The following is a 57,671-nucleotide window of genomic DNA, read 5'->3' on the forward strand; positions in this document are numbered from 1 at the left end:
CAGATTCAGGACTGTAATCAGGCACTGGAGTTTTTATATCAACATGCCGCCAAGTATGGTTTCGACCGAAACCGAATTGCCTTAATTGGTTTTTCGGCAGGTGGTCATCTGGCATCGTTGTTGGCGTTGTCCAATAACAGCACGCACCCCGACTTTTACGTCAACAGGAAAAAGCCATCATTTCGCATTAAAACCGTTGTCGATTTTTACGGCCCAGCCGATCTGCTGGCTATGATTCGTCGGGATGCACCACTGGCCGATACGGCGGTTGCTACATCCGAAAGTCGGTTGTTGGGGGCATCGCCTTTACGTCGTCCTGATTTGGCGAAGATTGCCAGCCCTGTCACTTATGTAGATAAAAATGATCCACCTTTTCTGATTATTCAAGGCGAAAAAGACGAGTCGGTTCCAGCGGCTCAATCGGTGTTGTTCAGTTCCTGGCTAACGCTCGCCCAGGTTAAAAATCGGCTGATAATTGTGCCAGGGGCACCTCATTACGGCACCATGTTCGATAGTGATTTCAATCAGAAAGCCATTTTTGAGTGGTTGGATACCTATTTGAAGTGAGGAGTAATGATTTAAGAATGAACCTCTTAAATCATTACTCCTTTTTATACTTGGTGAACAATCGCCGGACCACGTCTCCGGCCAGTTCATCGCGCATGCTATCGTAGAGTTGCCAGCGTGAGGGCGAAAAGGCGCTGGCCGTTTTTAGAGATTGACCATTCAGGGCACGCTCGTCACCACTGAACGTCTGCCATTCGGTTTGCCAGCTGCGACTTTCCCAGACAGGCTCTTCCCACAACACATTGCCCGATTTTGTGTCAATGGCCCGCATACGAAGATCCATGTTCGCCGTTATTTCGCGACGGTAGGTAGTTAACGTACCCGATACTTTTTCTTTAATGTCGACTTTGGTTGAGTCGTTTATTTTCTTTTCGCCGACTTTATACTCCTGTGTGCTGTAGACGGTTGTCGACGACGATGAATTGCTTTCGCGAAAGGGAGAATAGCCCGTTACTACCATCTGGATGGCCTGATGAATAGGAAAGCCATCGCCAGCCGATTCGACGGGTGGGTAAAGTTTTACGAACGGCGATGGCGTTGTGTTACGATCCAGCTCCCGCAGAATCAGCTTTTGTAGCTCCTCATTTTCGCGTGGATGAATTTCGCGGGTTTCGCTTAGGGGCTCAACTACCACGCGGAGAATAGCGAAAGGGAGCGCAGCAGCAGCTTTGGCACGAGCCTGCCGGTAATCCGATACCCATTCATCTGCTTTTTGATAGTGCAGATACGCATCTTTAGCAGCCAACCGATTCTCTTTTCCATATACAATTGCCTGTTCTGCCGCTTCATAACGGTCGGCAGCTGCCAGTTCGCGGGTATCTTTCTGGCGGTCCTGATAGGATGCCGGATAAGCCGCCAACCATTCTGCACAGTTTTCACAACTGCCCGGTTTAGCGAATCCACGGCGAGCGTTGTCGGTGAGTGTCTGTAGTTGCTCATATTCCCGATACACAGCCTCCCATCGAAATGGCTCACTAGAATTAGGGGCCGACAACGTGCGAATGGCAGTCTGGTGCTGTTCATACGCTTGTACAAACGCCTGTTCTAGAACCTGTGCCGCCGTCGTGTACCCCCGTTTACCCAAACCGGGTCGCTGCTGTAGGCGCTTTGAGGCTTTCTGAACGGCCAGATCGAATTTATTCCGGTTTAGTGCCGTTTTTCCGCTGCTACAGGCGGTAAGCAAAACGACTGTTGTCAACAAGGGAAAGAGGAATCGGAACATGGCGTTAAAATACGTTTTTTTGAACTTTTGACAACGCGCCGGGTAGTTGGTTTATCTTTGATTCCAAAATGGATTCGTCCGTTGGATTGCCTAGCTGCTAAATTATGTCGAAGCACAAACGGTACCGTTCTGCCGAGAAAACCCTGGGAGCCTCGCCCGGTACGCTGACCTACGTTGGTGAGGAAATTGAACACGCCACCAAGATTAAACGCATTGAATACAATGCCACCGATTATCGCATCGACGAGAGCAGCAAGCTAAGTGCCTGTCGACTGCCCGGTCTCACCACGCCGTACATCAACTGGATTGATGTGGATGGCATTCACGAGCTCAAAGTGGTGGCGGCCCTGGGCAATCAGTACCATCTGCACCCTTTATTGCTGGAGGATGTGCTCAATACGGAACAGAAACCCAAGATCGATATCTACGACGGTACCGCTTCCGTGAATGGAAACGGGGTCGATCAATCGGCGAGACCGGTGGTGTACGTAACCCTGAAAATGCTGCATCACAACCGGCAGCGTCAGGAAATTGATGTTGAGCACGTTAGTCTGGTATTGGGGCCAAACTACCTGATTTCATTTCAGGAGGAGCGGACGAAGGATATTTTTGAACCCGTTATCGAGCGAATAAAAGCTTCTTCGGGCAAAACTCGCCGAAATGGGGCCGATTACCTGCTGTATGCGTTAATGGACGTAATTGTAGATCACTATTTCCTGATTACGGAGCGGATTGGGGATAAGATGGATGAACTCGAAGAGCAGATTGTAGAAGAACGGGCGACTCAACAGACCCTGGCCACCCTCTATAAACTCAAGCGCGAACTATCCTTCATTCGGCGTACGGTTTACCCGGTACGCGACATCATTAATACGTTACTTCGCGAAGAATCGGACGTGATCCAGCACAATACCCAGCCGTATCTGCGCGATCTGGCCGACCATACCAATCAGGTGATTGAAACGTTGGAGTCTTACCGAGAGCTTATCTCGGGTCTAATGGATGTTTATTATTCCATTGTGAGTAACCGAATGAACTCGGTCATGAAAACGCTCACGATTTTTTCGGCGATTTTTATGCCGCTTACGTTCATCGTGGGTGTATATGGCATGAATTTTAAATACATGCCAGAACTAGACACGAAGTACGGCTATTTTGTTGTACTGGGCATAATGGCGTTCGTCACAGTAGGAATGATTGTCTACTTCCGCCGACGGGGGTGGATGTAGAAAATGGAGTACCATGAAAACGAAGAATTTAGAATTAATTAACCGCCAGTGGTTTACGGATTCCCGGCAGGTAACGGGTAACACCACCGACTCGCAGCTAATCGATGCTGTTTTTTTTGCCATTCAGGGCGAGCACCATGATGGCCACGAGTTCATTGGCGATTTATATCGAAAAGGTATCCGTCAGTTTGTTGTAGAACGGTCGGCCTTAACGCCCGACCGGCGAACTGAATTGATGAATTATGCCGATGCCACGATCATTGAAGTAGACAGTAGCTTACAAACGCTTCAGGAACTGGCCGCTAAACAACGGCAAAAGGTGCATATCCCGATTATTGGGATCACCGGCAGTAATGGCAAAACCATCGTAAAAGAGTGGCTGGCTCAATTGCTCGAAGGAGGACAGGCTTCGACGGATTTCATTATTGCCAAAAGCCCCAAGAGCTACAACTCGCAATTGGGCGTGCCTTTATCGGTTCACCAACTCAATGAAAATCATACGCTGGGCATCTTCGAAGCAGGTATTTCGAAAGCCCACGAGATGCAGGCGCTGGAAACCATTATAAGGCCCACGATTGGTATTTTTACGAATATTGGTACGGCACACGATGAAGGATTTCGAACGCGAAAACAAAAAATTGCCGAGAAACTCCGACTGTTTATTCACGCGGATACGCTTATTTACTGCGCCGATTACGCCGATATCGATGAAGAAGCTCACTTATTGTTAAAGGCCGTCAATCCGGGCGTGCAGTTTTTAACCTGGTCATTAACAGGTCGTGACGCTACCTATCAGGCCATCGTGCAGGGCGATCAACTAACCTTGGCCAGCCCCGAGGCAACGCCCATTCAACTGACATTGCCATTTTCCGATCCGGCATCGATTGAGAATTTGCTACACTGTCTCGTAACCATGCTGGCCCTGCATACCTGGACAACTGAAACGTTGCAGGCACGTCTTAATCGCCTGCGACCGGTTTCGATGCGTCTGGAACAAAAGGAAGGTATCAATAACTGTGTTCTGATTGACGATTCATACAACAATGACGTTGCCGGGCTGAAACTGGCCCTTAGTTTTCTGAATCAGCAAAATACACGTGCTCGCCGGGTTGTTATTTTGTCCGATGTATTACAGTCTGGTCAGGCGGAGAACGATTTGTATGAACAGGTTGGTGCATTGATTCGGACTAACGACGTAGGGCAGTTTGTGGGTATTGGGCCCGTAGTGAGTCGGAATGCTCATTTCTTCGCCGATAGTAGTCTGTTTTATCCGACAACGGATGCGTTTCTAGCGCAGTTTCCATTTGCCGAATTACGGGATAGTACGGTGTTGGTGAAAGGAGCCAGGCCATTTTCATTCGAGCGGATCGTGGCACGACTGGAGCGAAAAGTACATGGCACAATCCTCGAAATAAATCTGGATGCACTGACGCACAACCTAAACTTTTACCGCGAGAAAGTCGGCTCAGACACCAAGATCATGGTCATGGTGAAGGCATTTGCCTATGGCAGTGGTAGTGCTGAAGTGGCTCAACTGCTGCAATTTCACCGAGTCGACTATCTGGGCGTCGCCTATGCCGATGAAGGTATCGCTCTCCGGCAAAATGGAATTGAGCTACCCATCATGGTTATGAATCCAGCTCCCGAAACCTTTGATGCCTTATTGGCTTATAACCTGGAGCCGGAAATATACAGCATGCGGCTTTTACGGGAGTGGGGGCGTTTTGTGCGAAGGGCATGGAGCGGGGAGCAAGGAGCAGGGGGCATGGAGGGAGATTTGACTTTCGCACTAAACTCTTCACTATCAACCCCGCGCTCCCCGCTCCCTGCTCCCCGCACAATTCACCTGAAAATCGATACGGGTATGCATCGGTTGGGCTTTTTGGAAGCAGAGCTGGATGAGGTGGCGAGTTATTTGAAAAGCCATTCGAATCTGCGTGTGGCTACCGTATTCAGCCATCTTGTGGGTTCGGATGATGCCCAATTTAACTCGTTTTCGAAGCAGCAATACGAAACCTTTCTGCGTGCTACAACCGCTCTCGAAGCGGCTTTGGGTTACCGACCCACCCGTCATTTGCTGAATTCAGCGGGGATTGTGCGATTTCCGGAATACAAATTCGATATGGTTCGCCTGGGAATCGGTCTTTATGGCGTGGAGGCCAGTGGCATTAATCAGGCTGCTTTACAAACCGTTGGTGCCCTTCGGACGGTGATTAGCCAGATTAAAACCGTTCGGGCGGGCGAGTCGATTGGCTATAGTCGCCGGGGCGTTCTAGATCATGAGGCCCGCATTGCTACCCTGGCTATCGGCTATGCCGATGGTTATGACCGTCGGTTAGGAAATGGCATTGGTCACGTTTGGGTAAACGGAACCCTGTGCCCAACCGTAGGAAATATTTGTATGGATATGACGATGGTCGATGTCACATCGGCCCTGGCTTCCGAAGGGGATGACGTACTGATTTTTGGTCCAGAGTTGCCTATCACCGAATTGGCCAAACAAATGAACACGATCCCTTACGAAATATTGACCGGCGTGAGCGAACGAGTGAAGCGGGTCTTTTTCAAGGAAGGGAACTAACTAGTGCTCTTCCAGAATAGATTTTTTTGATTCTAATAGATTCTTTTGATACTAGATTCCTGATTATCAGAATCGGTAGAATCTACAGAAACTATAGAATCTAACTAGTGTTTCAGTAAACTAGATTCTAGGGGATTCTATAGATTCTCGGGGCCGCCCGCGCGGTTGGTCCTATTGTCCTGATTAGCAAAGACGATAGAATCCAAAGAATCGATAGAAACTAAATTGGATAAGCTGGCCTGGTAGGGGACATCTACTACTTTCTTTGCTTGTAATAAATAGTGGCAAACTGGATAAAATTGCGCCAATCGTAGGCCGTTAAGTTATGCTCCCCTTCCCGGTTATGGTAGCCGATAGGAGGGAGCGTAATCGGTTGATTTATAGCAGGAGGGGTAGCCGGTAGGTTTGATGTGAGCCCATACAGGGCATATACTTTCTCTGCATATTTTGCCGATAAAAATGTGCCCGTCGGGTCTGCCCAGAGATCTTTTGACGCATTGGTTATATATAATGGTCTTGGGGCAATAGCGGCCAGTAGCATATGCTGATCCAGGGGCAAGGCGTCTTCGTTGGTATTGTATTTTTTGTAGTTGTTGGCAAACCAGTGCGGAAAAACGGTGTTGATTCGGTTAATCGTTTCGCCAAATCGTCGGTGAGATAAGGCAGCTCCGGTATTCCCCGAGCAATTCGTGACACATAGCGCAAATCGGGGGTCTTCGGCAGCGGCCCACAAGGAGGCTTTCCCGCCCCTGGAGTGCCCGACAACCGCTACCTTTTTCGCATCAATATCGGCGTCTTTTTCCAGATAATCCAGCACACGGCTGGCCCCCCAGGCCCAGGCGCCAATGGCCTTCATGCCATCATTGGCCGTCAATTGCTCCGGGTATAATTGCAGTACACCGTTGACGTAGTTCGCCGTATCGTCCGGAGCCAGATCACTTACGTGAAAAGCCGCTACCGCATAGCCACTGTCAATAACCATTTCGGCTGGCCAGAAATCACTTTTATGCACGCGGGTTGGGTCCATATTGTCTTTGCCCCGGTTGTTAATCAGCAAAAACAGCGGAGCTGGTCTTTTCCGTTGATTGGGTACAAACAAAACCAGGTGGATTTGAATCGGCTTCGTGTGATTAACAACCTCGATGGTTACCTCTTTCAAGGTTGCTTTACCAGCCATAGCACTGGTATTTTTATGGGCTATCGAGTAAGTAAGGCGGTCGTAGGATTTGGGCATTTGGCCGTATACATTCTCTTCAAAGAGTTTGATGATTTCGGGCCGCCTTACTTTTTCCCAGGCTGCCTTCGTTCGGATAGGTACGTTGGTCGTTGTTGTTAATACGTCCGGTAAGGTGTAGGCCGGAACTTTCGATTCGTCGTAATTGGCTTGAAACCCAGGTTGGGCGTGTACTTTGACGAGGATCGCGAAGAAAAAGAAGGCAAAACCTCTTAAATGCTGCATGACGTTTGAGTAAGGCTTACAGTCTTAAAAAGCTTGTAAAGCCGCTCAACCTACTTAACTATCTACTCGGTAAAGGTTGATTAAATTCTGCTTAATCGTGGGTTACTTTTTTTTCACTCGCGCATTAATGGCAAAGTATCAAAGCATTACCTATCATTCAAACTTATTTCTGATGAAAACCATCAAATCAACTCTATTCGTGGCTGCCATGTTCTCGTTGGCGGTTGCCTGTCAGTCGAAGAAAACGGAATCTGAAACAACGACTCAAGATACAGCTACTGTAGTTGAGAGCGAAACGATCGTCAGTGGCGATAGCACGGAAGTGATCACCGATTCAGCCAAGATTGTTATCCCTGACTCAGTAAAAAAATAAGCCGGATAGCCTTGTTTCTACGCTTATAAATACCCCCGTCAGCAATGACTGGGGTATTTTTTTGTTGCGAGGATTGGGCGTTGCGAGTGGAACTTTCACCGGGCATACTGGAATGATATAGCGACCGTATTCGTTGGGAGATTATTCATTAACGCCCGGACTACCCTTCTGGAATACGATCATGACTACCCGCGTACTGTTGCTGACGCCCCCGTTTACCCAACTAAATACACCTTATCCGGCCACGGCTTATCTAAAAGGTTACTTAAATACCCTTTCCTTGGCTGATGGTGGCTCGGTAGTGGCGCATCAGGCCGATTTGGGGATTGAGACAATCTTACGCCTTTTCTCGAAACAAGGGTTGAACGAACTGTTTTCGGTGGATTCTAGAGTACCGGAGTTAAGTGAAAATAGCCAGCGAATGGTACGGCTTCAGGCCGATTACGTGGCAACGATTGACCCGACAATCCGGTTTTTGCAACACCGAAATCCTACCTTGGCTCATGCCATTGCCGATCGGAGTTACCTGCCTGAAGCCTCTCGTTTTGCCGAAGTAGATGAACTGGATTGGGCGTTCGGAACGATGGGGTTGCACGACAAAGCTCGCCATTTGGCTACGCTCTATCTGGAAGACATTGGTGATTTAGTGGCCGAAGCCATTGATCCACATTTTGGCTTTAGTCGGTATGCCGAACGACTGGGCCGAACCGCCACGCATTTTGATGATTTACAAGCTGCGTTAACGGCACCCGATACGCTGGTGGGTAAGGCGTTGCTGGGACTTTTAGAAGAGAAAATGGCTCAGTATCAGCCAACAGTGGTTTGTCTGACGGTGCCCTTCCCGGGGAATTTATTCGGAGCGTTGCTGTGTGGGCGGCACATCAAACAACACTATCCGACTGTTCGGGTGGTGTTGGGTGGAGGCTATGCTAATACCGAACTCCGTAGTCTGCGCGAGCCGCGTCTGTTCGATTACGTAGATTTTGTGAGTCTGGACGATGGCGAAGCGCCCCTGCGTTCCTTGCTCGAACATGTTCAGGGAAAGCGGGACGCGGCCAAGCTGAAGCGGACATTTATGCGGGTAAATGGGGAGGTTGTTTATCAGAATGGGTCTTCCGAACGAGATGTTGCCCAACGCGATACGGGTACACCCGATTATGCCGATTTGCCCTTGAACGATTACCTGTCGGTTATTGAAGTAACGAATCCCATGCACCGGCTTTGGAGCGATGGGCGCTGGAATAAACTGACACTGGCCCACGGCTGCTACTGGGGAAAATGTTCCTTCTGCGATATATCTCTCGATTATATTGCCCGCTATGAACCGCTCACGGCTGGGCTACTCTGCGATCGGATCGAAACCATTATGACACAAACCGGACAGAATGGTTTCCATTTTGTCGATGAGGCTGCTCCGCCTGCACTCATGCGCGATCTGGCCCTGGAAATTCTTCGCCGGGGTCTAACAGTTGTCTGGTGGACGAACATCCGATTCGAGAAGGCGTTCACAACGGATTTATGCCAACTGCTCAAACTGTCGGGGTGTATTGCCGTATCGGGTGGGCTGGAAGTGGCGTCGGATCGATTGCTGGACCGCATGAAGAAAGGAGTGACGGTGGCGCAGGTTGCCCGTGTGGCTAATCATTTCACTACGGCTGGCATTATGGTTCATGCCTATCTGATGTACGGCTTTCCGACCCAGACCGCGCAGGAAACCATCGACTCGCTGGAAATGGTAAGGCAGTTGTTTGCCACCGGCGTTGTTCAATCGGGCTTCTGGCACCGGTTTGCCATGACAGCCCACAGTCCGGTGGGACTGCACCCGGCCGGTTTCGATGTGCAGCGCATCGGCCCCGCCGATGGGCCTTTTGCCGATAACGACCTTGATCATGCCGACCCGTTGGGGGCCGATCATGCCCGCTTTTCGGAGGGATTGCGTAAGTCGTTGTTCAACTACATGCACGGTGTGGGCCTGGAGCTGCCATTGGCCAACTGGTTTACCTTCCGGGTTCCAACGACTACTATACCACGCAAATACATTGAACGGGCGATTGCCGATACTTCCGAAGATAGCGTACGTTCTCATGCACTACTCGTCTGGCCAGGTCATGCGCCCACGCTGACGGTAGTGCAACCGCGTCGGGAGCGACAGGCGTCTAAGCGAGTAAGCGTTGTTCCGCAGGCAGAACTGACCTTTGCCCGGCGGCAGGATGATCTGGTACTTGACCTACCCTTGCCAATTGGTGAATGGTTGATGCAACACTGGTCGAAATTCAGCCTGAAAGCACCAGAACCGCTAACCATTCAGCAGGTTGGAACCACGTTTGAGGAGGCCGGACTCGGCAACTTCGTAGCCTTTCAGCAAACCGATGGCTGGGCCGACTGGCGTGAAGCCGGGTTATTGGTTCTGTAAATTAGTTGACTTGGAGTATTTTGTCCCAACTTACCCTCACCCAACTTTTTCAAAAAAACTTGTCCAGATGCGTACACCTTTTGTCCAGAAACGGACAATGTTCTCCCGCGGTTTGACAGCCAAAAGGCCATTTTAAGACTAATGAGGCTGATTTTTAGTTTTGGCCGATCATTTGATATACAGAAATGGAGGAAATAAGGTTCTGGCTTCAATAATCCCACTTTCGGTTCATGCGACGTAGCGATTTAGGCGAGTTTGAAGAGGTTGTGTTACTAGCTGTAGCGGCCCTTTCTCCCAAAGCATATTCGGTGGTAATTGCCGAAGAGCTTGAGCAGGAAACGGGTAATTCGGTCAGCACGGGAGCCGTGCATGCTGCGCTGCAACGATTGGAGCAAAAAGGCTATGTCTCGTCCTTTCTGGGCGAAGCGACGGCCGAGCGGGGAGGACGCCGGAAGCGACTGTTCACGGTTACCGCTTTGGGTGGTCGAATTCTACAGGAAGTACGGGCTGTCCGTAATCGGCTTTGGGAGCGCATCGACTCGCATCTGTTATTGGATTGGCAGTAATAACTCCAGATCAGTTATGCAGCCTGAGAAGCCAACTTTTAGAGAGCCGCCCAAATGGATTATCTGGTTCATTGAGCGGTTATGCGCTCCGCACTTACGCGAGGAAGTGCTGGGTGATTTGTATGAGCGCTATGCCTTACAAGTAGCACAATGGGGCGAAGCCAAAGCCCGACGTCGGTATTGGCGCGAGGTATTGGCCTATATGCGGCCTTCTATTCTAGCGCGTGAATCAAGCGAATATTCTACTCCAACAAATACAGATATGTTACGGAATTATCTGAAAATCGCCTTTAGGACCCTTGTCAAAAATAAGGGATATTCGTTCATCAACATTGGTGGGCTGGCGGTGGGTATGGCAGTAGCCATGCTGATTGGCCTATGGATTTACGATGAATTGTCGTACGAAAAATCGTTTCCGAACTATGACCGAATTGCGCAGGTTATGCAGCATCAAACGGCTAATGGTGAGGTATTTACAGGCTCTGGGCTCCCCATTCCGTTGGCTAATGAACTTCGTGGGGCTTATGGCGATGAGCAAGCTGGTGGGCCGTTTAAGTATATTCTGCTTTCCTCCTGGACAGAAGGCCACACGTTGTCGTTTGGCGAAAAGAAACTATGGAAAACGGGCAATTATATAGAGCCTGAAGCGCCCGAAATGCTTTCGTTGACCATGCGACGAGGGACAAGGGCTGCCTTACGCGAACCGTATTCCATCATGATTAATGAATCGGTGGCTACTGCCTTGTTTGGAAGCAGCAATCCGATGGGAAAAATCATTAAGATTGACAACCAGATTGCGGTAAAGGTGGCGGGGGTTTATGCTAATTTACCCTACAATACACGTTTCAGTAATCTCGATTATCTGGTTCCCTGGCAGGTAAATGTAGCGGTGCGCGACTGGGTAAAAAGATCACAAGAAAAATGGGATAATAACTCCTTCCAGATCTTTGTCCAACTCGCCGATCATGCTGACATGGCGGCTGTTTCGGAAAAAATCAAGGAGGCAAAGCAAAGACACATCAACGTGGCACTTGATAAAAGCAAACCCGAGATTTTCCTCCAGCCAATGAGTCAATGGCATTTGTATTCGGAGTTTAAAGACGGGGTAAATACCGGCGGTCGCATTCAGTTTGTCTGGTTATTTGGGATTATCGGGGCGTTTGTTCTGCTCCTGGCCTGCATCAATTTTATGAATCTCTCGACGGCGCGCTCCGAAAAACGGGCGAAGGAAGTTGGGATTCGAAAAGCGATTGGGTCTGTTCGTAGTCAACTGATTAGCCAGTTTTTTAGTGAATCGTTTCTGGTCGTTTACCTCGCGTTTTGCATTGCATTGCTAATGAGTCAATTCGCGTTACCTTTTTTCAATGAGGTGGCTGAGAAGCAAATGACCTTTCCCTGGACGGTTTCGGAGTTCTGGCTGTGCAGCATCGGGTTTCCCCTATTCACCGGACTAGTTGCGGGGAGCTATCCAGCCTTGTATTTATCGTCGTTTCAATCGGTAAAAATTTTAAAGGGCACTTTCAAGGTGGGTCGGTTTGCGGCTGTTCCCCGTCAGGTATTGGTGGTTGTTCAATTCACGGTGTCTGTCGCCCTGATTATTGGCACCATCATCGTGTTTCGGCAGATTCAGTTCGCTAAAGATCGACCAATTGGCTATAGTCGAAACGGCCTTTTATATGTCCAAACGACCACCCCCGACATTCACAATCACCTTGATGCTTTCCGAAACGATTTGCTGGCATCGGGAGCGGTAACGGAAATTGCGGAGTCCGAAAGTCCGCTAACGGGCGTCTGGAATGTGAATAGTGGGTTTGACTGGGATGGAAAAGCTCCTGATCAATCGCCTGATTTTGCGGTTGTTGGTGTGTCGCACGGGTTTGGGAAAACGGTTGGCTGGCAGTTTAAAGAGGGCCGCGACTTCTCGAAAAACTTTGGTACCGATTCAATGGGTATGGTTCTGAACGAAGCCGCCGTGAAATTTATGGGCTTGAAAGATCCGATTGGGAAAACGATCAGAGAGGGTGATTTGCGGTATAAAATAATCGGCGTTATCGACGATATGGTGATGGAGTCGCCCTATGAACCAGCCCGACAAACGCTGTTTTATCTCGGAAATTTCCCCAGCAGCTTTATAAATATCCGCATTAACCCAGGTATAAGTGCCAGCGACGCCGTGAGTAAGATCGGGGCTGTTTTTCAGAAATACGACCCAGCTTCGCCGTTCAACTACAAATTTGCCGATCAGGAATATGCGAGGAAGTTTGCGGCCGAAGAGAACATAGGTACGTTAGCGTCGTTTTTCGCCACGCTGGCCATTTTTATCTCGTGCCTGGGTTTGTTTGGACTCGCTTCGTTCGTTGCCGAACAGCGGACCAAAGAGATTGGTGTTCGGAAAGTACTGGGCGCATCGGTGTTCAGTCTGTGGGGATTGCTCTCGAAAGACTTTGTGTTGCTGGTCATTATTGCCTTTGGAATTGCCACGCCCATTGCCTGGTATTACCTGGATAGCTGGCTTCAGAAGTACGAATACCGAACCGAACTCTCCTGGTGGGTTTTTGCCGCATCGGGTGCGGGTGCCCTCTTGGTTACGCTGCTAACGGTGAGTTTCCAAAGTGTAAAAGCGGCTTTAATGGACCCCGTTAAATCGCTACGATCTGAATAGCATGGAGCAGGGTGCATGGTGCGGGAAACACTTGCTCTACGCTTCTTGCCTTTCCCTGCTCCGCGCTCCCTGCACCACGCACCACGCTATGAACCCACCCCGCCTAGCTAACCGCCTGCTCAACTGGTTCTGCGCTCCTCATCTTCGGGAAGAGGTGCTGGGGGATATGCATGAGCGCTATGAATTGTGGGTAGCGCGGGAGGGGGAGACCCAAGCCCGATGGCGTTATTGGCGGGAAGTGCTGGCTTATGTACGGCCTACAATTATTAAGAGACAATCAAATCAGTATCCAAATCCATCAATGACTGATATGTTCCGAAACTACGTTACAATCGCCTGGCGAAGCCTGCTTACGAATAAGGCATTTTCGCTTATTAATATTTTTGGATTAGCCATTGGCTTAAGCTGTTTTATGCTGATTGCTGTATTTGTTTATACCGAATTGACGTATGATACGTATTCGAAAAATGCCAGCAATATATATCGACTGAACATTTCTGTTATGGGGAATGGAAATGCAGAAGTTTACCCAAATGTAGACTCAGGCGTTGGTGAAGGAATTAAGCATGAGTTTCCCGAAGTAAAGTCATCGACAAGGCTGCTTCCCGCCAGCGATTATATACAATACAAAGACAATCAATTTAAAGAACAACATCTTGCTTTCGCTGACCCGAATTTTCTACAATTATTTTCTATTCCAATGATTGAAGGAAATAGTGCTGATGCGCTTGTTGCCCCAGCTAGTATTGTTTTGTCGAAAGAATTTGCTACTAAATATTTTGGTCACGAAGATCCCATTGGAAAATCTATTGCAGTTGGTGCGCAGCGAACGGCTTATAAAGTGACGGGAATATTCGATAAAATTCCTGATAACTCACACTTTCATTATGATGCATTTTTAAGTTTGTCTACGCGCCATATTTTAAATCCAACCTGGAGCAATGTGGGTTTTTATACCTACCTGGAATTAAACAATAAAGTAGATCCAAAAAAACTGGAAGCTAAATTTCCACAACTGGTGGCAAAATATGTGGTTCCGGAAGTACAGCGCGACATGGGCGTTAGTCTGGCAGAAGCCCAAAAGTCTGTCGATACATTTCGTTTCTTACTCCAACCCCTCACCGATATTCACCTGTACTCGAACACGAAGTATGAATTAGAGCCTAATGGCGATATAAAATATGTCTATATTTTTTCTGCACTGGGCCTCTTTATCCTATTACTAGCCTGTGTAAATTTCACCAACCTTTCTACCGCACAGGCCGCAAAACGAGCGCGGGAAGTTGGCGTTCGTAAAGTGATGGGGTCCGTAAAAACGCAGATAATAAGCCAGTTTCTGACAGAATCAGTATTGCTCACTTTTTTTGCAATGGTGGTAGCTTATCTACTCATTATCCTATTCTTGCCTTATTTCAATCAGATTGCCAACAGGACGATTGGATTCTCCTTTTTTCTGAAATATCAAGCAGTCCTTATCTTATTTATCGTTAGTTTTTTGTCAGGTATACTTGCCGGTATATATCCCGCTTTTTTCCTGTCTTCATTTTCAATTATTAAAACGCTAAAAGGAACATTACTGGCAAAAAGCCCACAGAAAAAGTCATTGCATAGTGGCCTGATTGTCTTTCAATTTTCTATATCGACTATTCTACTAATTGCCACCATTGTTGTCTATAAACAGCTGCAATATATGCAGACAAAAAAGCTTGGGTATGATAAAGATCAGCTTGTTGCTTTGCCCGATACTCGTTTATTAGCGAATAATCAGGTTGCTTTTAAAGATCAACTTTTACAGAATAGCCGGGTGCTGGCGGCTACTAACTCCAGATTTTTTCCGGGTGGTGAAATGATGGACGGAACCCAGGTCTACCCTAAGAATGAAACCGCTAATGGTGCCGAAATTCACATGAATATTTTTCATGTCGACTACGATTATATCCGAACATTAGGTATTCAATTGCTACGGGGACGAAATTTCTCGAAAGACTTTCCGACAGACTCTATTTCTGGCGTCATTATTAACGAATCGGCTGTTCGCGAATTGGGTTGGAATCACGTCAATCCAATTGGCCGATCGATGGTCAGATCTGGCCAGCAAGAATACAAAGTCATTGGTGTTGTTAAGGATTTCAACTACGTATCTGTAAAACAGAAGGTGGCACCGCTTATGATGATGATGGGGCGAAATTTTGGGGGGATCGTCATAAAAATAAAAACCACGGATGTAAACGGATTCCTCAGTGATTTGAAAAATCAATGGGATGCGTTTAACCCAAATGGACCTCTTGAATACCGATTCCTGGATGACCAGTTCGCGTCTTTTTACGCCAGTGAGAAACGCACTCAACAGTTATTTTCTGTTTTTGCGCTATTAGCTGTTGTGATCGCCAGTCTGGGATTGTTTGCTCTTTCGGCCTTTGTCATTGAGCGACGGACCAAAGAAATCGGTGTGCGTAAAGTTATGGGAGCCTCTGTTCCGAGTATTACCCAATTGCTCATCAAAGACTTTGTGAAACTGGTGCTCATTGCCATCCTGATTGCGTGCCCGCTGGCCTGGTATGCGATGAATCAATGGTTACAGGATTTCGCCTATAAGATCGAGGTCGAATGGTGGATGCTTGCCTTGGCTGGCCTGTTTGCCATTGGCGTAGCCTTACTAACGGTAAGTTATCAAAGTGTGAAAGCGGCTTTAATGGACCCCGTTAAATCGTTACGATCTGAATAGCATGGAGCAGGGTGCATGGTGCGGGGAAACACTTGCTTTACGCTTCTTGCCTTTCCCTGCTCCGCGCTCCCTGCACCAAGCACCCTGCACCACGCTATGAACCCACCCCGCTTAGCCGACCGCCTGCTGAACTGGCTCATTGCTCCGCACCTGCGCGAGGAGGTGTTGGGTGATGTACATGAACGTTTTGCCCGGCGGGTGAAACAACGGGGAGAGGCCCGCGCCAAACGACGCCACTGGCTGGATGTGCTGGCCTATGTACGACCCGAATTTATTCGAAGACAACCCGACCAATACCCTCAACCAACCAATACAACCATGCTACGGAATTACCTGAAAATTGCCCGACGTACGCTAACGCGTCAAAAATCGTATTCGCTCATCAATGTACTAGGCCTTGCGCTTGGTATGGGCTGCGGGATACTAATCTTTATGTTTGTCAATTACCATCTGAGCTTTGATACGTTTCAGCCGGATGCTGATCGGGTATACCGGGTAATATCTGAAATGCCTAAAGACCAGGATAATCAAATTGGTGCGGTTCCGGCTCCTTTGGGGCAGGCTTTACGACAAGACTACCCTTTCTTTGATAAAGTGGGCCGAGTCGTTGGGTTCGGTGGTTTGATTTCCCTGCCTTCGTCGAAAGACAATAAGAAGTTTAAGGAGCCCAACGGAGTAGCCTATGCCGAACCCGAATTCTTAGAGATACTAGGCTTACCGCTGGTCAGTGGAGATAAAAAGAAAGTACTGACGGAGCCAAATACAGCAATCATTACGCAGAGCCTGGCCAGTAAGTATTTCGGTAATCAGAATCCTATTGGTCAGCTTATTCGGCTGGATAACAAAACGAACTTTAGCATTACGGGCGTACTAAAAGACCTGCCCGTTAATACGGATCGTCGTCAGGAAATTTATTTATCATACGTGACCCTTAAAGAAACTAATCCCTGGCTAGATACCTGGGGGGGGATTTTTGGAGGTACAAATTGTTTTCTGCTGCTGAAAGCAGGTGAGTCACCGGCTGCTGCAGAGAAAGCGATGGAGAGTCTGAATAAAAAATATTACAGTGAGCAGGATGCGGGTAATTTCTGGTTTAAACTACAACCCCTGTCCGACATCCACGTTAATTCTAAATTGGGCGGTTATGTTACGAAAAGTCAGCTTCTGACGGTATCGTTGATTGGTATTTTTCTGCTGATTATAGCTTGTATTAACTTCATCAATTTAGCAACAGCGCAAGCTTTAAGTCGCTCGAAAGAAATTGGAGTCAGAAAGGTGCTGGGGAGTTTGAGAACACAACTCTTTAAGCAGTTTATTACCGAAACGGCTCTGATTGCCGGTTTAGCTTTCGTGATTGCCATCGTCCTGGCGTATGCAGCTTTACCTTATCTGAACCAACTTGTGCATACTCGACTTACGTTCAATCTGTTGAGTGACTATCGGCTACTTACTTTTTTAGTGGTGCTGTTTATTAGTGTTACCTTCATTTCTGGATCATACCCAGGCCTGATTATCAGTGGATTCCAGCCTATTCAGGCGCTTAGAGGAAAACTGTCGAACAAACATGTTGGTAATTTTTCGGTACGACGAGCCCTGGTGGTCACGCAATTTGCTATATCGCAAACGCTCATTATCGGTACAATTGTGATCATGAGTCAAATGCGCTATACCAGTCAGTCAGATATGGGATTCAACAAGGATGCCATCGTTATGCTGCCGGTGCCCGGCCATTTGCCAGCGGAAGTCAGCACCTTTGGGACTCGTCTTTCACAGATTACAGGTGTGAAATCGTTCGCTTTTTGTAATGTCGCACCGGCATCGCCCGACAGTAATTTTGACACAGGTATCCAATATGATTCGCGAACAGAACCCGAAAAGTTTACTATTTATTACAAGGCGGGAGATCCCAATTATGTTGCCACGTTTGGCTTGAAGCTGGTAGCCGGACGTAATTTATACCCATCCGATACGACTCGGGAGTATTTGCTGAACGAAACAGCCGTTAAAAAACTAGGGCTTCGAAATCCTCAACAGGTCCTGGGCAAGACGGCCACTATCAATGGTGTAAAAGGTACCATTGTAGGTGTGTTAAAAGACTTTCACAATAAATCCTTCCGTCGATCTATTGATCCCGTCTGTCTGACAACCAGAGTTGCCAATTATGAAAACTGCGCTGTCAAAATCGGCACCGGTAATTTACCGGCAACCCTTTCCGCCATCGAAAAAATCTGGAATGAAATGTACTCGGCAGACGTGTACTCGTATGAATTTCTGGATAAACAGATTGCTCGATTCTATGAGACAGACAGCCTGATTTTACAATTAATCGAAATTTTTTCAGGCATCGCCATCTTTATCAGCTGCCTTGGTTTATACGGTTTGATATCGTTTATGGCAACTCAGAAGACCAAAGAAATTGGTGTAAGAAAAACATTAGGTGCCAGCTCGGGCCATATTATGTGGCTATTTGGAAAAGAGTTTACCCAATTACTCATCCTTGCTTTTATCATAGCCGCGCCTGTTGGATGGTGGGTTATGAGTCGCTATCTATCAGATTTTCAATATCGAATAGAGTTAGGAGCCGATATCTTTCTGTTAGCGCTTGTTCTCACGTTAATGATCGCCATTCTAACTGTGGGTTACCGTTCCGCAAAAGCCGCGCTGATGAATCCCGTAAAATCGTTACGGTCTGAATAAATGCGCAAGGGGCTCGGGGCAGGGTTTATTCGCTGCATCCCTGTTCCGGACTCCCTGCACCAAGCACCCTGCACCACGCTATGAACCCACCCCGCCTAGCTGACCGCCTGTTGAACTGGTTATGTGCTCCTCATCTTCGGGAAGAGGTGCTTGGAGACCTGCATGAACGCTATGCTCTGCGTGTGGCTCGGGAAGGGGAGACTAAAGCCCGACTGCGCTATTGGCGGGAAGTGCTGGCCTATGTGCGGCCTTCGGTGATTAAACGACAACCAGCGAACAGATGGCCTAGTGAATATCCAGATCCAACAATTACTGATATGTTACGCAATTATTTCAAAATCTCCTTCCGAACCCTGGGCCGGCATAAACTATATACAGCGCTCAATGTAGCTGGGTTGACCCTCGGTATCACTTGTTTTTTGCTGATCGGCTTATACCTCTTCGATGAGCTGACATTCGATCAACAACACAGCCAGGCTAACCGGATTTACCGGGCTATACAGCACAAAAAAACACCTACAGAAGACTTGACGATTGCAGCAGCGAGCTATAAAGTGGCCGAGGCTGCAACGAAAAGTATTGGCGAAATTGAGAAGTCAGCCCGAATTGTCCGAACCGGAAGAGCCAACTTATCGAATCCAGAAAATAAGAACATGTTTCAGGAAACGATTGCGTTTGGGACGCCGGGTTTGTTGGAACTATTTGATTTCGAGACTGTTGATGGGAATGGTAGATCGGCGTTGAACGAGCCAAATTCGATCATCATCGTTGAAGAACTGGCGCAGCGACTTTTCAATACGACTCAGGTTGTTGGCAAAACCGTTGATTTTGAAATCAATAAGCCGCTAAAAATAACGGCTGTTCTGAAAAACCATCCTCGAAATTCGAGTTTCGATTTCAAGGCAATCATTTCTGAAGCGACCATCAGCAGTGATGAGGAATTCACCGAGTGGACAGTTAACTGGGATTCCCAAGCCTTCATGACCTTCTTTCTGCTCAAGGAAAAAGCTAACCCGGAAATTGCGGCCAAAAAAATTACGGATTTGCTCAAGGCCAACGCCAAACTAGAGCCCGGAAACTCCATCAGCTATACGTTGCAACCGCTGGCCGATATCCACCTGTTCTCAGATGCAATTACCGATGGTGCCCGAAACTCGAATGTAGAAGCAATAAGTCAGGGAAGCCTGCTTTATATCAAAATCTTTGCGCTGGTTGCCCTGTTTGTTCTGCTCATTGCCTGCATTAACTACATGAATCTGGCTACAGCCAGAGCGTCTAATCGGTCGAAAGAAATTGGGGTTCGTAAAGCGAGTGGCGCATTCCGGCATCACCTCATCTATCAGTTTCTGACCGAATCGCTGGTTGTAACAGTTATTTCGTTCGTGCTGGCCGTAGGGCTCGTTAATTTGGTGCTGCCTGCCTTCAATGAGTTTACCCATAAGGAACTTTCGCTGGGTATCCATAGTGATTACCGAATTTGGCTCTACAGCCTTATTGCGCTTTTAGTTACGGGTTTATTGTCAGGAAGTTACCCGGCGTTTCTGTTGTCTGGATTCAGTCCGCTTTTATTGCTCAAGAACCTTAAACTTCAGAATAGAGGGGATTTGTCGTTGCGAAAAGGGCTGGTCGTTTTTCAATTTACGATATCGGTAGTCATGATGATTGCCACCATCGTGCTGTTCCAGCAGGTTCAGTTTGCGAACAATAAAAATCTGGGTTTCAATAAAAAATTACTGCTGGTGGTGGATATCAACAGTGGTAAAGTGCGCCGTAGCGCCGAAACCATTAAAACAGAATTTAGTCGTATTCCGGGCGTCAATCAGGTGTCCGTTACGTCCAGAGTACCGGGTGAGTGGAAGGTTATTCCAACGGTTCAGGTTAAAACGCCGGAAAGCACCAATGAGCCTAAAGTTGCTTACTGGATTGGGGCCGACGAAAATTTTGCTAAAACCTTTGAGATTCAACTGCTGGCGGGTCGAAATTTTAAGGGAATGGATGATTCTACCTCCGTCATTCTCAATGAATCGGCGGCTAAGCTGCTCAATATTAAAGAAGTATCGGGTCAACAAATAGACATTCCTTCCCGAGCGATGGGCGGGAGTTATAGACCGCTGAATAAGGAAAATCAGCCCTTTCATGCACGCGTAATTGGCATTGTAAAGGATTTCCATTTTCAATCGCTTCGCGAAAAAATTGCCCCGATGGTTTTGGCCTATCAGCGAAATCCGGTACATAACATCGATTATTTTACCGCTCGAATTGAAGGCAAGGATATTCCGGCAACGTTAGCCCAAATGGCTGATGTTCTGGCTAAAATTGACCCCACACATTTGCTGGAATATCATTTTCTGGATGAACAGTTAGCACGCTTTTATGCGGAAGATCAACGGCGGGAAACGCTGCTGATCTGGGTGGCCCTGATTACAATTTTCATTGCCTGTCTGGGTCTGTTTGGTCTGGCAACCTATGCCGCTGAACAGCGCATCAAAGAAATTGGGGTGCGTAAAGTACTGGGAGCGGGAGTGATGAATCTGACGGTTCTACTCTCAAAAGATTTCCTGAAACTGGTTTTAATCGCCAATGGCATTGCCTTTCCGGTAGCCTGGTGGGCTACCAATAAATGGTTGAATGAATTTGCGTATCACATTCAGGTTGAGTGGTGGGTATTTGTGCTTGCGGGTATTCTGGCGCTAGCCATTGCTCTGACAACCGTTAGCTATCAGGCAATTAAAGCCGCTTTGGTGAATCCGGTGAAATCGTTACGATCAGAATAGGGCATGGAGCAGGGTGCACGGAGCGGGGTAGCACCTGCTCCGCGCTCCTTACCCTGCCCCGTGCCCCGCGCTCCCTGCACCCTGCTATGAAACCACCTCGCTTCGCTACCCGCCTGCTCAATTGGTTCTGCGCCCCTCACCTTCGGGAAGAGGTGCTTGGCGACCTGCACGAACGCTATGAGTTGTGGGTAGTGCAAGGAGGAGAACACAGCGCCCGACGGCGCTACTGGCGGGAGGTGTTGGCCTACGTACGACCCTCAATTATAAAACGACAAGCTAATAAGTACCCAACCCTAACCACTACAGCCATGCTACGGAATTATTTAAAAATTGCGTTTCGAACCCTGGTCAAGCACAAAGGCTACTCGTTTATCAATATTGGCGGCCTCGCCGTGGGTATGGCGGTGGCCATGCTCATTGGACTCTGGGTACATGATGAATTATCGTTCAATACGTACCATAAAAACTACAGTCGTATTGCGCAGATCATGCAAAATCAGGTGGTACATGGGGAGATTCAGACCTCTCAGTCGTTACCCTATCCATTCATTCATGAATTAACAACTAATTACAAACGTCACTTTAAACATATTGTAACAGCTACGCACCCAGGTGATTATATCCTGTCTGCTGGAAATAAGAAGCTCTCGAAAAAAGGACAATATATTGGTGCCGAGGCTCCCGAAATGTTTACGTTACACATGCTCAAGGGAACCTGGGCAGGATTACAAGACCAACATTCCATTTTACTGTCGGCATCCACGGCCAAAGCGCTGTTTGGGGAAGTCGACCCTATTGGTAAACTGGTGAAGATCAACACAGACAAAAATGTGAGCGTAACGGGTATTTACGAGGATTTACCCCAAAATACGCAACTTCATGACGCTCAGTTTCTAGCTTCCTGGGATTACTTTGTGGCGACAAATGCCTACATGAGAGAGAAGAAATGGGATAACCACGCGCTATATATTTATGTAGAGATTCAACCAAATACCGACTTCGATAAGGTTACGGCCAGTATAAAAGACTCGGAACTGAATGTGATCAAGCACCTGGAGAGCATGAAGGAAGAGGCTGCTACAAAGCCGCAAATGTGGTTGAATCCCATGTACAACTGGCATTTATACTCCGATTTTAAAAACGGAATTGTCAGTGATGGCCCTATTCAATACGTATGGCTGGTGGGCATGATTGGCTTTTTTGTTTTATTGCTGGCCTGCATCAATTTCATGAATCTCTCGACTGCCCGCTCTGAGCAACGAGCCAGAGAAGTTGGGGTTCGGAAAGCGATTGGCTCGCTTCGAATTCAATTGATTGGTCAGTTTTTTAGCGAGTCCTTTCTGGTTGTTTTTCTGGCTTTTCTGCTAGCCATTATGTTCGTTACAACCTTCTTGCCGTGGTTCAATGATCTGGCTGCCAAACAGATGAATATCCCTTGGGAGAATGGGTTCTTCTGGCTGTTTTGTCTTGGCTTTATGCTGCTGACTGGGTTGCTGGCAGGTAGTTATCCAGCTTTCTATCTAACATCCTTCCAGCCGGTTAAGGTGCTGAAAGGAGCTGGATTGGCAAAGGTGCAGCGGGGCCGTTTGGCAGGCTTACCTCGTAAAGTACTGGTTAGTACACAATTCGCGGTTTCCATTTCGCTGATCATCTGTACGTTAGTCATTTACCGCCAGATTCAGTTTGCGAAAAATCGTCCGGTTGGTTATTCGCGGGACGGCCTGTTGATGGTGCCAATGCAATCAGACGATTTTTATGGCAAAACCGACTTGTTACGTACTGAATTGAGAAATACAGGAGCCGTAACCGAAGTCGCCGAATCGCAAAGCCCGATTACGGGCGTATGGTCGTCCAATGATGGCTTTTGGTGGAAAGGTCAATCCGCTCCATCGACCGACCAATTTGCCACCTTATCCATTACGCCCGAATACGCCCAAACTGTTGGCTGGCAATTTGTAGCGGGGCGCAATTTTTCGAAGGAGTTTGCTTCTGATTCCAGTGGGTTTGTTATCAATGAAACAGCCGCTAAACGAATGGGTTTGCTGAAGCCTGTAGGCGAAACGATTCACTGGAAAAGCCAATGGATGACGAACAATATAGAAAAGCAATATCGAATAATTGGAGTGGTGAAAGACATGGTCATGGAGTCGCCATTTCAGCCGATCAAGCCCACTGTTTTTTGTATGTTTGGAAATCCCAACTGGATCAATATCAGGCTGAACCCATCCATAAGTACCAGCGATGCGTTGCCAAAAATCGAAGCGGTCTTTAAAAAGCTCATCCCATCCGCCCCCTTCGACTACAAGTTTGCGGATGATGAATATGCAGCTAAGTTTCGCACAGAAGAGCGGATAGGAAAGCTGACTTCGTTCTTCGCCATACTAGCCATTTTTATCAGTTGCCTGGGTCTGTTCGGACTGGCCTCGTACATGGCCGAGCAGCGAACCAAAGAGATTGGTGTTCGGAAAGTATTAGGGGCGTCTGTCCTGAATTTGTGGGGCATGTTATCGAAAGATTTCGTTGTGTTGGTCTGTATTGGATTCGGAATCGCAACGCCCATCGCGTACTATTTTCTCCATAACTGGCTCCAGAAATACCAATATCGAACAGAGATTTCGTGGTGGATTTTTGCCGCATCAGGTGCGGGTGCTCTGCTCATTACCTTGCTAACGGTGAGTTTCCAAAGCGTCAAAGCTGCCTTAATGAATCCGGTTAAATCGTTACGAAGTGAGTAGACTGGCGTTAATATGCCATTTGTCCACCTATTCCAGCCATTTATAGGATAAATGCCCTGTTGCCCTCCACTACTTTTGCCCAACAAAAGAGCAAGATTGGAAATGGCAAATATCCTGAAAAAAGCAGTGTCGGGCCTGCTGGAGAAAATGTTCACGCCGGCCAAAGTAATAGCCGTTCGTGCCTGGCAACCGGCTACGATGTATGAAATTGATATACATCTGCCAACCATCGATATGGCAAAATGGAATACGATAAAGCGATTAAAATGCCGGGTGGGCGAATTAGCGTACCGGGATTATACGCCTGCTTTGTGGAATGCCGAAAAAAAGGTGTGCACTATGTATATCGAGGCCGGTCATAATGGAGCCGGGGGCCGCTGGGTTCAGCAACTAAAAGAGGGCGATGAAATTCTGGTAGGTGAGGCACATGCGGCCCAATTGCCAGCTAAAGAAGGGAACGTGTTATGTCTTGCCGACGGCAGTGCACTAGGTCATTTTTTAGGGCTTAAGCAGTTGACAACTAGAGAAAACTATCCGATAGAGGCTGCTGTTTTTTTACACGATAATTATCAATTTTTGTTGAAAAAGGCCACCTGAATTTTAGCGTCGATTTTCAGAATTTGGATATCTATCCTTCTTCCCTGTTAGTATCCTGCCCTGGACAAGTTCATCAAACCAAGTTTGCCAACGATGTAGAAGGCTGGGGCATTGCATTTGATGCCAAATTGATTGATGAAAACGCGAGAATCATTTTTGAGCAGTCGTTCGCACAAGCCGCTTTACTTCAGTTGACTGATGCTGATACAAACTGGTTCTCCACGATGTTTAATCTAATTAACTCGGCTGTTCACGAGAAACAATCAATAGGTTTTCATAATCAGCTCATCCAGGCGCTGACAAACTCGTTTTTCTATAAAGCCGCCATTATTTTTCAGGCGCAGGAAAAGGAGCGGATTCAGGCCTACTCGTCACGGAATGTCGAGATTTTGAAAACGTTTCATCTGCTTGTGAAAGAGCATGTTATTGTACTTAAAAAGCCCGCTGACTATGCGTCGAAAATGAATATTACGGTGAGCTATCTGAATGATACGGTAAAGTCGTTAACGGGCTTTTCCTCAACCTACTTTATACAGCAAGAGGTTGTTCGTAAAGCGCAGCGATTATTAGTGTACACGACGAAAAGTGTTAAAGAAATAGCTTTTCAATTGGGCTACGAAGATTATAAGTATTTTATCAGACTGTTTGGGAAAACAATAGGGACATCGCCCGCTGATTTTAGACGGAAAAATACCGCATAATGGCGATTCAACCCATTTTTTAACCAGTTCACCCCATTTCCTCCTCTCGCTTGTTTGCGTCCCCTAGTTTTGGTCAAAAAATCAACCAAACCTATGCGGGACGTTCAACTTATTCGGCGCTATGAGCTTTATTTCGTACTAAGCGCAGCGGTTGTTTATGTCATTCGTCGATTGATCAGAGAAGTGGATCGAATTGATTATATGGTAGAAATGGCCCTGCGTCATCGGGTTCCTTCGTCGGTTGTCTGGCGAAATCTTAACCTGTACGACCACACGCTGAACAACAATGTTCCGTTGATTGCAGGCGTCTGTTTATTAGTAGGTGCCTGGTATGTGTTTCATAATCTGGCGTACCCGCTCATTAACGATCGCACCAATGACCAACAAGCGATTATCTATCTGGTAATTGCTGGTTTGTTGCTACTGGCGAGTACGTTTATTTACTATTATTTCAAGTTACAGGTTCGTTTTCAGCAAGATGGCGTTGGCGATATCATCGGCCTGAAGGTGTATTCGCTGTTTCGCAAGAGGACAGTTTTGGCTGAGGCAATTGGATTCGGTATTGTGTTTGGCATGTACGAAATCGGATTTCAGTATTATCAGTATCTGGTTCGCAAAATTGGGCAGGAGTCAGAATCGCATTTCCGCACTGTCAGCTACCTGTTAGCTTCTGGGCTGAGTGTACTGGTGCTTAACATGGCGTTTCGGGGAGATGATCCCGGAGTTTTATGGCAGCGAGGTACCCGGAGTGCGTTACTGTTTTCAGGAATAACCATTCAAATTCTCTTCCTTCAGGCGTTTTTTTATTCGCACATCCTGCCGCTTCTAAGGGCTTCCTCAACTTCCGAAATATTTAGGGCCGGTCGTATTGCTACCTATATGCTAGTAGTCATGCCGTTTCTAAAGTCTTCAACAACGGAAGTAGCGCTGGCCAGTCGAATTGCTACTTTTCTGCTGTTGATTATTGTTGCCAACATGATTTTGTGGGGAGCCAGTACAGGCTTTCACTACGACAATCGCGACCCAATTCTGCTCATGTTCATTGTGCTGACGGGGGCTGTTTCGATTGCGTTTCTGCGGCAGGCGTTGCAAAAAGAAAAAATTGTACTCCAGACGCAGGTATCGGCCAAATCGGCTGAGTTATCGAGCCTTCAGGCACAGATTAATCCGCACTTTCTGTTTAATGCCCTGAACAGTTTATACGCTACAGCACTAAAAGAAAACAGCGAAAAAACAGCGGATGGTATCCAGAAACTGGGCGACATGATGCGGTTCATGTTGCAGGAAAACAACCGCGACCGGATTCCGCTCGACAAAGAGATCGAATACCTACGAAACTACATCGAAATTCAACGAATGCGCATTGACGAAACGCATCCGATCGAAGTTCGGGTAAATATTCAGGAGCCGAGCCACCCCATTTACCTGGCCCCCATGATGCTGACGCCCTTTGTAGAAAATGCATTCAAACATGGCATCAGCCTCCGGCACCCGTCCTGGATTTACATCACGCTGACTCTGGACGACACCCGGCTGTATTTCAAAGTACACAACTCCCGACACAGCAATCAGAACGAATCCGCCGATCGGCACGATCCCGAAGAAAATCAAGGGGGAGTTGGTCTGGAAAACGTTCGAAAACGATTGGCCTTGATTTATCCCGGTCGCCACCAGCTAGATATTCAGCAATCGGAGCAGGATTATTTTGTATCGCTGACACTGGTTTATTGGTAACAGTAATACGCTGTGGCTACCGTGGTGTCAGGTTCTTCAACCTGACACCACCACTACTATCAGAAATTCAACAACATTCACTCCTTCATCCATGAAATACATCATCACAATCCTTCTTTTACTTTGGCTTATTCCAGTTGTATTCGGGCAAGCACAAACACCGGATCTCGTTCAGAAAATTCAGCAAATCGAAGCGGGGCTAATGCCACCTGTACAATTAATCGGAGAAAATCCTGTTCGTTATACAATTGCCGACCGGATGCGGGTACACCATGTGCCTGCGGTGAGTATTGCCGTCGTGAATAACGGTAAACTGGAATGGGCGAAAGCGTACGGCTATCTGAGCAGCGATAGCTTGCAAAAAGCTACTATCCAAACGCTGTTTCAGGCGGCTTCGATTAGCAAACCGATATCGGCGCTGGGAGCGCTTAAGCTGGTTGAACAGGGTAAGCTACGTCTGGATACCGATATTAACCAATACCTCAAAAACTGGAAACTACCTGTGTCGCGATTTACGGAGCAGAAACCCGTTACATTACGTGGGCTGTTGTCGCACACCGCCGGACTGACGGTTCACGGATTTGGGGGCTATGCGCCGGGAAAAGAGATTCCCTCCGTGGTTCAGATTCTGACGGGCGAAAAACCAGCTAATTCGCCCGCCGTTGTTTCAGATACTATTCCCGGCGTTCGCTGGCGATACTCGGGCGGGGGTTATGTCGTTATGCAACAGGTAGTTGCGGACGTGACGGGCGAAACATTTCCGACCTTCATGCAGAAAAACGTACTGGCACCCATCGGGATGACTCAAAGCACGTACGAGCAGCCACTGCCCGAAGACCGAAAAGCCAAGGCCAGTGTCGCTCATTTCGGGAACGGCAAGCAAATTCCCGGCAACTGGCACATCTATCCCGAAATGGCTCCAGCCGGACTTTGGACAACGCCTTCAGATTTAGCCCGCTATATTATCGAAATCCAACAGTCGTTGCAGGGAAAAGCGAACCATGTCCTATCGGCACAAATGACGCAATTGATGCTGACCAAAGAACTGGGGGCTCATGGTTTAGGGCCTGAAGTAAAGGGCGAAGGCGAGGGACTGGTTTTTAGTCATGGCGGTAGTAATGCAGGCTACAAATGCTTTCTGTATGGGTTTGCCAAAACGGGCCAGGGCGTTGTTATTATGACCAATTCGGATAGTGGTATGGACTTGATTTTTGAGCTGATGCGCAGCGTAGCCAACGCGTATGGCTGGTCTGACTTTAAGCCTGTTATGCGAAAGCTGACTCGGCTATCCCAACAGAAGCTGGAAGCTATGGCTGGAAAATATGGTATAAAAGGGTATCCAAAGCTATTCCTTCAGTTGTCGGTAGCGGACAATGCCTTACGGGTAAAACAGCTGTGGAACAATGTTGAATTTACGCTACAACCCGAATCAGACCTTAATTTTTTTGCCAAAGACGATGGCGGTTCGGTTAACTTTGAAATCGCTGCGGATGGTGCCATTACGGGCCTGGTTGCCTGGGGCCGCGAACACTGGACGAAAGTAAATGAATCTGCCAAGCAATGACCCTGACCGCAATTGCCATCGACGATGAACCTCAGGCACTGGAAGTCATCAAACTCCATGCCGCCAAAGTCCCGTTTCTGGAATTGAAAGCCAGTTTTACCGATGCGTTCGAAGCCATTTCGTGGTTGCAGACGAACCGGGTCGACCTGCTGTTTCTGGATATCAAAATGCCGGATATTTCGGGAGTAGACGTGGTGAAATCCCTGCACAAAGTGCCGATGGTTGTTTTCACCACGGCTTATTCGGATTTTGCTGTGCAGGGGTTTGAACTGGATGCGATCGATTATCTGCTGAAACCATTTTCGTTAGTCCGCTTTCTGAAAGCCTGTACAAAAGCATTGGATATACAGAACTTACGCACTGATAAAGCCTCCGAGTTTTTATTTGTGAAGACGGGTTACGAAGAAGAAAAAGTACTTCTCGACGATATTTTGTACATCGAAGCCGAGGGTAATTATCTGACTTTTATGCTGAAAAATCGGAAACTCCTCAGTCGGCAAACGATGACCGACTTACTCCAAACCTTACCCACCAACCGTTTCGTTCGGGTGCATCGTTCTTACTGCGTCGCTGTTGCTAAAATAGAAAAAATGGCCCGTCAGGAAATTACAGTAGGCGGACAGGCCATTCCCATTGGGGCATCGTACGAAGAGGCACTGGTAACGATACGATCTCGATTGATTGAAAAATAGACTGTGGAATCGTGTCAGAGTGAATTTTGCAAAGCCCGTTTGGCATCGGCGTTTTGAGGATCGAGCTGAAGCGCCCTCTGGTAGCATGCCTTCGCCCTGACCGTGTCATTATTGGCTTTATAGGCGTTTCCTTGCAGGTAGGCAATGGTTGAGGCTTGTGGATAACGTTCTGCCAATTGATTTGCCAGGGTAAGTGCGTCGGAGGATTTTCCAAGATTGAGCGTTTGCTGGATCGCATTCCCCCAATCGTTGACGGTAAATTTAGATTCGTCAATCAACTGCCTGTAAGTTGGGTAGCTACGCAAGTAGTAAAACGCGGATAGATTCTCGCACCAGGCGGGTTCGTGTTGCAAAGCCTCCTGAATAACCGAAAGGGCTTTTTCATCCTGATTCGACAGAATATAAGCCGCAGCAAGCTTGTTATAAATACCATACCACCCCTTTACCAATGTATCGGCCCGTTGCAATAATGACAAGCCACGCTCCCGATTTCCCATACGAAGCTGGGTGATGGCCTGGTTTAAAAAAGGTCGTCCGTTATGATAATTGAGCAGTCGTTGGAGATCATCAAAGGGAGTGTAGGAGTGATCAACCCGAAGATCGATTTGATTGAACCACTCTTCCCGGCTTCCTTTTACGACGAGCGCAGCCGATTGCTTACCATTTATCTGACCACCAGCTTTTTGACCGGCCATAAGGCTGGCAAGCAACCGTTGGGCAAGCGTTCCGGTTGCTTGCTCATAAGTACTGGCCATTTGATTTAAGACGCTGTCGGCCAGTTGGTTCCCCATAACCACATAGCCCTTGCCAAGCCGGTGGGCCGCTTTTCCTTTCATGTAGGTTAGCGAGTGGCCCGTAAATGCATACACATTTCCCTGTTTATCCACGACCGATACTTGCCGATAATCGGATTGGGTGTCTGTTTGACGGGTGAAATCGATGGCTTCCTGAGGTGATTTTCCCTGACTTAATAGCTTTAACCCATTGATGCCATAGTCGGGAAGGGTTTCGGCGATGACAGAAATGGCCCCTACACCGGGCTGGATATAAATTGTTGAATTACCTACGTAAATGTTATTTGTTGCTACGGCAATACCCCACTGCTGAGCTTGAGCGTCATAGGCAGTAATCGAAAACGTACTGTTAAACAGCCGTTCGGTTAATAGACTTGGCAGGTTTTGTGCAGAACCATCCGGCGGAAAGAGCGCGTAAAAACAAGCGACGAAGAGCAGGTGAATTCGTAAACGGGACGGGCAAAATCGTTTCAAAAAAGCCATTTTGAGTGGTTAAGCAGATCATTGTCCGCTGATTTTCATGGTCGATATGATTGAATTATGCTTTCTTGGCTTACTATCAAAACTCATATCTAATCCCGATAATCATATGGGACGGTTCTATTAAGTAGAGATGAAACATTCCTGAAAACGTTGCATAAAAAGCAGAGAGTTATAAATCGCCACGTTACGGCTTGATTGTAAGCCCCGATTGATCGGCAATCAGGCCCTGAACGCCCCAGCCACCAAAATTTTCGGAGACCGCAATCCAGAGTTCGTTTGGCCCTTTCTTCAGGTCCAGAAAAATCGCATCATAATACCCAACAGTGCCCAGAAATCGGTAGTCGCGAGACAGAAATTCATCGTGACCGGCATACACCAACCGCTCGTTAACGTATACATTGACACGGTCACTGAAACCAAGGTCCAGCTTCTTGATCTGCGATTTATCCGATATGATTGTCAGTTTGACAAAGACTGTATTGGCTTCCTCGCTGCGTTTGCGAATTCTGGATACATTCAGTTTGCCCGAGTTTTCGGCGGTTAAGTCGCTCCACGTCAGGCGGCTGGCTAGTGCTTTAGGAAGGATATAATTGGCTTGTAGCAGCTTTTCGTCGAACGTGCTGGAGACCTGCCAGTTCAGGAGTGTACCTGGTTGCGGAGCGGCTTCAGGTTTGAATTTACCTACCATCGGTGGATTATCGGTTTTGGTATACTGAAAATTGGCAAACCGAGTCGTAACTGGCGCTCCGTTTTCGAGGCTGATCCGTCCGGCTTTTGGCTCACGTTTTAGTTGATGAATCACCAGCGAGGGTTCCGTCGATTGGCCAATGTAGACTTCTGCCTGACTCCCCCGAACAACCAGTTTAATGTGGACCCATTCATTCATAGGGTAGTTTACGGTTGTCGAATAGCCGTCGCCATAATAAAATTGCCAGGAATCCTGCCCATGAAAAACCGGGATGTATTGGATCGCATCGGGATTGCCTACCCGGTGAGGCCGAAGATATATGTGTTCGAACTCATCTTTGTCCTGTATGCGAAATCCGAATCCGGGGAAGTCACGATCAGGTGATAGCGTGATATCGAACTCAATAATCCCATTTTTAAATGTGTTGTCTTTCAGCGTAATCCGCCCATCCGTTAGCCGAATGCCGTCTTTACCCTGAAACGTCTCTTTCGTGACTTTGCCTTCATACGTCCAGTAAGCCGGATCAAATGGAACAGTGGTTTGGGCAATTGACTGACTGATAGTGAGTATCAATAAAGAAATTAGCAAGGCTTTCATTGTTAATTAATAGTCGATTAGCTGTTTTTTATGAATGAGTGTGGTGTCGGTTTTCGAAACCGACACAGTGAGGTTTCTCAAAACCTACTCTTTTCGTGGTGTCAGATGTTCACATCTGACACCACGAAAAGAGTAGGTTTATTTACTTAGCGCGGGTTACCTTAAAGTTGGCGAAATACCCTTCTGGGGTGTTACCCAACCAAAGACCCACCGACCCTTTTGAACTGCCCCGAGCCAGATTTTTGATTTGATACACTTGTTTACCGTCGACAAAAACGGTAGCCATTGGCCCTTTCACATCGACTTTGACGTGAAACCATTGCTGTGGTTTACAGATAGGAGCGCCCTGATAAACAGCAGCCTGATAGTCGGGCCAGTTGACAAGGCCGTTGTTGATGGGCATGTACTGCATCGCTCCCGACTGTCCCGACATGAACGGTCGGAAGTAAAAACACTCGTAACGCGGTTCATTGCCGACTTTGTTAAAGTGAAAAAGCAAACCCAGAAAGGAAATCGTCGACTTCGGCAGGGGAGTTGCAATGTCAAGCTCGATGCTTCCATCCGAAAATGTATAGTCATTGAGATAAGCGATGAAAGCTCCTGTAGCGGTCTCTTTCTCGCGAATGAGTTTGATGGCGGGTTTGCCCAGGTAATTTTCTCGGGTGTATTTACTACTAAAGGTCCATTGTTTGGGCGAAAAGTCGCCGTAATTCTCGACCGACTGGGCAATAGATTTCAGCGTGATCAAGCTGATAACTGACGTAAATAACAGGGTTTTCATGCGTAACAGGGTTTATTTGATAAAGGGAACGATGGGTTCCCAAACCGCCGGGAAGTTGCAGTAGAGGATAACATGCCCACAACCGGGAATTATGGACAGCGTGCCATGCTGAAACAAACGAGCCGTTTCGACAACTTTTTCGGTTTTGAAATACGGGTCTTTATCGCCCGCCATGACCAGAACTGGGCAGTTGACTTGCCGCAATGCGTCGTCCGTTATGAATGTGGGTTGATTCCACAAAACATCCAGTTTGTCCAGAAATTCGCTCCATCGCTCCGGGTTGGGCATAATTGCTTTTCTACCTTTTACGAAGTCGGGCGCCATTTTGTCGAGCCGATCAGCCGTCATTTTTCCTTCTGCCTCGTTGCTCAACACCCGATCAGTAGGGCGTCGGGGTGAGCCAATCGCGATGAATTTTCGAACCAGCTCTGGATGGGTAGCGGTAAGGTTATAACCCGTTATGCCGCCGTCGCTGAATCCAAGTACGAGCACGCTATCTTGGGTAATACTTCTAATGACGGCATACGCATCGTTGGCGAGCTGCTGATACGAAAAGACCTTAGTCCCAATCTCCGATTTGCCATGTCCCCGTGTACCGATGGCAATAACCTGGTGCGTTTGGGCTAGTTTTGGAATTAAAAATTCGTATTCATCGATATACCCGAACAACCCGCCATGCAGGAGCACAATGGGTTTACCTTTTCCGTAAAGCTCATAGTAGATTTTAGCATCGCCGACGTTGTAGTAATGGCCGGCCAGCGGATTGTTGCCATAAGGAACGTTGGATTGTGCATGAACGAAATGAGTCAGAATCAGGAGTAAAAAAGCTGGAATGGCTGACCGTTTTTTCATCGTTTGTTTGAGTACATTTGGTTGATCGATCGCGAACGGAAACAAACTTGCGAAGTCGATCAAACAAGCACTATTCAACCGTGTTCAACTTCTGTTCAAGTTTATACAAGCAGCTAACTGGCTGACGGATAGGTTTATGATTGCTCAACAGGAAGATAAAGAACTCGCCCGCTGTCGTCGGTTAATTGAAGAAAAAGTAGGCTGGGGGAGAAGCGATAACTGGTCGACTCAGGACTTTGAGCGATTGGGTGAACTGATTGCCGATGAAACGGGGATCTCGCTGAGCGTGACGACTCTCAAGCGGGTATGGGGGCGTGTTCGGTACGATTCGGCACCCACTGCCACGACCCTTAATGCGCTGGTTCAGTTTATCAACTATGAGAGTTGGTCGCGTTTTAAAGACGTTTCGATCCATGACGCGCCACAGGATGCACAGGTATTTCAGTCGCCTGTTAGCCTGACCGAACATACTGACGAACGTGTAATGCCAATAGCTAAATCAGCAGATAAAACACGTCGTTTATCAGGTAAAGGGTGGTGGATTGGCGCTGGATTGCTTGTTGGTTTACCGGGCGTTCTCGCGTTTTTTCTAAATAATACTACTCCTAAACCACTCTCCCCCAAAGACTTTTCATTCAGTAGTCAACCAGTGACGAAAGGGCTTCCCAATTCGGTCGTTTTTCATTACGATGCCACTGCTTCGCCCACCGATTCGGTATTTATTCAGCAATCGTGGGACCCTCGTCGGCGCGATCTGGTGCCGAAAAATGGTCATGAATACACGTCTATTTATTACGCACCCGGCTACTATCGGGCCAAGTTGGTGATCGGGAAGCAGATCGTTCAGCAGCATAATCTGTTGATTCCATCGGATGGCTGGCACGTGGCCGTTTTGTGGACACCGGTTCCGATCTATTTTAAACCCGATGACGTGACTCGAAAAGGAGTCTTGGGTTTGTCGGTTGAGGATATGAAAAAACGTAATATTCCGGTGCAACCCCAGCCTCCAACGGTACTCTATCGATATGTGCGAGAATTTGAGCAGCTTAATGCCAAAAATTTTGTATTCGAGACGCGGGTCAGAAATGATTTTGAAAAAGGCTCCTCGGCTTGTCAGTATATTCGGATAATGGTTCTGTGTAAGAACCAATATTTCTCGATTCCATTGTCGGCAAAAGGCTGCATTGGCAATCTGAATCTGTACCTGGCTGGTCATGAGGCAGAAGCCAAAACGACCGATTTATCTAATTTCGGAGCTGATTTGTCGAAGTGGGTAGACGTTCGGTGTGAAGTCAGAAACAAACGTATACAGCTCTTTGTAGGTGGTAAAAAAGCCTATGAAGCCATAGCGCCCAATGCCTTTACCGATATTGTAGGCGTCAGCTACGAATTTGAAGGCACCGGCTCCGTTGATTATGTTCGTTTTAAACGACTGGACGGAACGACCGCCTTTGAGGATAATTTTGATTCGTTGTAATGGCGCGGACGTTCGCGCTATCGATAAACCATATGAAAGCCATTCTCTGCCGCTCCTACGGCCTGCCCGATACCCTTACGCTGGAAGACATACCTTCGCCAGTGCCTGGCCCCGGCGAAGTGTTGATCGAAACCAAAGCCTGTAGCCTGAATTTCCCAGATACTCTGACGATACGTAATATGTATCAGTTCAAGCCCCCGCTGCCGTTTTCGCCGGGGAGTGAGTCGTCGGGTATTGTGAAGCAGGTAGGCGAGGGTGTCAAACACGTCAAACCTGGCGATCGTGTTTTCACATTTGGCTCGCATGGTGGATTGGCCGAAGAACGCCTTTCCGACGCCCGAACTACTATTCCGTTGCCGGATGGTATGGATTTCATTACCGGCGCATCGACCATGTATGCTTATGGAACATCGTATCACGCGCTGAAAGATCGTGGGCAACTTCAACCCGTCGAGACGCTTTTAGTGTTGGGCGCTGCCGGGGGCGTAGGGTTGGCTGCGGTAGAATTAGGGGCGCTGCTGGGGGCCACGGTTATCGCGGCAGCGTCGTCCGATGAAAAACTGGCAGTCTGCAAAGAGAAAGGAGCGACCTACATGATTAACTACACCAAAGAAGACCTTCGCGAACGGATTAAAGACATCACGCAGGGAAAAGGCGTCGATGTGATTTACGATCCTGTGGGCGACAAGTGGGCTGAACCCGCCATCCGGTCATTGGCCTGGCGTGGACGGTATTTGGTTGTCGGTTTTGCAGGTGGTGAAATTCCCCGGATTCCCCTGAATCTGGCTTTGCTGAAAGGAAGCTCGTTGGTGGGGGTTTTCTGGGGTATGTTTACGCAGAAAGAGGCCGCTTTGAGTCGTCAAAACATGCAGGACATCGCCACCTGGGCCATGGAGGGCAAAATCTCGCCGTATATATCTCGTCACTATTCATTGGCCGAAGCTCCGCAGGCACTGGCTGATATGATGGAACGAAAGGTGATTGGCAAAGCCGTTGTTGTCCTCTAAAACATTCTCTGGTTAGCTCATGTTGAATAGGACGCTGATTTTTATGATCCATATGATTTAATCGCTTCGCGTTTTTTGTCATTCCGACGCCAGGAGGAATCTCAAGTTCCGTATTAATCAAGCTTGACCGGGCAGCCGGAGCGGATTCCTCCTGGCGTCGGAATGACAAAAAAATAACTAATCATTAAAATCAGCGGTCTAAAATGGTAAGATACTAACGCATGGGTAAAGTTTTACGGGGCAGCTGGCTACTGCTTATCCTGCTGATCGGGAGTCACTTCGATGGTTATGGGCAGGGGCTTAGCTTTCTGGGCATTCCGCTAGATACCCTACTGAAAACCAAGATACCCCGAGTTGATCGGAATTATATAACAACCTACTACAGACAACTTCATCTATATGGGGTCAGTGATCGACAGGATTACACCTTGCGAGTGGTTGGGTCGCCTACTACATTAGTTTATAGGCCCAATTTAGCCTGGACGCTTGGGCCTGGAATCAACTACAAATGGTTCGGAACGGAAATAACGGTTAAACTCCCCCTCTTCGGTTACAACAACGATCTGCGAGGAAAAACAAAGCCGTTTGGGCTAACCATCAACTTAAATAATCGGCGGTTCTGGTTATCGACCCAGTACCAGTTTTATCGGGGTTTTTATATCAGCAATCCCGACATCCTACAGTCGAACTGGTTTGATCATCATTCGTCCTACCCATATCGTGACGACCTTCGGAGTCAGACCGTTTCGAGTCGGTTATTGTATCAGGCTAACCCTCTTCAGCTGTCCACACCAGCCACGCTACTCCAGCGGGAAGAACAACGAAAAGGGGCAGGCTCCTGGAATATTGGAGCATCGCTTGTCTACCAACTTATTCGAGCCGACTCATCGGTAGTGCCCACTGCGCTGAAAGACGATTTTCGGCCGGAATCTCGTTTGTTAAACTTAAAATCGCTGACTGCTGGTATCGATTTGGGTTATAGCCAGACCGTCGTTTTTCGGAAACATTACTTTGTCAGCGCTACCGTACGACCGGGCTTGACGATTATGATCCAACAAACCAGTAACGAGCTAACGGGTATCGAAAGTCGAGTACAATTGGGATGGGAGGGAATCGCATCCGCAACCATTGGCTATAGTTCGAGCAGCTTTTATGGCGGTTTATACGGATCAACGATGTTGATGAATCGTACATTTTCATCGGGATTGATCAACACCAATATGGGCTATCTACGGCTGGTTTTTGGCAAGCGAATCCGCTATCAGCCCAAAGGTATAATCAAGCAGGTTCCGGGTTTGTAACCGTTCCGGCTTTGTTGCGATTAAATTGGATTTAGAGAGCCTATTATCCTGTTGTCGTTCTTATTTAACCAGTCGATACACCTGCCGAGTCGCTCCGTTCTGTAGTCGTAGCCAATAAGTACCCGAAGCACTGGAGGGCAAACTCAGCTCACTCAACACACCCGACTGCTCAACCGAGTGAATAATTTTGCCACTAGCCTCGATGAGCTCATAGCGGTCGAAGGCCTGGGGTGGCTCTAGGCGTAGTACGCCATTGGTGGGGACAGGGTTGGGAAACAGGACGGGAGTCTGGTCGTTGGAGCGAATGGCAATGAGGGCACTCAGGGTTTTGGTACCGTCGAAGTCGGTTTGCACAAATCGGTAATAGCTCAGTCCGGGCAGGGGAGCTGTATCCAGGAAGGAATAGGTCAGGGGCTGGTGAGCGTTACCGTCTGTGGCCTGGGAAGCGACTTCTCCGATGGCTTCGAGGCTGGTGGGGTTGTCTCCTCTGAGGATGGTGAATCCGGCATTGTCGATTTCCTGAGCGGTTTTCCATTCAAGCAGGTTGCCAAGTGGCGTATTTCTTCCATTGAAGTAGAGCAGGTTTACCGACATAGGGTTGTTGATTGGAGTGACTGTGGCAGACGCGGTAGCCGAGCAGGCTCCGGTAGTGGCAGTCACGGAGTAGGTGCCAGGGGCCGTGGTGGAGATGATAGAGGTGGTTTCTCCATTACTCCAGCTATAGGAGGTAGCACCTGCTGCTGCGGAAAGGGTGGCACTTTGTCCCTGGGTAATGGTGAGGCTTGGCATGGCCGTGATGGCAGTGGTCAGGTTGCTGGTCATCACCCGGTTACCACTGCCCGTGAGGGCCACAGCCACAAACTGGCAATTGGCATAGGTCACTGAATACCAGTCATTATTGGTGGCCGGGGCTTGACTGGTCCAGGTAATGCCATCAGGGGAGGTCATCACCCGGTTGCCACTGCCTGTATTGGCCACCGCTACAAATAGGCCATTGCCGTAGGTAACCGACTGCCAGCTATTATCGGTGGCCGAGGATCGACTGGTCCAGGTGATGCCATCAGTAGAGGTCATCACCCGATTGCCAGTACCCGAGCCGGCCACGGCCACAAATAAACCGTTGCCGTAGGTGACCCCATACCATTGATTATCGCTAGCTGAAGTTCGGCTAGTCCAGGTGATGCCATCGGGGGAGGTCATTACTCGGTTACCACTGCCCGTAATGGCCGTAGCCACAAACAGGCCATTGCCATAGGTGACCGATGTCCAGACATTACTGGCGGCTGAAGTTCGGCTGGTCCAGGTAATGCCATCGGGGGAGGTCATCACACTACCTTCACTCGCCACGGCCACAAATAAACCATTACCGTAGGTGAGTGAATTCCAGTGATTAGTGTTACCTGAAGTTTGGCTGGTCCAGGTAATGCCATCAGGCGAGGTCATCACACTACCATTGTAACCCACAGCCACAAATAAACCATTGCCGTAGGCGACTTCACTCCAGTTGCTATTGCTGGCTGCAGTTTGGCTGGTCCAGGTAATGCCATCAGGCGAGGTCATCACCTGGTTGCCACTGCCTGTAAAGGACACTGCTACAAACAGGCCATTGCCATAGGTCACCGATGACCATTGATTATTGTTGACTGAAGTTTGGCTAGTCCAGGTAGTGCCCTGGGCCAATGCCTGCTGGTGAAACAGGGCTAATAATAGTCCCAGCAGAAGAACCAGGGGGCGAAGTTGGCGGCTGGTGATAGGGCGATAGGCATTCATAGTTGGTAAATAGTGTTTAGACATAGATGTTGGTCGATTGGAGTTGGGAGTATATACCTCGATAGAATAAGCTCAAGAAACGTTTCGTACTGTCCAAGGCACCCTTCAGAGACGGCCTTTACTGCCATCTGATTTGAAATGTCAGTCCGGCTTATTTAAAATTTATTGATTATCTCATCATATTATAGAAATATGGATAGTAATTGAGATGTTCTTTGACGAGTAATGTATTAAATAGTCACGAGCATATATGTCCATAAAAGGATTACGTGTATCGCATTTGACCCACTTTAACGTACCGATCTGTGGTAGAAAGAGGATTTAGGGGAACTGGCAGACTAAAACTCTCCCGTTATAGACATTAGTTGTCATTTCATTTAACCCTAAAATCATTGAAGCCTACATAACTCGAACACTAAACCTGTAAGCGTCAGAACGGCCGAGCCGTCGTTGCAGCTGTAAGAAATCAACTTATCAAGCCGTATCAGCTAATGATTTGGCATAAAAATAGCTCTATGATCAAGTGTAGACTTAACTAATGAAGAAGTTACCCATTGTGGAATTTGGCTTGATTGGAACTGTGATTACCGCTATTTCGGGGACATTGTCTGAATTATTTATTGGGCCAAATGGTCATTTCTTATGCAGACCGCGATTCGCTGGGCGTTGTGTATCATAGGGATCGAAATCCTTTTTTTAGTGGCTTTTCGGGCTGGACTTTTGGCTATTGTTCCGCCTTTAGCCGCTTCCTGTATCTTATTGGCTGCCAATCCGCAGGGAATGTTTGCGCGGCCTGGAACTGTACTGACTGCCTATATAGTGGTGGGACACTTGGGGTTGATAAATAGTGTTTTTTGGGGTAATGATCTGTTTTGTCTGTTTGTGATGACGTTGCTTGTAGTCGGAATCATGGCAGCTGTTCCCTGTATTCATCCCCCAGCGGTGGCCTTGTTATTTCATTTGGCTAATTCTCCTCACCCTTTTCAGTCTTATTTAGTTACTTTGTGTCTGATGGTCGGCTTGTTAGCATTACACCTGGCTGGCCAATGGTTTATAAAGCAATTATTTCGAACAGCCCCAGCAATACCCAGACCACAGGTGGCTACAAACTTCTTCGAAACAGTAAGGTAAACGAAACGTTACGTTTCAGTATGGATAATCAAGCTCCCATAGAGGGCAATAATACTGCCCTGTTTAATCCGCTATTCAATTACCTGCGTCTGTTTAGGGCTATTCCATTGGCCGATGCCGAGGTGATTCAACAGGAGTTGGGGTATCGCAGCGTAGCGGAAGGAGATTATCTGCTTAAAGAGGGAGCGGTGGCGACGAATCTGTTTTTTATTTGTGATGGCGTTGTTCGTATCGTCACTCAGAATGAACAGGGGCGTGAACTAACGCATTATTTCCTGAAAGAAAACCAACTGGTTACCATTCTCGATAGTTTTAACCGGGCTGTTCCGGCTAACGAAAGCATTCTGGCAGCTTGCCCCACTCAGGTGATTGTGCTGCCCAAACGCAGTTTATTGAGTCTCTACGAGCGCTTTCCTTATCTGAAAGAATTGATTGAAAAACTGACCCAGCAAACACTCCTCTACAAAATTCAAATCCGGAATGCCTATTTAGGTGAAGATGCCATGACGCGTTACCAACAGTTTTTGATTCGTCAGCCAGAGATTGCCTTACGGGTATCTTTGCAAAGTATTGCCTCCTATTTAGGAATCACGCAGCAATCGCTGAGCCGAATTAGGAGGAATAGTCTATAAAAATGGAAGCGGATAGGTTTGACTATAAATAATTCTTAATCGTGGGTAGGCTAAGGATAGTTTATGCTTATGATTAGCAAATAAATTTGTTTTCGTTTTGCTCAATTCAACAGAAATGGACATAATTGAAATACTCGCAAAGTGGCTCTTCTGGCTTTTTGAGGCAATAGGAGTAAATCTAATCCTAAAAAAAATTGCCGAAGCCTTTGACAAAAAGAAAGGGGACAATACCAATCTAGATAATAATTCACTTATTAGCCCCAAAAGCACGAACTGAGACACCATCCGTTTTTACCATTTGGTAAATGACAGCTTCGTTTGCTGACGGAACTTTGCTTCGTCAATAAGCAAATGAATCAAGTTATGAATCAGCAAACAGTAAACGGTGTTTTAGGCGGGAAACGAATCATTCTGCTCGGAGGAAGTTCAGGCATTGGATTGGCCACAGCCAAAGCCGCAGCCGCCGAAGGAGCAAAAGTCGTTATCGTTTCCAGTAATCAACAACGTATCGATCAGGCTCTTACCGAACTACCTACAGGTAGCGAAGGCTATCAGGTCGATTTAACGAACGAGAACCGGATAGCCAGTTTTTTCAATCAGATTGGTGAATTTGACCACTTGGTGTATACGGCCGGAGAAGGAATTAAGCTAAGTAACCTTGCAGATACACAGCTCGACGAGGCCCGAACGTACTTTAATATACGGTATTGGGGTGCCTTTCTGGCGGTCAAATACGGCTATCCGCATATGAGCCAGGCCGGTTCCATTGTGCTCACCAGCGGTATTGCTAGTCAACGACCCAATGCAGGCTGGTCGTTGGGAGCCAGCATCTGTGCGGCCATGGAAGGCTTCACGCGAGCAATGGCGATGGAGCTTGCCCCCGTGCGAGTGAATGCCGTTTCACCGGGAGTTGTGAAAACCAATCTTTGGGCGGGTATGTCAGAGGCCGACCGGGAGGGTATGTACTCCCAGATTGGCAATTCGCTGCCCGTTAAGCGCGTGGGTGAAGCCGAAGATATTGCACAAACCTATCTGTATTTATTGCGTCAGCCGTTCAGCACAGGCCAGATCATTACGGTCGATGGCGGAGCGGTGTTGGTTTAGGAAATAGTTTGACATTGACCTTTATTTTTTGTCATTCCGACGCCAGGAGGAATCTCGAAGTCGTGTATTAGTCAAGCTTGACCGGGTCGCCGGAGCGGATTCCTCCTGACGTCGGAATGACAAAAAATGAGTGGCAAATTTCAAAGAAAATAGCAGGTCTACTTTTTCGTAGGTCTGGCGCTCATGTAGAAAGTCAACTTACCGCCTTTCATAATATCCGAATGCGTAATGACGGGTTGCGTCAGTTCCTTGCCATTCAAAAGCACCTTTTGTACATACACATTTTTGTCGCCCTGATTAACCGTTTCTACCATAAATGTCTGACCGTTTTCAAGGTTCAGGCGGGCACTTTTAACCGAAGGACTCCCCAATGAGTACGCTTCTGAACCAGGCGCAACGGGATAAAATCCCATCGACGAAAACATGTACCAGGCACTCATCTGACCGCAGTCGTCGTTGCCGCCCAGCCCGTCGGGTGTCGATTTGTACTGCATGTTGAGGATCATACGAACACGCTCCTGGGTTTTCCAGGGCTGACCTGCCCAGTTGTACAGATAGGCAATATGGTGCGCCGGTTCGTTGCCGTGAATGTACCCACCAATGATTCCTTCGCGGGTAATGTCTTCGGTTTCGGCAAAAAACTCGTCGGGTAAATGCATCGAGAAAAGTGTATCGAGTCGGGCAGTAAATTTCTTGGGACCACCCATTGCCTGCATCAAAGCGACTGGATCTTGTGGGACGAAAAAGCTGAAATTCCAGGAGTTGCCTTCGATAAAGCCCTGACCTTCGGTTTTATACACGTCGAATTCTTTTTTGAACGACCCATCAGCCAACCGGGGACGCATGAACCCAATGGATGTATCATAGACGTTTTTCCAGTTTTCGGAGCGTTTCAGGTAGGTAGCATACACATCGGGTCGGTTCAGTTTCCTGGCGAGTTGGGCAATGCACCAGTCGTCGTATGCGTATTCCAGCGTGTTCGATACGGAGGTTCTATTGGATGTTGAGGGAATAAAACCTTTATCGATATAGTCGCCAATCCCTTCATAGTCACGATGATTGGAGGTGGCAATACAAGCGTCTAATGCTTTCTGAGCATCGCCTTTATAAACACCTTTAATGATAGCATCGGCCAGTACCGATACACTGTGATAGCCACTCATACACCAGTTATCGTTGGCGTAATGCGACCAGACGGGCAGCATTTTGAGCGTGCTCTGGTCATAGTGAGCCAGCATGGACTGCACCATGTCGTTATTGCGGCTGGGTTGAATCAGGTTGAAAAACGGATGGAGTGCCCGGTACGTGTCCCACAACGAAAACGTGGTGTAATTGGTGAAACCAGACGCCGAATGAACGCCCTGATCCAGTCCCTTGTATTGGCCATTGGCGTCCATATACATGGTTGGATTGATAAACGAGTGATACAGTGACGTATAGAAATTCACTTTATCCGTTTCCGACGCATCGATCTGGATTTTGTTTAATTCCTTATTCCAGTCGGCCTGAGCGCGTGCTTTGGTTTGCTCAAAGTCCCAGTGCGGAATTTCGGTTTGCATATTGGCCAGCGCATTCTCCTGACTGACCGGCGATAGTGCCATTTTTAGCTTTACTTTCTCGCCTTCGTTCGTATCGAAGTCGAAATACATCCTGATTTTCTTTCCCGCTAGTTCCGGGAAGTTTTTCGTCTGATCGAATTTGCGCCAGAACCCCTTGTAAACCTGTACTTTATCCAGATTCTGCTGGCCGTAGGATTTAAACGGTTTCGAGAATGACAGGGCAAAATAGACGGTTCGCGTGCGTGCCCAGCCGTTGGTTTGCCGATATCCCGTTATCAGTGTGTCATTGACAACCCGCACATACGTCCAGACAACTTTATCGTCGTAATTGTAAATACCATGTATTAAATCCAGGATAATATGCGACTGGTCGGATTTGGGAAACGTGTACTGATGAAACCCAACCCGGTTGGAGGCCGTCAACTCCGCGACAATCGCATGATCATCCAATTTGACTTTGTAATAACCCGCTTCGGCCACCTCGTTCGCGTGTGAAAAGGCTGACCGGTAGCCGCCTTTCGGATTCGACGCCACACCCGGATTGAGTTGTAAAGTTCCTTGCGTAGGCATGATCAGAAAGTCGCCCAGATCGGAATGGCCCGTACCACTGAAGTGCGTGTGGCTGAAGCCGACGATCGTTTTGTCTTCGTATTTATAGCCCGCACAATACCGGTAGACATCCCCATTGTACTTACCATTGTATTCATACGACAACGTATCCGAGTCTGGACTTAATTGAACCGATCCAAACGGTACTGTGGCACCCGGAAAGGTATGCCCCATTTTTTCAGTGCCAATCAACGGGTGGACATAGGGAACGAGGTGCTGCTGGGCGAGGGAAAGAAAAGTGAGAAATTGGAAGAGGATTGTAAAGCTAACTTTTGTCATTATTTGAGTGATTGGATTGTGTCACAGAGATACACGGAGTTTTTAGGATTTTAGAGAATGACGTACTTATTCCGTAAAGCTAAGAGCTAAAAACTACAAAAAGCATTGGTAAGGGCTTTTGGGCGTAACGGATTCGTGGCGTGTTTTTGTCATCCCGAAGAATGAGGGATCTCAAGTTACCCGATGCTTAAGATCCCTCATTCTTCGGGATGACAAAAATATACGTGCGATTTCACAATAAAGTGTGCGAAATCGCACACTTTTTATGTAATAATACTTGCTTAACTAATTGATAAATAATGGTTTATGTGCTGGCACGTTGTTTGGCCTTCTATCTGTGTCATACAATACAGAAAATGGATAAAGAACTTGCCCCAGAAATTGCCAATCGAGGCCGCAATCGAAACCTGCTCATCGGGGTAACGGTCGTTGTGGCCCTGGCACTGGTCATTCTCTGGACGAGGAATGCGCTAAAAACCTCTGTTGAAGGGGAGCGAATCCGAACCACAACCGCTGAAATTGGCCCAGTCGAAAACTCGTTAAATGCAACGGGCGAAGTTATTCCGGCTTACGAACAGATTTATACCAGCCCCATTCGGGCCAGTATTCGGCGCGTCCTGCTCATGCCCGGCACAGCTGTTAAACCCGGTCAGCCGATTCTGGATCTCGATAAGTCACTTACAGAAATTGAACTGGAAAAACTCAATGATCAACTGGCTCTGAAACGAAATGGTATCGACCAGCTACGTATGAAGTTGAACAAAAGCCTGTATGATGCCGAGGTGAACGATCAAATAAAACTACTGAACATCAATCGGCTGCGAGCTGATCTGGAAGGCGCAAAGCGATTGCAGAAAGTAGGAGGGAGCACAGGCGAAGATGTGACCCGCGCCGAAAATGCCCTCCATGTGGCCGAACTGGAAAAAAAGCAGTTGGAGAACGATCTGACCTACAACCGGCAGTCGATGGGAGCCAGCCTACGCGAAACAACGTTACAGGCGCAGATTGAAGAAAAGAACCTGAAAGAATTAACGCATAAACTGAAACAGGCCGACATTATTGCCGACCGGCCTGGCGTGCTGACATGGGTGAATGAGAACATCGGCTCAGCGGTCAACGAGGGCGAAATGCTGGCCAAGTTGGCCGATCTGGCCAGTTTTCGGGTCGAAGGTTCATGTTCGGATGTTTATGCTGATCAGGTTAAAGTCGGCCTTCCGGTTGCGATTAAAGTAAACGAGACCAATCTGCGCGGACTGATTACACAGGTAAAACCCGCCGTAAAAAACGGAATCGTGCAGTTTGTGATTCAACTGGATAATAGCCACCACGCGTCCCTTCGCCCGAATATGAAAGTAGAGGTGTTCGTCATCACCGACCGGGTGGCGAAGGCCGTCCGAGTAGCAAACGGGCCTGCATTCAAAGGGAAGCGAACGCAATACGTATATGTCTTGCCGAAAGGCAGTCAGGTTGCCCATCGTCGGGAGGTCACGCTGGGTCTATCCAACTTCGACTTTGTCGAAATAAAATCGGGCATTCAACCGGGTGAACAAATCATCCTGACCGATCTGAGTCAATACGAGCATCTGGAAGAAATCACCATCGAGCCCAAACACTAACCCAGACTGCTATGAACCGCTTTTACTTAATTATATTGGGTTTGCTCAGCGTAATCGGACAAGCGTTGGCACAAACCACCACCTTGAACGAGGTCTTGCAGCTAGCGCAGGCACAATCGGTGTCGGCGAAACGGGCCAATACCCAACAACGCACCAACATCTGGGCTTATCGCTCGTTTCTGGCTCAGTATAAACCGCAATTGAGTCTGGATGGATCGTTGCCCAACTTCACGCGCTCCTATGTGCAGGTCACTCAACCCGATGGGAACATTCAGTTTGAACCTGTATCCTATAATAACTCGATTCTGAATTTGTCGCTAAGCCAGACAATTGCCCCGACGGGTGGAACCATTTTTATCCAGAAACAACTCCAGCGATTCGATAACTTTATTCAGGATACAAAACTCTATAATGGGATTCCGTTTGGAATTGGCTTATCGCAACCGCTGTTCCAGTTCAACCCTATGCGGTGGGATCGGAAAATTCAGCCGCTCTTGTATGCCGAAGGGAATCAGCAATTGATCGAATCGCTGGAGCAAGTGTCGCTGACGGCCACGAACTTGTATTTCGACCTATTGGTGTCGCAGGTAAATTTGCAGATTGCCGAAACCAACCGTGTCAATAATGACACGCTTTACCGAATCGCCCTACATAAATTAGACTTGGGCAAGATTTCGCAGAACGACCTGTTACAATTGCAACTGAGCGTGCTCAATGCTGAAAAAGATCTGGCATCGGCGCGACAAACGGCAGCAGTGGCTTCACTCAAACTGAAAACGTTTATAGGCTACCGAAATGAAGAAAACGACCGATCGGTTCTGGCGCAGACACGACCGCTTGAGTTGGCTATTCCCAACCAGATTCCTGACTTGACAGTCGATGTAAATCGGGCGATCAGCGAAGCCACGGCCAATCGGGCGGCAGCGATTGCGTTCAAACGGCGGTTGATGGAGGCCGAACGGGATCTGGAAAAAGCCCGAAAAAACAACGGTCTGAACGCGACACTAACGGCTGGATATGGACTATCCAATCAAGGGCCAAACCTGGGCGATATTTACGTGAAACCGCAGAACCGCGAATATGTCTCGCTCCAGTTCACATTGCCGATTATGACCTGGGGCCGGACGCAGGCGATTGTCGAAACGGCGAAAGCGAACCGGGAACTGGCCCAGCAAACCGTCGAGCAGGATAAGCTAACCTTCGAACAGGAAATTTTTACGCAGGTAACGCTCTTGCAAATGCTCCGCCAGCAGGTGACACTCACGGCTAAAGCTGACAAGATTGGCCAGGACCGCTATCAGATTGCACAGGATCGCTTCAAGCTAAGTGATCTCAGTGTGACCGACTTAGGCATTGCCACTCAGGAAAAAGACCGCGCCCGTCGCGACGCTATCCTGGCCTTACGTGACTATTGGCAGGCGTATTACACCCTTCGCTTATTGACCCTGTATGATTTTGAAACAAACCAGAAACTAAAATAACACCGGGCGGGGTGCATAGAGCAGGGTATTTTCCGCGCTCCATGCCCCATGCTCCTCGCTCAAAAACAAAAACTATGATCTCTCTCCAAAACATCGAAAAAGTTTATCGAACCAGCACCATCGAAACGCTGGCGCTGAACAACATCAACCTGGATATTAAGAAAGGGGAGTTCGTCTCCATTATGGGGCCGTCGGGTTGCGGCAAGAGTACGCTGCTCAATGTTATGGGGCTGCTCGACGAACCTTCCAAAGGCACGGTACAACTGGATGGGCAACCGGTAACGACGTACACGGATAAGGAACTGGCCCGGCTGCGAAACCAGAAGATTGGGTTCATTTTTCAAAGCTTTCACCTCATCAACGACCTGTCGGTGATTGACAATGTGGAGATTCCCTTGCTGTATCGTTCCACCAATGGCAAACCGCGTCAGGAGTACGCCAAAGAAGCGTTGGTAAAGGTGGGCCTGAGTAACCGTATGAAACACTTCCCGAAGCAGTTATCGGGTGGGCAGAAACAACGGGTAGCTATTGCCCGCGCCATCGTGGGCAACCCCGACATTATTCTGGCCGATGAGCCAACGGGTAACCTCGACAGCGCGATGGGCAACGAAATCATGAACATTCTGCAACAACTCAACGACGACGGTGCCACTATCGTGATGGTTACCCACGACGAACAAATGGCCAAACGCACCCACCGACTGGTGAGGTTGTTCGACGGAACGCAGGTTTTATAAAGAGTGAAAGAATGAATGAGTGAAAGAGCGAAAGTTATGCGCCAACCACTCATTCACTCTTTCGCCCATTCACTCATTCGCTCTTTAATTATGTTAGCCAACTACATCAAAATTGCCTGGAAGGTGTTGCTGCGGCATCCGTTCTACACCTTCATTACACTCTTCGGCATTAGCCTCACCCTGACTGTGTTGATGGTGCTGACCTCGTTTCTGGATCACCTGATTGGGAGTCATTATCCTGAAACGAAGCGGGATCGATCGCTCTACATCATGACCATGGAGCAACGGGATTCAAGTATGACATCCCGCAGTTCGGGACCTATGAGTTTTAAGTTTCTGACGGAACATGCCAAATCGCTGAAAACGCCGGAGCGGGTTGCCATCAGTACGTTGATCAATAGTTCGAACGCCTATGTAGGCTCGCAGAAAATCAAACTCAATACCAAATTTACCGATGCCGATTTCTGGCGAGTCGCCGACTTTGAGTTTCTGGAAGGTAAGCCTTACAATGAACAGAATATGGCCAATGGCGACAACGTGGCTGTTATTACCGATGATTTTAAAAAGCACTATTTTGGCAATGTTACCGACCTTGTTGTTGGCAAGACTGTTGAAATTGAAAACATTCATTACAAGATAATTGGCGTCGTAAAGGCCAGCCCCGTTACTCGCCCGTTTACCTATGCCGATGTTTTCTTCCCATATACATCTCCCAAAAGCAATTACCAGAACACCAGTATGCGGGGTGGCTATGTGGCAATGATATTGGCTAAGGATAAATCGGATTTTAAAGCCATTCAGGATGAATTTCAGGGGCATATCAATCGTATCCCGTTGCCCGGTATTCAGGATGGTTTTAAGTATGCCACATTGAATGTGAAAAGTGAACCCTATTTACAGAATTTTCTGGGTAGTATTCTGGATGGTAATCCGGGTGTAAAGGCCATCTTTTTTGGGGTAATTGGGTTTGTCCTGTTTATGCTGATGGGGCTTCCGGCCATCAATCTGGTAAACATCAATGTCAGTCGCATCATGGAAAGAGCCTCCGAAATCGGCATCCGAAAAGCGTTTGGAGCGCCTGTGAAAACCCTGGTCTGGCAGTTTATCGTTGAGAATATTTTCATTACATTCATTGGTGGGGCCATCGCGTTAGTCCTGACGCTGATTGTCATTCATCTGATCAACACCAGTGGCATGATCGCCTATGCCGACCTGACCATCAACCTGAGCGTGTTCCTGATTAGCCTGCTGGTATGCCTGATTTTCGGGCTTTTATCGGGTGTACTACCCGCCCTCCGCATGTCAAAACTAACCATTGCTGAAGCGCTCAAATCCTAAAGAGTGAAAGAGTGAATGAGTGAAAGAGCGAAAAGGCTGGATCACTTGGTCACTCTTTCGCTCATTCACTCTTTCGCTCATTAATTATGATCCCTCATCTGTTTAAATTAATCTGGAATAAGAAGAAGACGCATGCTTTACTGATTGTCGAAATCTGGGCGTCGTTTATGGTCCTTTTCGGACTGGCCACATTGATCGTTGTGAATGTGGGCAATTACCAGGAGCCGTTAGGCTTTACCTACGATAACGTCTGGGCTATTAGCCTGAAGGCAAACCAGGACACAACGGGTATTGCCGAAAAATTACAGCGGATTCAACAGCGTCTGAGGGCATACTCCGAAGTAGAATCGGTTTCCCGTATGGGTAGTAACTTTCCGTTTTCGGCTAATCAGACGAACAACGGCATTGAGTACAACAAGCATAAGGTACTGGCTGAATCGTACACAACCGACGAGAATTACGCGAGAACGCTCGATATTCCTGTCGTGGCTGGCCATTGGTATCGAAACGCCGACAGTGTCGGGAAATTTACGCCGGTGGTCATCAATCGAAAGGCGAAAGAAGCGTTGTTTGGCGATGAGAATCCGCTGGGGAAAATTATCAGTGAGCGGTTTCGGGTTGTTGGCGTAATCGACAACTTCAAAGCAAAAGGCGAATTTATGTCGAATAAACCAACCCTCTTTGAGTTAGCAAAAGTTGATGCTACCTGGATCGATACGATGATCATTAAAGTGAAACCCGGTACCGATGCCGCGTTTGAAGCTAAGGTAGTAAAAGACATCGCGTCGATGATGACAGGTTGGAGCGTTGAAGTCGATTACCTGACCGATTCACGTAAAAATCAGCATAATCTGGTGCTGGTTCCCATTATTATCGCGCTGATTGTGAGTAGCTTTTTGCTGATCAACGTAGCACTCGGTTTGTTTGGCGTTCTGAACCTGAGCATTGCCAAACGTCGGGGCGAGATTGGTCTGCGTCGGGCATTAGGAGCCACCGGAAACGGAATTTCGACCCAATTCATCAGCGAAATCTGGGTACTGGCTACCTTTGCCATGCTGATCGGGCTACTGTTTGCCGCACAGTTTCCGTTGTTGAATGTTTTCGACTTGTCATCAGGCGTTTATGTTACGGCTATTCTGATTGCCGTGGCGATCATCTACGGGATTGTCACGCTTTGTGCTCTTTTCCCCAGCCGACAAGCTGCCATGATTCAACCAGCGGTAGCGTTGCATGAGGAGTAAGATCAATGGATAATGTAAAATGGATAATGAATAACGAATGATGAAAATGAATAATAGAGTGCTGTCCGCCATTATACATTGTTCATTTTCCATTATTCATTAAAAAGTATGCTCCTCATCATCGACGACGATATTGCTATTCAAACCTCGCTTTCCTTGCTGTTCAGGAAAGAAGGATTCACCGTGCGCATGGCTGATGGGCCGTTTGAGGCTTTTGAGGTGCTAAATGGAGAAGCGCCGGAGTTGATCTTACTCGACATGAATTTCTCGGTCGATACGTCCGGCGATGATGGGCTGCGCTTGTTGCGTCGAATCCGGGAACGGCTGCCCAATGTACCGGTTATTCTGATTACCGGGTGGGGGAGCATTGATCTGGCCGTAGAAGGCATGAAAGCCGGAGCGAAGGATTTCATTACAAAACCCTGGCAGAATGACCACCTTATTCAATCGGTTCGAACAGCCCTGAATCTGGCGCAACCCGCAGCGGCATCGCCAAACCGTCGGAAACTCGATCAGCAGTTCCGCTTTGATAATATCGTTGGCGAAGACCCAAATCTGTTGTCTATTTTAACGACCATCGGGCGTGTAGCCCCAACCGACGCGCCCGTACTGATCACAGGCGAAAGCGGCACTGGTAAAGAGCTAATTGCCGAAGCCATTCACCAGAATAGCCTGCGTAAACGACAGCCTTTTGTGAAAGTCAACCTGGGTGGTATATCGTCCACTCTGTTCGAGAGTGAGCTGTTTGGTCATGTCCGGGGAGCCTTTACCGATGCCAAAACCGACCGGGTGGGGCGCTTCGAGCTGGCCAATAAAGGCTCCATTTTTCTGGACGAAATCGGCGATCTTGACCCTGCCAGTCAGGTTAAGTTGTTACGCGTGTTGCAGGATCGGACGTTTGAGCCGCTGGGTAGCAGCAAGTCCCGGACGGTAGATGTGCGGGTGATTTGTGCCACCAACCGAAATCTGGAAGAGATGGTCAGTAAAGGTCAATTTCGCGAAGACCTGTTTTACCGGATCAACCTCATTACCGTTCGACTTCCGGCCTTACGGGAGCGCCCCGGTGATATTCCGTTGTTGGTTAATTACTTTGTTAACAACCTGAAAGCTATCTACAATCGCCCAGCCCTGCAGGTGGGTTCGGTGGCGCAGAAGTGGCTGAAAAATCTCGCCTTGCCGGGTAATATCCGCCAATTGAAAAACGTAGTCGAGCGTACGGTTCTCCTTTCCTCCAACGACGAGCTACAAACCGAAGACTTCGAACGCAACCTTACGTCGAACACAACCACCCTGCCCTCTGCATCCCGCCAGACTGCCGGATCGTCCCTGCCCGAAGTAGGTACGATGACGCTGGAAGAGATGGAATATCAGATGATTCAGCGAGCTATGGCGTTTCACCATAATCGAGTTGCGAAGGTGGCGCGGGCGCTGGGCATCACTCGTTTTGCACTCTACCGCCGATTGGAGAAATTTGGGATTCCGTATTCAACTGAAGAGTAGCATGGGGCAAGGAGCATGGGGCTGGGAGTAAACAACTTCCCCTTGTGCAACACCCTGCCCCGTGCGCCCTGCTCCCTGCTGTTATGCACGTTAGCTTTCGTACTCGCTATTTACTGTACATTATTGCTGTTCATCTAGCAATAACCGCGCTGCTATATTTGGTATTACAGCAAGACAAACTCCTGTTCATTGCCAGTGAACTAGGGCTTCTGCTGTCTGTCTATGCGGCCATCAGTATTTACAGGCGGTTTCAGCAACCGTCGGAGTTCATCGCTTCAGGCATTGAAGCCATCCGGGATAAAGACTTCACCGTCAAGTTTGTACCAACGGGTAATCAGGAAGTCGATGAGTTGATAACCGTTTATAACCTCATGATTGACCAGCTTCGGCAGGAGCGGACCCGGCAGATTGAGCAGCAGTTTTTTTTAGAAAAGCTCATCGAAGCCGCCCCCATTGCGATCCTGATTTTTGATTTCGATGGGAATGTGGCGTCGGTTAACCCAAGAGCGAGTCAACTGCTGTCGGTGAAGCCCGATGAAGTTGTGGGGAAACAATTAGCGGAACTTGGATTTTCGTTGCTCGCTCAAATCGCTGATCTGGCCGACGGAGAGTCGCGGATTATGAAACCCAATGGGCTCGAAACCTACAAAGTGCTGCGGTCGAATTTCATGGATCGGGGTTTCCGACGGTCGTTTCTGATCATCGAAGAACTCACCCCCGAGATTCTGGCCAGCGAAAAGAAAGCCTACAGCAAGGTCATTCGGATGATGGCGCACGAGGTGAACAATTCCATAGGAGCCGTCAACTCCATTCTCGACGTTAGCAAAACTTATGTAAATGACCCCGATGTTCAGCATGCCGTGGGCATCGCCATTGAGCGTAACGATCGACTGAATCGCTTTATGCGTCGGTTTGCCGATGTGGTTAGATTACCTCAACCCCAGAAACGGGCTGTCGACATTAGCGAAATTGCTCAAAGTGTCGTTCGATTGATGCAGCCGCAGGCCGAACTGCGCGGAGTTAGTCTGCAACTTGCCACGAAGGAGGTCAACGTTCAGGTGGTTGACGTTGAGCAGATGGAGCAGGTGCTGGTCAACATCGTCAAAAATGCCCTCGAAGCCTGCGAATCGGGTCAGCGCGTGGAGATCATCAGTACGGCGCGCCACCTGTCTATTCGGGACAATGGAGCGCCGATCCTACATGACATTGAAGCCAATCTGTTCAACCCATTTTACAGCACCAAACCCGAAGGACAGGGCATCGGCTTAACGCTCACCCGCGAAATTCTCCTGAATCATCAATTCCCCTTTTCGCTCAAAACCAACGAAGACGGCTGGACAGAATTCTTAATTGAGTTTGTGTGATGGCGTTTATGGCGCAAGGCCGGGCCACGTTGGCTCTGGCCTTGTGTCTACTATTCATCAGCCTCAGGCTGAGTTATCAGTGTATCTTTGCATTACGGCCAGGGGCCGGGTAATAGATGGCACAAGGCCAGAGCCAACGTGGCCTGGCCTTGCGCCATCTATAATCGGGTTTCAGCCGTATATAGCCAACAAACAGTAATTATTTTCAATGATAAACGACCGAATTGAACAGATTAAAAAGGGGATTGAACCTTTACGACAAGCGATTATAAACCACAAGGTATATGCTGAAATACAGACTATTGAGGACGTGAAAGTATTTATGCAATACCATGTGTTTGCCGTTTGGGACTTCATGTCGTTACTCAAGGCGTTACAGCTTAAATTGACCTGTACGTCGGTTCCCTGGTTTCCAAAGGGTTCGGCGGAGACTCGCTATTTGATCAATGAAATCGTAGCTGGGGAAGAATCGGACGTTGATGGAGAGGGAATTCGGAAAAGCCACTTTGAACTGTACCTGGATGCCATGCAACAGTGCGGAGCCGATACGTCGGCCATTGAAACATTTGTAGCCGTGCTACAGGAAACGGGCGATTTCAAGCAGGCGTTTACAGCCTCAGCGACTCCAGCGCCGGCCAAAGACTTTGTCGAGTTTACATTCGACGTGATTTCCAGTGATCGGGAACATCGGCAATCGGCGGTATTTACGTTTGGGCGTGAAGACCTGATTCCGGGTATGTTTATTTCGATTATCAACGATTTGCACAAGAAATTTCCGGACAGCCTATCCATCTTCAAGTATTACCTCGAACGCCATATCGAAGTAGATGGTGATCATCATAGTCAGCTTGCCTTGCAAATGACCGCGAACCTGTGCGGTGATGACGAACAAAACTGGCTGGAAGCTGAACAAGTCATTCGGCAGGCTCTGCAGAAACGCATCGATCTCTGGGATGGTGTGTATGACGCGATCATGCAAACGAGAGAAGGTCGGGATTACCAAGAGATTGAAATGGCTGGCTTGGTCTAGCCTTAGTGTATAGAATCTGTTTAAGTTTTTCGAATTTTGTTAAAACAGAGTCGTTTCTTGTCATTCCGACCTTAGGAGGAATGACAAAAACAACCTAGATTTTTCAAGAAAGGGCGAAGTTTAAGCCGGTTCATAATCAAAAAGTAGCCTGCGTAATCCGCTATATTTATCTTTTTGAAGGTAGATATGGCGGATTTTTTGTGATGTTGAAGGCGCTTGCTTCATTCGTGCTTATCTTACAGTTGCGAATACAACCGCAGAAAACCTTCCTATGCAAACACGAAAGCAGTTTTTGAAAAATGCCTGTGCCATTGCGGCTGGGGCATCCTGGCTATCCGTCGATAGGCTGGCCGCCTTCGCCATGCCTGCTCCCAAAAAGTCAATCTATTTTGATTTTCATTGCCATCCCGGCTGGTCAATGACCGAGCGAAACTTTGCTAATAATGCGGAAACAAAGTTGCCCGAAACGGTAAACGAGATGAAAGAGGGTCATTTGACGAGCGGGTTTCTGGCATTGGTAGCCGATGCTCCTTTGATCAAACCAGGCCCTAAGGGAATCATTATTACCCGTAAATATTCGCCGGGCGACGGCTGGACGGAATACAAGCGCCAGCTTCAGCGAATTAAAGAAGTTTTTTCGCAGGTAGGTATACCATTTTCTACCGATCTGAATGATCTGAGTACCAAAACCAGCGGACCTATTGGCTACCTGGCTGTGGAAGGTGGCGATTTTTTAGATGATCAGCTAAGTCGAATCGAAGAAGCGTATCAGGATGGAGTTCGTTCCATTCAATTGGTTCACTACGCACCTAATAATCTGGGCGATCTTCAGACAGCCGAAACAACCTTTAATGGTTTATCGCCTTTTGGGAAAGATGTGGTCAGGAAGATGAATGAACTGGGCATGGCCATTGACGTGGCGCATGCTTCGTTTCAAACGGCGAAAGATGTGGCCAATCTGACCCAAGCGCCGATCATTTTATCGCATAGTATTCTGCAAATGGAGGCCGGTCGCCCCATTGCGCTCAGAGCGATCTCAAAAGAGCATGCGAAAGTTGTAGCCGATACGGGTGGCGTTATCGGGGCCTGGCCGTCTGGATTTAATAAAAGCTTCGATGAATACGTCGATAATATTAAGCGCCTGGTCGATGTGGTTGGTATCAATCACGTCGGTATTGGAACCGATATGTCGGCAAATTTCCAGCCGGTGCTAACCAATTATACGCAATACCCTCAGGTGGCTGAAGCCTTGACATCGAAAGGATTTACCAGTCAGGAGGTTGATAAAATTATGGGTGAAAACGCCAGGGTGGTCTTGGGAAAGATCGCGAAGTCCAGATCCAAGAAAGGGTAGGATATAGTCGTAGGCCTTTTGTTCGTAGCCATGCCACGGGTTTATTGTCATTAGCTAATACCTTATCGCATTGTGTATTGATTTTTGTACTTTTACGGAATGACTTCTGTACTCGACCTTCGCTCATTTTATGCTAATACAGGTGGTATTATTGAACCGCCTGTAACGGAAAGCGGCCATTTTAATGTCATTAAAGTTGAAGAGCTAGCGCTTCCCAAGCATAAACCGGTTAGCTATAGCCGCCGGTCGTATTTCAAGGTGAGCCTTGTTTTTGGGCAAAGTAAAATTCATTACGCCGATCAGTGTATGGAGATTACGGAAAGCGCATTAGTCTTTACTAACCCGATGATTCCGTATAGTTGGGAACGGATTAGCGAAGAGCAAACAGGCTTCATCTGTCTGTTTACTGAGGACTTTTTCAGTCGATTCGGGAAAATCAGCGACTACCCGGTTTTTACTTCGGCGGCCAGCGCGGTCGTTCCGTTAAATACACACGAAGCTGGCCAGTTTCATGTCCTCTTCTTACGAATGATTGCTGAACTAAATGGTCAGTATACCTACAAATATGACCTTTTACGGTGTCTTGTTCTGGAAATCATTCTCGAATCGCAGAAGAAACAGCCTGCTGATGGGAAACCGTCCGTCGGCTCAACTGCTTACGAGCGAATTGTGCTTCTGTTTACGGAGCTACTGGAGCGGCAATTCCCGATTGAGGTAGCCACGCAACGGTTGAAACTGGATTCGCCTTCGGCCTTTGCCAATCAATTAAACATTCATGTCAACCATCTCAATAAAGCGCTTAAAGAAATTACGGGGCAAACCACATCTCAACTGATCAATCGACGAATTATTCAGGAAGCAAAGAGCCTTCTCAAAACCACGAATTGGTCGGTTAATGAAATAGCCTGGAGTCTGGGCTTCGATGAAGCCAATCATTTTTCGAGTTTTTACAAGCATAATACCGGCCTAACCGCCAAACAGTTTCGCGTTTTAGTTACTGATTGATTTTTATACTTACTGGTTTCGTTTTGGTAGCGTATTCCTGACGCATACACTGAAATTTGTCCCATAAAAAAAACGCTATGTGGACAATCGAAAACATCCCCGACCAAACGGGAAAAACGGCGCTCGTAACGGGGGCAACGAGTGGAATAGGGTATGAAACAGCACTGGCTTTATATACTGCCGGAGCGCACGTCATCCTGGCTGGCAGAGATGGCATCAAAGCCGAACAGGCAGCTGCCACGATTCAGGCCAAAGGGGGGAGGGGCACACTTGAAATCGGTGTCCTGGATTTGGCCAGCCTTCGTCAAATAAACCAATTCGCAGAGTCGATCCGGAAAAGGCATGATCAGCTCCAGATTCTCATTAACAATGCCGGGGTGATGGTGCCACCCGCCAGTAAGACCAAGGATGGCTTCGAGCTTCAGTTTGGGGTTAATTTTCTGGGTCATTTTGCGCTGACGGGTCATTTGTATCCCGTACTGAAACAAACGGCCGGTGCCCGAATTGTGACCTTAAGCAGTGGTGCCCACCGGTTTGTCGATACGATCGACTTTGCTAATGTACGATCCGAAAAATCGTATGATCCGAATCGGGAGTATGCAGTCAGTAAACTCGCTGATTTACAGTTTGCTCTCGAACTACAACGGCGA

Annotated in this window: 41 protein-coding genes (2 of these 41 cut by a window edge); 33 read left to right on the forward strand and 8 right to left on the reverse strand. The window is 47.9% G+C overall.

Annotated elements, in window-relative coordinates; all coding sequences use genetic code 11:
• On the forward strand, positions 1-567 hold the 3' portion of the coding sequence (locus tag ACYVGR_RS28875; protein WP_460963384.1) for an alpha/beta fold hydrolase. It extends 366 nt beyond the left edge of the window; only the last 567 of its 933 coding nucleotides appear in the window; its start codon lies off the left edge, out of view; it ends in the stop codon at positions 565-567.
• A gap of 34 nt (positions 568-601) precedes the next feature.
• Here the strand turns inward: ACYVGR_RS28875 and ACYVGR_RS28880 are convergent, their stop codons facing one another.
• Positions 602-1,789, reverse strand: coding sequence for a hypothetical protein (locus tag ACYVGR_RS28880; RefSeq protein ID WP_460963386.1), 1,188 nt, complete (start codon positions 1,787-1,789; stop codon positions 602-604).
• Between the two features lie 104 nt (positions 1,790-1,893).
• Between ACYVGR_RS28880 and corA the strand changes: the two genes are divergently transcribed.
• Entirely contained in the window at positions 1,894-3,018 is a 1,125-nt protein-coding gene (corA, locus tag ACYVGR_RS28885) for a magnesium/cobalt transporter CorA (RefSeq protein WP_460963388.1), read from the forward strand.
• A 13-nt stretch (positions 3,019-3,031) separates the two neighbouring features.
• A complete protein-coding gene (locus ACYVGR_RS28890) occupies positions 3,032-5,599 on the forward strand; it encodes a bifunctional UDP-N-acetylmuramoyl-tripeptide:D-alanyl-D-alanine ligase/alanine racemase (RefSeq protein ID WP_460963390.1) in 2,568 nt (855 codons plus the stop codon).
• Between the two features lie 256 nt (positions 5,600-5,855).
• Here the strand turns inward: ACYVGR_RS28890 and ACYVGR_RS28895 are convergent, their stop codons facing one another.
• Positions 5,856-7,058 (reverse strand): glucuronyl esterase domain-containing protein, encoded by a 1,203-nt coding sequence (locus ACYVGR_RS28895; protein ID WP_460963392.1) that lies wholly within the window; start codon positions 7,056-7,058, stop codon positions 5,856-5,858.
• 172 nt (positions 7,059-7,230) lie between these two features.
• Between ACYVGR_RS28895 and ACYVGR_RS28900 the strand changes: the two genes are divergently transcribed.
• The 13 genes from ACYVGR_RS28900 to ACYVGR_RS28960 all read left to right on the forward strand — a co-directional run bounded on the left by ACYVGR_RS28900 (position 7,231) and on the right by ACYVGR_RS28960 (position 29,291).
• Complete coding sequence (locus tag ACYVGR_RS28900) at positions 7,231-7,431, forward strand: hypothetical protein (protein WP_182462882.1); 201 nt, start codon at positions 7,231-7,233, stop codon at positions 7,429-7,431.
• A 181-nt stretch (positions 7,432-7,612) separates the two neighbouring features.
• Entirely contained in the window at positions 7,613-9,844 is a 2,232-nt protein-coding gene (locus ACYVGR_RS28905) for a B12-binding domain-containing radical SAM protein (protein WP_460963394.1), read from the forward strand.
• 230 nt (positions 9,845-10,074) lie between these two features.
• Positions 10,075-10,410 (forward strand): PadR family transcriptional regulator, encoded by a 336-nt coding sequence (locus ACYVGR_RS28910; RefSeq protein WP_182462884.1) that lies wholly within the window; start codon positions 10,075-10,077, stop codon positions 10,408-10,410.
• A 16-nt stretch (positions 10,411-10,426) separates the two neighbouring features.
• On the forward strand, positions 10,427-13,072 hold the full coding sequence (locus ACYVGR_RS28915; RefSeq protein ID WP_460963396.1) for an ABC transporter permease: 2,646 nt from the start codon (positions 10,427-10,429) through the stop codon (positions 13,070-13,072).
• A gap of 1 nt (position 13,073) precedes the next feature.
• Entirely contained in the window at positions 13,074-15,797 is a 2,724-nt protein-coding gene (locus ACYVGR_RS28920; RefSeq protein WP_460963398.1) for an ABC transporter permease, read from the forward strand.
• A 96-nt stretch (positions 15,798-15,893) separates the two neighbouring features.
• Positions 15,894-18,494, forward strand: a complete 2,601-nt coding sequence (locus ACYVGR_RS28925; RefSeq protein WP_460963400.1) for an ABC transporter permease — start codon at positions 15,894-15,896, stop codon at positions 18,492-18,494.
• Positions 18,495-18,574: 80 nt separating this feature from the next.
• Entirely contained in the window at positions 18,575-21,268 is a 2,694-nt protein-coding gene (locus ACYVGR_RS28930; protein WP_460963402.1) for an ABC transporter permease, read from the forward strand.
• A gap of 86 nt (positions 21,269-21,354) precedes the next feature.
• Positions 21,355-24,003, forward strand: coding sequence for an ABC transporter permease (locus ACYVGR_RS28935; protein WP_460963404.1), 2,649 nt, complete (start codon positions 21,355-21,357; stop codon positions 24,001-24,003).
• A gap of 102 nt (positions 24,004-24,105) precedes the next feature.
• Positions 24,106-24,600, forward strand: a complete 495-nt coding sequence (locus ACYVGR_RS28940) for a hypothetical protein (RefSeq protein WP_460963406.1) — start codon at positions 24,106-24,108, stop codon at positions 24,598-24,600.
• 23 nt (positions 24,601-24,623) lie between these two features.
• Positions 24,624-25,301, forward strand: coding sequence for a helix-turn-helix domain-containing protein (locus ACYVGR_RS28945; protein WP_460963408.1), 678 nt, complete (start codon positions 24,624-24,626; stop codon positions 25,299-25,301).
• Between the two features lie 93 nt (positions 25,302-25,394).
• Positions 25,395-27,035 (forward strand): sensor histidine kinase, encoded by a 1,641-nt coding sequence (locus tag ACYVGR_RS28950; RefSeq protein WP_460963410.1) that lies wholly within the window; start codon positions 25,395-25,397, stop codon positions 27,033-27,035.
• 91 nt (positions 27,036-27,126) lie between these two features.
• Positions 27,127-28,599: a serine hydrolase domain-containing protein gene (locus ACYVGR_RS28955; protein ID WP_460963412.1), complete on the forward strand. Its 1,473-nt coding sequence runs from the start codon at positions 27,127-27,129 to the stop codon at positions 28,597-28,599.
• Positions 28,596-29,291, forward strand: coding sequence for a LytR/AlgR family response regulator transcription factor (locus ACYVGR_RS28960; protein WP_460963414.1), 696 nt, complete (start codon positions 28,596-28,598; stop codon positions 29,289-29,291). The genes ACYVGR_RS28955 and ACYVGR_RS28960 overlap by 4 nt, the downstream gene beginning before the upstream one ends.
• A gap of 14 nt (positions 29,292-29,305) precedes the next feature.
• On the opposite strand, the gene ACYVGR_RS28965 is transcribed toward ACYVGR_RS28960, so the two are convergent.
• The 4 genes from ACYVGR_RS28965 to ACYVGR_RS28980 all read right to left on the reverse strand — a co-directional run bounded on the left by ACYVGR_RS28965 (position 29,306) and on the right by ACYVGR_RS28980 (position 33,486).
• Complete coding sequence (locus tag ACYVGR_RS28965; protein ID WP_460963416.1) at positions 29,306-30,568, reverse strand: DUF1028 domain-containing protein; 1,263 nt, start codon at positions 30,566-30,568, stop codon at positions 29,306-29,308.
• A 184-nt stretch (positions 30,569-30,752) separates the two neighbouring features.
• Complete coding sequence (locus ACYVGR_RS28970; protein ID WP_460963418.1) at positions 30,753-31,853, reverse strand: LamG domain-containing protein; 1,101 nt, start codon at positions 31,851-31,853, stop codon at positions 30,753-30,755.
• A 142-nt stretch (positions 31,854-31,995) separates the two neighbouring features.
• Positions 31,996-32,634 (reverse strand): family 16 glycoside hydrolase, encoded by a 639-nt coding sequence (locus tag ACYVGR_RS28975; RefSeq protein WP_460963420.1) that lies wholly within the window; start codon positions 32,632-32,634, stop codon positions 31,996-31,998.
• Between the two features lie 12 nt (positions 32,635-32,646).
• Positions 32,647-33,486, reverse strand: coding sequence for an alpha/beta fold hydrolase (locus ACYVGR_RS28980; protein WP_460963422.1), 840 nt, complete (start codon positions 33,484-33,486; stop codon positions 32,647-32,649).
• A 136-nt stretch (positions 33,487-33,622) separates the two neighbouring features.
• On the opposite strand from ACYVGR_RS28980, the gene ACYVGR_RS28985 reads away from it, so the two are divergent.
• The 3 genes from ACYVGR_RS28985 to ACYVGR_RS28995 all read left to right on the forward strand — a co-directional run bounded on the left by ACYVGR_RS28985 (position 33,623) and on the right by ACYVGR_RS28995 (position 37,271).
• The gene (locus tag ACYVGR_RS28985) at positions 33,623-34,963 is read left to right on the forward strand and encodes a hypothetical protein (protein ID WP_460963424.1); all 1,341 of its coding nucleotides are present in this window, start codon (positions 33,623-33,625) and stop codon (positions 34,961-34,963) included.
• Between the two features lie 32 nt (positions 34,964-34,995).
• Positions 34,996-35,970, forward strand: coding sequence for an NADPH:quinone oxidoreductase family protein (locus ACYVGR_RS28990; protein ID WP_460963426.1), 975 nt, complete (start codon positions 34,996-34,998; stop codon positions 35,968-35,970).
• A gap of 221 nt (positions 35,971-36,191) precedes the next feature.
• Positions 36,192-37,271, forward strand: coding sequence for a DUF4421 family protein (locus ACYVGR_RS28995; protein ID WP_460963428.1), 1,080 nt, complete (start codon positions 36,192-36,194; stop codon positions 37,269-37,271).
• A 60-nt stretch (positions 37,272-37,331) separates the two neighbouring features.
• Here the strand turns inward: ACYVGR_RS28995 and ACYVGR_RS29000 are convergent, their stop codons facing one another.
• Positions 37,332-39,065, reverse strand: a complete 1,734-nt coding sequence (locus tag ACYVGR_RS29000) for a T9SS type A sorting domain-containing protein (protein ID WP_460963430.1) — start codon at positions 39,063-39,065, stop codon at positions 37,332-37,334.
• 618 nt (positions 39,066-39,683) lie between these two features.
• Here ACYVGR_RS29000 and ACYVGR_RS29005 point away from each other — a divergent pair.
• The 3 genes from ACYVGR_RS29005 to ACYVGR_RS29015 all read left to right on the forward strand — a co-directional run bounded on the left by ACYVGR_RS29005 (position 39,684) and on the right by ACYVGR_RS29015 (position 41,908).
• Complete coding sequence (locus ACYVGR_RS29005) at positions 39,684-40,172, forward strand: HPP family protein (protein WP_460963432.1); 489 nt, start codon at positions 39,684-39,686, stop codon at positions 40,170-40,172.
• The gene (locus ACYVGR_RS29010; RefSeq protein WP_460963434.1) at positions 40,088-40,804 is read left to right on the forward strand and encodes a Crp/Fnr family transcriptional regulator; all 717 of its coding nucleotides are present in this window, start codon (positions 40,088-40,090) and stop codon (positions 40,802-40,804) included. The genes ACYVGR_RS29005 and ACYVGR_RS29010 overlap by 85 nt, the downstream gene beginning before the upstream one ends.
• A gap of 351 nt (positions 40,805-41,155) precedes the next feature.
• A complete protein-coding gene (locus tag ACYVGR_RS29015; protein ID WP_460963436.1) occupies positions 41,156-41,908 on the forward strand; it encodes an SDR family oxidoreductase in 753 nt (250 codons plus the stop codon).
• A gap of 158 nt (positions 41,909-42,066) precedes the next feature.
• Here ACYVGR_RS29015 and ACYVGR_RS29020 read toward each other — a convergent pair whose 3' ends face one another.
• Positions 42,067-44,355, reverse strand: coding sequence for a GH92 family glycosyl hydrolase (locus ACYVGR_RS29020; protein ID WP_460963438.1), 2,289 nt, complete (start codon positions 44,353-44,355; stop codon positions 42,067-42,069).
• Positions 44,356-44,711: 356 nt separating this feature from the next.
• Here ACYVGR_RS29020 and ACYVGR_RS29025 point away from each other — a divergent pair, with 356 nt between their 5' ends.
• From ACYVGR_RS29025 to ACYVGR_RS29075, 11 genes are all read left to right on the forward strand, one after another.
• Positions 44,712-45,971 (forward strand): efflux RND transporter periplasmic adaptor subunit, encoded by a 1,260-nt coding sequence (locus ACYVGR_RS29025; protein WP_460963440.1) that lies wholly within the window; start codon positions 44,712-44,714, stop codon positions 45,969-45,971.
• An 11-nt stretch (positions 45,972-45,982) separates the two neighbouring features.
• On the forward strand, positions 45,983-47,452 hold the full coding sequence (locus ACYVGR_RS29030) for a TolC family protein (RefSeq protein ID WP_460963442.1): 1,470 nt from the start codon (positions 45,983-45,985) through the stop codon (positions 47,450-47,452).
• Between the two features lie 74 nt (positions 47,453-47,526).
• Positions 47,527-48,189 carry an ABC transporter ATP-binding protein gene (locus ACYVGR_RS29035; RefSeq protein WP_460963444.1) on the forward strand — a complete coding sequence of 221 codons (663 nt, stop codon included), beginning with the start codon at positions 47,527-47,529 and terminating at the stop codon, positions 48,187-48,189.
• 90 nt (positions 48,190-48,279) lie between these two features.
• Positions 48,280-49,527: an ABC transporter permease gene (locus tag ACYVGR_RS29040; protein WP_460963446.1), complete on the forward strand. Its 1,248-nt coding sequence runs from the start codon at positions 48,280-48,282 to the stop codon at positions 49,525-49,527.
• 86 nt (positions 49,528-49,613) lie between these two features.
• Positions 49,614-50,768, forward strand: coding sequence for an ABC transporter permease (locus tag ACYVGR_RS29045; protein ID WP_460963448.1), 1,155 nt, complete (start codon positions 49,614-49,616; stop codon positions 50,766-50,768).
• A gap of 108 nt (positions 50,769-50,876) precedes the next feature.
• Positions 50,877-52,268 (forward strand): sigma-54-dependent transcriptional regulator, encoded by a 1,392-nt coding sequence (locus ACYVGR_RS29050; RefSeq protein ID WP_460963450.1) that lies wholly within the window; start codon positions 50,877-50,879, stop codon positions 52,266-52,268.
• Between the two features lie 83 nt (positions 52,269-52,351).
• Entirely contained in the window at positions 52,352-53,632 is a 1,281-nt protein-coding gene (locus tag ACYVGR_RS29055) for a sensor histidine kinase (protein ID WP_460963452.1), read from the forward strand.
• Positions 53,633-53,843: 211 nt separating this feature from the next.
• Positions 53,844-54,662: a DUF3050 domain-containing protein gene (locus ACYVGR_RS29060; protein WP_460963585.1), complete on the forward strand. Its 819-nt coding sequence runs from the start codon at positions 53,844-53,846 to the stop codon at positions 54,660-54,662.
• A gap of 271 nt (positions 54,663-54,933) precedes the next feature.
• Positions 54,934-56,016 (forward strand): dipeptidase, encoded by a 1,083-nt coding sequence (locus tag ACYVGR_RS29065; RefSeq protein WP_460963454.1) that lies wholly within the window; start codon positions 54,934-54,936, stop codon positions 56,014-56,016.
• Between the two features lie 99 nt (positions 56,017-56,115).
• Positions 56,116-57,021 (forward strand): helix-turn-helix domain-containing protein, encoded by a 906-nt coding sequence (locus ACYVGR_RS29070; RefSeq protein WP_460963456.1) that lies wholly within the window; start codon positions 56,116-56,118, stop codon positions 57,019-57,021.
• A 77-nt stretch (positions 57,022-57,098) separates the two neighbouring features.
• Positions 57,099-57,671 carry the 5' portion of an oxidoreductase gene (locus ACYVGR_RS29075; protein ID WP_460963458.1) on the forward strand. 333 nt of this gene lie beyond the right edge of the window, so the window shows 573 of its 906 coding nt (coding positions 1-573); the start codon lies at positions 57,099-57,101; its stop codon lies off the right edge, out of view.

The organism is Spirosoma litoris (assembly GCF_054776755.1).

Bases quoted from the DNA above. Each gene is read 5' to 3' on its own strand.
- ACYVGR_RS28970 (WP_460963418.1), bottom strand. From the start codon at position 31,853: ATGAAAGCCTTGCTAATTTCTTTATTGATACTCACTATCAGTCAGTCA.
- ACYVGR_RS29065 (WP_460963454.1), top strand. From the start codon at position 54,934: ATGCAAACACGAAAGCAGTTTTTGAAAAATGCCTGTGCCATTGCGGCT.
- ACYVGR_RS28985 (WP_460963424.1), top strand. From the start codon at position 33,623: ATGATTGCTCAACAGGAAGATAAAGAACTCGCCCGCTGTCGTCGGTTA.
- ACYVGR_RS28955 (WP_460963412.1), top strand. From the start codon at position 27,127: ATGAAATACATCATCACAATCCTTCTTTTACTTTGGCTTATTCCAGTT.
- ACYVGR_RS29020 (WP_460963438.1), bottom strand. From the start codon at position 44,355: ATGACAAAAGTTAGCTTTACAATCCTCTTCCAATTTCTCACTTTTCTT.
- ACYVGR_RS28915 (WP_460963396.1), top strand. From the start codon at position 10,427: ATGCAGCCTGAGAAGCCAACTTTTAGAGAGCCGCCCAAATGGATTATC.
- ACYVGR_RS28900 (WP_182462882.1), top strand. From the start codon at position 7,231: ATGAAAACCATCAAATCAACTCTATTCGTGGCTGCCATGTTCTCGTTG.
- ACYVGR_RS28990 (WP_460963426.1), top strand. From the start codon at position 34,996: ATGAAAGCCATTCTCTGCCGCTCCTACGGCCTGCCCGATACCCTTACG.
- ACYVGR_RS28960 (WP_460963414.1), top strand. From the start codon at position 28,596: ATGACCCTGACCGCAATTGCCATCGACGATGAACCTCAGGCACTGGAA.
- ACYVGR_RS29030 (WP_460963442.1), top strand. From the start codon at position 45,983: ATGAACCGCTTTTACTTAATTATATTGGGTTTGCTCAGCGTAATCGGA.
- ACYVGR_RS28890 (WP_460963390.1), top strand. From the start codon at position 3,032: ATGAAAACGAAGAATTTAGAATTAATTAACCGCCAGTGGTTTACGGAT.
- ACYVGR_RS28965 (WP_460963416.1), bottom strand. From the start codon at position 30,568: ATGGCTTTTTTGAAACGATTTTGCCCGTCCCGTTTACGAATTCACCTG.
- ACYVGR_RS29035 (WP_460963444.1), top strand. From the start codon at position 47,527: ATGATCTCTCTCCAAAACATCGAAAAAGTTTATCGAACCAGCACCATC.
- ACYVGR_RS28910 (WP_182462884.1), top strand. From the start codon at position 10,075: ATGCGACGTAGCGATTTAGGCGAGTTTGAAGAGGTTGTGTTACTAGCT.
- ACYVGR_RS28935 (WP_460963404.1), top strand. From the start codon at position 21,355: ATGAAACCACCTCGCTTCGCTACCCGCCTGCTCAATTGGTTCTGCGCC.
- ACYVGR_RS29055 (WP_460963452.1), top strand. From the start codon at position 52,352: ATGCACGTTAGCTTTCGTACTCGCTATTTACTGTACATTATTGCTGTT.
- ACYVGR_RS29045 (WP_460963448.1), top strand. From the start codon at position 49,614: ATGATCCCTCATCTGTTTAAATTAATCTGGAATAAGAAGAAGACGCAT.
- ACYVGR_RS28880 (WP_460963386.1), bottom strand. From the start codon at position 1,789: ATGTTCCGATTCCTCTTTCCCTTGTTGACAACAGTCGTTTTGCTTACC.
- ACYVGR_RS28905 (WP_460963394.1), top strand. From the start codon at position 7,613: ATGACTACCCGCGTACTGTTGCTGACGCCCCCGTTTACCCAACTAAAT.
- ACYVGR_RS29005 (WP_460963432.1), top strand. From the start codon at position 39,684: ATGCAGACCGCGATTCGCTGGGCGTTGTGTATCATAGGGATCGAAATC.
- ACYVGR_RS28920 (WP_460963398.1), top strand. From the start codon at position 13,074: ATGGAGCAGGGTGCATGGTGCGGGAAACACTTGCTCTACGCTTCTTGC.
- ACYVGR_RS28975 (WP_460963420.1), bottom strand. From the start codon at position 32,634: ATGAAAACCCTGTTATTTACGTCAGTTATCAGCTTGATCACGCTGAAA.
- ACYVGR_RS28930 (WP_460963402.1), top strand. From the start codon at position 18,575: ATGAACCCACCCCGCCTAGCTGACCGCCTGTTGAACTGGTTATGTGCT.
- ACYVGR_RS29015 (WP_460963436.1), top strand. From the start codon at position 41,156: ATGAATCAAGTTATGAATCAGCAAACAGTAAACGGTGTTTTAGGCGGG.
- ACYVGR_RS29040 (WP_460963446.1), top strand. From the start codon at position 48,280: ATGTTAGCCAACTACATCAAAATTGCCTGGAAGGTGTTGCTGCGGCAT.
- ACYVGR_RS28950 (WP_460963410.1), top strand. From the start codon at position 25,395: ATGCGGGACGTTCAACTTATTCGGCGCTATGAGCTTTATTTCGTACTA.
- ACYVGR_RS29010 (WP_460963434.1), top strand. From the start codon at position 40,088: ATGGTTTATAAAGCAATTATTTCGAACAGCCCCAGCAATACCCAGACC.
- corA (WP_460963388.1), top strand. From the start codon at position 1,894: ATGTCGAAGCACAAACGGTACCGTTCTGCCGAGAAAACCCTGGGAGCC.
- ACYVGR_RS28925 (WP_460963400.1), top strand. From the start codon at position 15,894: ATGAACCCACCCCGCTTAGCCGACCGCCTGCTGAACTGGCTCATTGCT.
- ACYVGR_RS28895 (WP_460963392.1), bottom strand. From the start codon at position 7,058: ATGCAGCATTTAAGAGGTTTTGCCTTCTTTTTCTTCGCGATCCTCGTC.
- ACYVGR_RS29025 (WP_460963440.1), top strand. From the start codon at position 44,712: ATGGATAAAGAACTTGCCCCAGAAATTGCCAATCGAGGCCGCAATCGA.
- ACYVGR_RS28995 (WP_460963428.1), top strand. From the start codon at position 36,192: ATGGGTAAAGTTTTACGGGGCAGCTGGCTACTGCTTATCCTGCTGATC.
- ACYVGR_RS29070 (WP_460963456.1), top strand. From the start codon at position 56,116: ATGACTTCTGTACTCGACCTTCGCTCATTTTATGCTAATACAGGTGGT.
- ACYVGR_RS28940 (WP_460963406.1), top strand. From the start codon at position 24,106: ATGGCAAATATCCTGAAAAAAGCAGTGTCGGGCCTGCTGGAGAAAATG.
- ACYVGR_RS28980 (WP_460963422.1), bottom strand. From the start codon at position 33,486: ATGAAAAAACGGTCAGCCATTCCAGCTTTTTTACTCCTGATTCTGACT.
- ACYVGR_RS29050 (WP_460963450.1), top strand. From the start codon at position 50,877: ATGCTCCTCATCATCGACGACGATATTGCTATTCAAACCTCGCTTTCC.
- ACYVGR_RS29000 (WP_460963430.1), bottom strand. From the start codon at position 39,065: ATGTCTAAACACTATTTACCAACTATGAATGCCTATCGCCCTATCACC.